Below are 57,123 nucleotides of genomic sequence, written 5' to 3' on the forward strand. Positions count from 1 at the left end.
GCGCTGGCATTCGGTGTGAGCGTGGGTGGTTTCGGCATCGCGATCGGTTCACTCGCCAATCTGATTGCCGTTCGGCTTTCGGGCGAGCGCGGCATGTGGGGTCCGTTTCACCTTATCTCCATTCCATTCTGGATCGTCGCAGCGGCTATTGGCGCGTGGCTTGTTTAATCCGATAAAAATGGTGCGGCGCACGCAATGCAATTTGCGTCCTGTTTAAAAACGACGTGAAACAAGTCCATATCCGGCGTTAATCAAACTCGTTGTCCGTACAAGCGAAATCTCCTTTTGGAGACGTGTTTTTCAGGCTCGTCCGCTTGTTTTTTGATGGCCCTAAGCTATTGAATCTGTGACAACAATCGCTTACAATCCCCCGGATTTATCAGCTTGGCGACTCCGAAAGCGCTACGTAAGTATGTGGTTGAATGCAGCCATGAACGGAAGGTAAACGCGCTGGCTGTAACTGACTTTTAGTGAGATGTGTGATGGCGGTGCGAGAGCAGGATCGAGCGCCGGAAGGCGGGCAAGATGGGCGCGATTCACGCCCTGCCGCGAATTTGACCGGACACAAAACGTCTGGTTCAACGCCTGATTCCATTTCTTCTGGTCAGTCGGGTCATGCGCCGAATCATCCGTTTGACGATTCGTGGGACGCCGAAGCGCAAGATAACAAAACTGTTCCGCTTACGCGGGCAGAGGCGGAGACGCTGTTTGGTCCCGGAGTGAGTCGTCCATCGCGTGTCACGCCGTTCAAGGTCGTGGCGGCGCAAATGGTTTTGTCCCTGTGTGCGACGTTGGCATGGTGGCTGTTCTACAGTCCACCGGGTGTCGCCGCGCTGTCGGCGTTCCTCGGGGGAGCGATTTGCTGGGTGCCGAGCGGATTGTTCGCGGCACGTCTGAAAGCGAAGAGCGGCGCGGAAACCGTCGCGAGCTGGGTGATCGGCGAAGCAATCAAGATGGGCGCGACTATCGCCATGTTCGCGGCGATCGCGTACGGTTTCAAAGGTGTGCTGTGGATACCGCTGCTGGTCACGTACCTCATCGCATTGAAGACGTACTGGATCGCAATGGCCTGGAAATAACGCAGTGCGTTTGCAGACTTGACGTGCCAGGTAAGTGACGTACCAACGGTATCAGAGCAAATTAATACGTGCGGAGTAACTCTCCTGCACGCGGGCCCGCGCCCGGCGAACCGTCAACCATGTGGCGGCTCGAGGATCACGCGGGCGGCGGAAGATTTTCGACAATTTGGGTGGCTTTAAAGTTATGGCAGCTAGCGAAGGAACGCACGCGATGGATCCGTCGGAGTACATCGCGCACCACTTGCAGAATCTTTCCACTTCGCAACAGACGTCGATTTTCGACATCCATGTCTGGAATCTCGACACGTTGTTCTGGTCGATTCTTTGCGGCGTCGTCACGATCATCATTCTCGGTCTGGCTGCGCGTAAGGCGACATCCGGCGTGCCAGGCCGCTTCCAGTGCGCGATCGAAATGCTGGTCGAGATGGTGGAAGACCAGTCGAAGTCGATGGTCCACGGCAGCCGCCGTTTCATCGCCCCGCTCGCCCTTACGGTGTTCGTATGGGTCGCGCTCATGAATTCGCTCGACTTCATCCCGGTAGACTTGCCCACGCGCGTAATCGGCTGGCTGGGTTTGTCGGAGACGTTCCCGCATATGCGCATTGTCCCGACCGCTGACCTGAACGGCACGCTGGGCATTGCTATCGGCGTGTTCGTGCTGATGATTTACTACAACTTCAAGATCAAGGGCGCCGGCGGCTTCGTGCACGAACTGCTGTCCGCTCCGTTCGGCGCGCATCCGCTGCTGTGGATCCCGAACCTTGCACTCAACATCATCGAGTTCGTCGCCAAGACGGTTTCCCTCGGCATGCGGCTGTTCGGCAACATGTATGCAGGCGAACTGTTGTTCCTGCTGATCGCACTGCTCGGCAGCATGTGGCACTTCGGCGCGGACGCCTCCGTGCTCGGCTTCTTGGGCCACGTGGTTGCAGGAACGGTTTGGGCGATCTTCCACATTCTGATCGTGCTGCTGCAGGCGTTTATTTTCATGATGCTGACACTGGTGTATCTCGGCCAGGCACATGATTCGCACTAAGCACGCGATAACGTACTCAGTATCGCAATCAGGCAGCAGGGAAGGGTCACAGTAGTTCGGTAAAACGCTGCAGAACACCGCAGCGAAAGAACGTAACAGCGACCAAAAGTCAGCAAAATCGTATCGAGTTTCAATTTTTTATAAATCTAAGTTCCAAAGTCTTTTCACATAGGAGTAGTCATGAACGCTTTCATCGCCAACATCCAGGGTCTGACCGCCATCGGTATCGGCATCATCATCGGCCTGGGTGCAATCGGCGCCTGTATCGGTATCGGCCTGATGGGCGGCAAGTACATTGAAGCGTGCGCTCGCCAGCCGGAACTGATGAACCCGCTGCAAACCAAGATGTTCCTCTTGGCTGGTCTGATCGACGCGGCGTTCCTGATTGGCGTTGGTGTGGCAATGCTGTTTGCGTTCGCGAACCCGCTGCTGTCGAAGCTCGTCGCAGGCTGAGGTTCCTCGGAAGTGTGCGCTCGGGCTTTCAAGCTACGGGCGCAGGACGGAACGTGCAACGGCGCTTAATCGATGCAACCCTCGATCAGGCGCCTTGCCGTTTCACTCTCCGGATTAGCAACGTTTAAGGAAACACCGTGAATCTCAACGCAACCCTGTTTGCGCAAATGGTCGTGTTTCTGATCCTCGCGTGGTTCACGATGAAGTTCGTGTGGCCGCCGTTGATCAACGCCCTGGATGAGCGCTCGAAGAAGATCGCCGACGGCTTGTCAGCCGCCGAAAAGGGCAAGGCCGAACTCGAAGCCGCACATAAGCGCGTCGACCAGGAACTCGCGCAAGCCCGTAACGACGGCCAGCAGCGTATTGCAGATGCTGAAAAGCGCGCAGTCGCAGTCGCCGACGAAATCAAGGCTAACGCCCAGGCCGAAGCCGCGCGCATCATTGCGCAAGCGAAGGCTGATGCAGAACAGCAAGTCGTCAAAGCGCGCGAAGCATTGCGCGGCGAAGTCGCGGCATTGGCCGTGAAGGGCGCCGAGCAGATCCTGAAGCGCGAAGTCGATCAATCGGCTCACGCCGAGATGCTGAATCAACTCAAAGCCGAGCTCTGATCATGGCCGAACTTGCAACCATCGCACGACCCTACGCGGAAGCCGTATTCCGCGTGGCCGAAGCGGGTGAGCTCGCCGCCTGGTCCGACTTCGTCGAGGAGCTGGCTCAGGTTGCGCGTTTGCCTGAAGTGCTGTCCATCGCGACGAGCCCGAAAGTGAGCCGCGATCAGGTCAGCGAGCTGTTGTTGTCGGCGGTGAAATCGCCGCTCGCGCAGCAACCCGAGGCCAAGAACCTGGTGCGGATGCTGGTGGACAACCATCGGTTGACGCTGATGCCGGAAATTGCCGTGCAGTTCGACGAGCTGAAGAATTCCCGCGAAGGTGCGGCCGATGCGCTGATTGTCAGCGCATTTCCGCTGGAAGGCGCACAGTTGACCGACCTTGTCGCGAATCTCGAACGCAAGTTTCATTGCAAGCTGAAACCTACTGTTGAAGTCGATAAGTCGCTGATTGGCGGTGTTCGCGTGACGGTAGGCGACGAAGTACTCGATACCTCGGTCCGCGCGCGCCTTGCCAGCATGCAGACGGCGCTGTCCGCCTGACGCGCTTTGCGCCGGCGCGGTTAAGAATTGACTATCAGGAGTGACTAATGCAACTCAATCCCTCTGAGATCAGCGAGCTGATCAAGAGCCGGATCCAGGGTCTGGAAGCGAGCGCAGATGTTCGCAACCAAGGCACTGTGATTTCCGTGACCGACGGTATCGTGCGTATTCACGGTTTGTCGGACGTGATGCAGGGCGAAATGCTCGAATTCCCGGGTAACACCTTCGGCCTCGCGCTGAACCTCGAGCGCGATTCGGTCGGCGCCGTGATTTTGGGCGAATACGAACACATTTCGGAAGGCGACATCGTCAAGACGACGGGCCGTATTCTCGAAGTGCCGGTAGGTCCGGAACTGCTCGGCCGTGTGGTCGATGCACTGGGCGTGCCTATCGACGGCAAGGGTCCGGTCAACGCAAAGATGACCGACGCTGTCGAAAAGATTGCACCGGGCGTGATTTGGCGTAAGTCGGTTTCCGAGCCGGTTCAAACGGGTCTGAAGTCCATCGACGCCATGGTGCCGGTTGGCCGTGGCCAGCGCGAGCTGATCATTGGCGACCGCCAGTGCGGCAAGACCGCTGTCGCCATTGACGCGATCATCAACCAGAAGGGCAAGAACCTCTTCTGTATCTACGTTGCGATCGGCCAGAAAGCTTCGTCGATCATGAACGTGGTGCGCAAGCTGGAAGAAAGCGGCGCGATGGAATACACGGTCGTGGTCGCGGCTTCGGCTTCGGAATCGGCTGCGATGCAATACCTCGCACCGTACGCGGGCTGCACGATGGGCGAATACTTCCGCGATCGCGGTCAAGACGCGCTGATCGTGTATGACGATTTGACCAAGCAAGCATGGGCGTATCGTCAGATTTCGCTGTTGCTGCGCCGTCCGCCGGGTCGTGAAGCGTATCCGGGCGACGTGTTCTATCTGCACTCGCGTTTGCTGGAACGTGCTGCTCGCGTGTCGGAAGACTACGTTGAGAAGTTCACGAACGGCGAAGTGAAGGGCAAGAGCGGTTCGCTGACGGCACTCCCGGTCATTGAAACGCAAGCTGGCGACGTGACCGCATTCGTTCCGACGAACGTGATCTCGATTACCGACGGCCAGATCTTCCTGGAAACCGACTTGTTCAACGCCGGTATTCGTCCTGCTATTAATGCAGGCGTGTCCGTGTCGCGAGTGGGTGGTGCAGCGCAGACCAAGGTCATCAAGAAGCTGTCCGGCGGTATTCGTACCGACTTGGCGCAGTATCGTGAATTGGCCGCGTTCTCGCAGTTTGCATCGGACCTGGACGAAGCGACGCGTAAGCAACTGGAGCGCGGCCGCCGCGTGACAGAACTGCTGAAGCAGCCGCAGTATCAGCCGCTGCAGGTTTGGGAACTGGCGATCGCGCTGTTTGCCGCGAACAACGGTTACCTCGACGATCTCGAAGTGGCTCAGGTGCTGCCGTTTGAAAAGGGTCTCCGCGACTTCTTGAAGACGAAGCACACGGACATGATCAATCGCATCGAACAGAACAAAGACTTGTCGAAGGACGACGAAGGCGCATTGCATGCCGCGCTGAAGGACTTCAAGAAGTCGGGCGCTTACTGATCCTCGTATTGATCGAACTTCGAAGCGGTGCGGGCCGCTTTTAGAACCAACGAAGCATCCCGCACCACTTCGATAGCTTTGCATGGGCCCCGAGTAACGCTCACGCGCTAACTCGGGCCGACCGCGAAGCATGGGAACCGAGTAAGCGCTGAAGCGCTAACTCGGATCGACAAAGGAGTAAGCAATGGCTGGAATGAAGGAAATCCGCGGCAAGATCAAGAGCGTGCAAAACACGCGCAAGATCACCAAGGCGATGGAAATGGTGGCTGCGTCGAAAATGCGCCGCGCGCAGGAGCGCATGCGCGCTGCTCGCCCGTATGCCGACAAGATCCGCGACGTCGCAGCTCACATGAGCGCTGCCACGCCTGAGTATCGCCATCCGTTCATGGTTGAGAACAAGGGCGCGAAAGCGGCCGGCATCATCCTCGTCACGACCGATAAAGGTCTGTGCGGCGGCATGAACACGAACATCCTTCGCGCGGCGCTCCTGAAGTTCAAGGAGCTCGAGCAGAAAGGTCAGACGGTCGAAGCGTCGGCGATCGGCAGCAAGGGTCTGGGCTTCCTGAACCGGTTGAAGGCCAAGACCGTGTCGCAAGTCACGCATCTGGGCGACACGCCGCATCTGGAAAAGCTGATCGGCGCGATCAAGGTGCAGCTCGACCTGTATTCGGAAGGCAAGATCAGCGCGGTTTATCTGGCGTTCACGCGCTTCATCAACACGATGAAGCAGGAAGCGGTGATCGAACAATTGCTGCCTTTGTCGGCAAGCGATTTCGCGCGCAAGGACGGCCTCGATAAAGACAGCGAACCGGTCACGCCGAAGACATCGTGGGATTACATCTACGAGCCGGATGCGCAGACCGTTGTCGACGAATTGCTCGTGCGGTATGTCGAAGCGCTTGTGTATCAGGCAGTGGCGGAAAACATGGCATCGGAGCAATCGGCTCGCATGGTCGCCATGAAGGCCGCGTCGGATAACGCGAAGACCGTGATCGGTGAATTGCAGCTCGTGTACAACAAGAGCCGGCAAGCAGCGATTACGAAGGAATTGTCAGAAATCGTCGGTGGCGCTGCAGCGGTCGGTTGATCGCGGGTGTCGAATCGAACTGCGCCTGTCGCGCGAGTGAAGAATTCAAGTATCTAAAGGAAATGCGATGAGTACTACTGCTTTGGTAGAAGGCAAGATCGTACAGTGCATCGGCGCGGTTATCGACGTGGAATTCCCGCGTTCCGACATGCCGAAAATCTACGACGCGCTCGTTTTGGAAGGGTCGGAACTGACGCTCGAAGTTCAGCAACAGCTGGGCGACGGCGTGGTCCGTACCATTTGCCTGGGTGCATCGGATGGATTGCGGCGCGGTACGGTCGTGAAGAACACGGGTAAGCCGATCAGCGTGCCCGTCGGCAAGCCGACGCTTGGCCGGATCATGGACGTGCTGGGTCGTCCTATCGACGAAGCCGGCCCGATCAACTCGGACGTGACGCGCGGGATTCACCAGAAGGCGCCGAAGTTCGAAGATCTGTCGCCGTCGACCGAACTGCTCGAAACCGGCATCAAGGTGATTGACTTGATCTGCCCGTTCGCCAAGGGCGGTAAGGTTGGTCTGTTCGGTGGCGCCGGTGTGGGCAAGACCGTGAACATGATGGAACTGATCAACAACATCGCTAAAGAGCACGGTGGTTATTCCGTGTTCGCCGGTGTTGGCGAGCGTACCCGCGAAGGGAACGACTTCTATCATGAAATGAAGGATTCGAACGTTCTGGACAAGGTCGCGCTGGTGTACGGCCAGATGAACGAGCCGCCGGGCAACCGTCTGCGCGTAGCGCTGACCGGCCTGACGATGGCCGAGCATTTCCGCGACGAAGGTCTGGACGTGCTGTTCTTCGTGGACAACATCTACCGTTTCACGCTGGCTGGTACGGAAGTGTCGGCTCTGCTGGGACGTATGCCGTCGGCAGTGGGCTATCAGCCCACGCTGGCTGAAGAAATGGGCCGTCTGCAAGAACGGATCACGTCGACGAAAACCGGTTCGATCACGTCAGTGCAAGCCGTGTACGTTCCTGCCGATGACTTGACCGACCCGTCGCCGGCGACCACGTTTGGTCACCTGGACGCAACCGTCGTGTTGTCGCGTGACATTGCTTCGTTGGGTATTTATCCGGCTGTGGACCCGCTCGATTCGACCTCGCGTCAGATCGACCCGAACGTGATTGGCGAAGAGCACTACGCCATCACGCGCGGCGTGCAGCAAACGCTGCAGCGCTACAAGGAATTGCGCGACATTATCGCGATTCTGGGCATGGACGAACTCGCGCCGGAAGACAAGCTCGCCGTTGCGCGCGCTCGTAAGATCCAGCGTTTCCTGTCGCAGCCGTTCCACGTCGCGGAAGTCTTCACGGGCTCGCCGGGCAAGTACGTGCCGCTAAAGGAAACCATCCGCGGCTTCAAGATGATCGTGGAAGGCGAATGCGATCATCTGCCGGAGCAGGCGTTCTACATGGTCGGCACGATCGACGAAGCCTTCGAAAAGGCCAAGAAGATTCAATAAGGATGGCCGGGCGCGGAAGTTGTAGAAACCGCGCCCTATTGGAGTCGATATGGCAACTATTCAAGTAGACGTCGTCAGCGCGGAAGAGCAGATCTTCTCGGGCCGGGCGAAGTTCGTCGCATTGCCGGGCGAAGCGGGTGAACTCGGCATTTTGCCGGGTCACACGCCGCTCATCACGCGGATTCGTCCGGGTGCTGTGCGTATCGAAGCGGAGAACGGCGACGAAGAGTTCGTGTTCGTTGCAGGCGGGATTCTCGAGATTCAACCGGGCGTGGTGACGGTTCTTGCCGATACCGCGATCCGTGGTCAGGATCTCGACGAAGCGAAGGCGCTCGAAGCGAAGAAGCGCGCTGAAGAGGCGTTGCAGAACACGGGTTCGAACCTCGAGTACGCGACCGCGCAAGCGGAGTTGGCGTACGCGACGGCTCAGATCGCGGCGATTCAGCGGCTGCGGAAGCTGCGCGGTAATCACTAAGCGTTTCGCGAGTCTGGCGAGATGAAAAAGCAGCCTTCGGGCTGCTTTTTTTATGGGTGTTCAGGACCGCGATGCAAGCGCCCATGACCTGGGCGCTTGCGCGCAAAACTGCACAACGAACATGCGTTGATCCTCGCGGTTTTGCGGGTAACACTCAATGCCCTAGCGCTCCCTGGCGATGCACAATCAGGCTTCCGAATCGCTTTCATGGCGCTTCATCGTTGTCTCATTGCGCCGTCCCACGGAGGAGCTCTTCGATATGCCTACCCAACCGATCCATACCGGGCCGCAGATCGAACCACGCGACGGTGTGTCGTACGTTCGCGGCTCGACGGATATGCCGCTGAGCGATGCCAGCGTGTCTCGCTTTCTCCGCGATACGACCGCGAAATTTCCCGACCGTCCCGCGGTGATCTTCCGCGAGCAAAGCATCCGTTGGACCTGGCGGCAGTTCGCCGATGAAGTCGATGTCCTCGCGTCCGGTTTGCTCATGCTTGGCGTTGCCGCCGGCGACCGCGTGGGCATTTGGTCGCCGAATCGCGCCGAGTGGTTGCTGACGCAATTTGCCACCGCGCGGATTGGCGCGATCCTGGTGAACATCAACCCGGCGTATCGGCTGGCGGAGCTCGAGTACGCGTTGAACAAGGTCGGCTGCAAAGCGCTGATCGCAGCGGAACAGTTCAAGACATCGAAGTATCTGGAGATGCTGCAAGCGTTAGCGCCGGAGCTTGCCACCGCCGAACCGGGCGCGCTCAACGCGGCGCGCTTTCCCGATTTAAAAGCCGTGATCCGGATGGGCGAGGGCGCGACGCCCGGCATGCTGCGTTTCCCCGACGTCATGTCGCGCGGCCGCGATGCGCTCAACACAGCACAACTCGATGCGCTGGAGTCGACGCTCACACACCACGATCCGATCAATATCCAGTTCACGAGCGGCACCACCGGCAACCCCAAGGGCGCCACGCTTACTCATCACAACGTGGTGAACAACGGCCGTTACATCGCGCACTCGATGTTGCTCACCGAGCAGGACTCGCTGTGCATTCCCGTGCCGCTATATCACTGCTTCGGCATGGTGCTGGCGGTTCTCGCTTGCATATCGGTGGGCGCGGCCATGGTATTCCCCGGCGAAGCGTTCGATCCCGCCGCGACGCTCGCTGCAGTCGATGAAGAACGCTGCACCGCGTTGCACGGCGTGCCGACAATGTTCATCGCGGAACTCGATCTCCCGAACTTCGATAAATACGACCTGAGCCGGCTGCGCACCGGCATCATGGCGGGTTCGCCGTGCCCTATCGAAACGATGAAGAAGGTGGTTTCGCAGATGCACTTGCGCGAAATCACGATCGCGTACGGAATGACGGAAACGAGTCCCGTGTCGTTCCAAAGCTCGACCACCGATCCCCTCGATAAACGCACCACGACGGTCGGTCAAATCCAGCCGCATCTCGAGGTAAAGCTGGTCGATCCACTCGGCGAAATTGTCCCGGTTGGCGAAACGGGCGAGCTTTGCACGCGCGGATATTCGGTAATGAAAGGATATTGGGGCGACGAAGAAAAAACACGCGAAGCGATTATCGACGGCTGGATGCATACCGGCGATCTGGCCACCCTCGATGCCGACGGTTATTGCAATATCGTCGGACGATTAAAAGACATGCTGATTCGCGGCGGCGAAAACATTTATCCGCGCGAGATCGAGGAGTTCCTGTTCCGGCATCCAAAGATTCAATCGGCCCAGGTATTCGGTGTACCCGATATTAAATACGGCGAAGAAGTATGCGCATGGATTGTTCTGCGTCCAGGTGAGCATGCGAGCGCGGATGACATTCGCGGATTCTGTCAGGGACAGATAGCGCGCTACAAGATTCCACGGCATATCCGCTTTGTGGATGAATTGCCGATGACAGTTACCGGCAAGGTCCAGAAGTTCATCATGCGGGCGAAGATGATTGAGGAGTTGCAGCTATCGGAGGCTAAAACGGCGTAAGTATCCGGCAAGCACTTGGATCTACAAATGAAAACGGCTGCCTGAGATAATCGCGGTAGCCATTTAAGTTTTTACGCAAACGTTTGTCCAGGCGAAAAAAAAGCGGGCCTGGAGCCCGCTAAAAACCACACGCTACGGGGTTAGCGCGAGGAGACCAAGGGTGGGACCAGCCAGTAAAATTTCACCGGCTAACGACCCCAACAAACATGTCCCTGAAGCGGGGATTCGGCGCACATGCCGACCGTCGAATGCAACTTGACGTTGTAGTTGACCAACGCTGCACCCGATCACATCCGTGTTGAGACCGTTGAAGTGATTGTGGGCGAATAATCGGGGCATCACCGTAACAAAGTGTTTCAGGTTGTAACCCTTGATGCGCAAGGCTCAGCGTTTATTCTGTCCAAATTTTGTCGATTATGGTGATTTACAAGTCGATATTCGGCCCATTTTAGAAATGCTTGCGCTGCCAAGCGCGAGTCGTACATTTTAAGGACAATCAAAATTCGTCGACCCAACTGGTCGACAAATTGCACTGGAGACATTCGCATGACCATCGACGCAGACCTTCTCGCCTATTACGCCAAGGTTGCCGCAGCCTTCCCCCTTCTGCCGCCCGATGCCGATCCATTGACCGTGCGGCGCCGGTTTCAGGATGTCGCGCGTGAGTTTGCGGGGCCGCGGCCAACGAGCGTCGACGTTGAGAACACGCTCTTGCCGCTTCAAGGACGCGCGCTGCGGGCGCGGGTTTATCGGCCGGCAGGGGCCAGGAAGCCGCTGCCTCTCGTGGTCTATTTTCACGGAGGCGGCTGGGTGGTCGGGGACCTGGACACCCACGACCTGATGGTCGCGCAATTCGCCCAGGACTCGCAAAGCGCGGTCGTGAGCGTGGATTACCGCATGGCGCCGGAGCATCCCTTCCCCGCGCCAGTCGACGATGCACTCGATGCACTCCTGTGGCTCGCCGAACATCGTTCGCGCCTTGGCTTCGCGACCGATCGGCTAGGCGTGGCGGGCGACAGCGCGGGCGGCCACCTTGCCGCCGTGGCTGCGCGGGCTGCGAATGATCGCGTGGCGGGTCTGGTGACAGCGCAATTGTTGATTTATCCCGTGGCGCGCTGCCGCTTCGAGGGCGGCAGTTTTACGGCCAACGCGGAAGGGCCGGGCCTGACCACCGAAGAAATGCGTTTTTACTGGGCTCAATTCCTGACGGCCGAACCGCCTGCCGACGACGACGTGCGCGCTTTCCCGCTCGCGCAATCCTACGATCGGACGCCGGCGCGGGCATTGATCGTTGCTGCTGCCTACGATCCGCTTTACGACGACGCTCACGAAATGGCGCGTTTTCTGGAAGCGAATGGCGGCCGCACCGAGGTCATTAACGCGCACGACATGACGCACGGGTTCGGGCGGATTCAGGCGCATTCGAAAGCGGCGGCGGCATGGATGAAAAAAACGTCGGAACGCTTCGGTGAACTGTTACATGCACAGCGTTGACTTTTCGATGTCGAGCGCCATTGGCTTACGTAAGGTTTACGTAGGATTGTCAATTCGCCACATGTAACAGGCGCGTTAGCGTTGTGCGAAAAGTTGTGCAAAAAGGCGGCCTCACTTCGGCCGCCTTTTTATTTATTTCAGCCATTTATCGAGTACGGCCTGAAATTCGCCCGTCGAGCGCGACAGGTGCAGCCATTGATCGACGTATTGCTGGAAGACCACATCGCCGCGCGGCAGCAGATACGCCTTTTCCCCGAACTGGAACGGTTTGTCCAGATGAACCGAGCACAAGCCTGGATTCAGCTTTTGCTGAAGCAGGGTTTCGGAGGCATCGGTGACCATCACGTCGGCTTGGCCATCGAGGATTTGCTTGAAGATGGTCACGTTGTCGGGGTACTCGATCAATTGCGAATGCGTGAAGAACTGCTTCGCGAATTTCTCGTTCGTGCCACCCGGATTCACGATGGTGCGTACGCCCGGTTGATCGATTTGCGCGACGGTCTGATATTTATCGACATCTGCGCAACGGACGATGGGCGTCTTGCCGTCGACCATATAGGGCTGGGTGAAGAACGCGCGTTTCTGGCGTTCGAGCGAGGTCGACACCCCGCCGACCGCGATGTCGCATTTCGCGACGAAATCGGTCATCAGGTTTGACCACGACGTCTTGATGAACTCGGCCTTGACGTTCATCGACTGGGCGAGGTTTTGCGCGGCGTCAATGTCGATGCCTTCGAACTGGCCGTCCGGCTTCAGGAACGAGTACGGTTTGTAGTCGCCCGTCGTGCAGATACGCAGCGTGCCGCGTGCGAGGATTTCGTCGAGTCTCGATGAGGCGAGCGGGGCCGCTGGCGCGCTGGCGGGCAACTTCGCGCTGGGAGCCGCGGTGATGCTGCCGGCTTGCATGGTCTGCGCCTGCGCGCTGATGACAAAGCCAAAGCCAAAGCCAAAGCCGAGGCCGAGGCCGAGTAGCAGGGCACAAACGCCCGTGCGAAAGACACCGCAACCAGAGGCAAGAATTTTCATCGACACTCCCGGAAAGATTATTTCAGCCGCCGATGATATCGAAGGGAATCATCGTTGGCACCTGCCGCAAATCCCGAATCGCCGAGTACGAACGCAAACCCCTGTCCGGTAGAATGCCCTTTTGCCTACGCTCCAAGACACGTGCCTTCCACACTCCTGAACGACACCTTCCTGCGCGCGCTGCAGCGCCAGCCGACCGACTACACGCCGATCTGGCTGATGCGTCAGGCGGGGCGTTACCTGCCCGAATACAACGCCACGCGTTCGCGCGCCGGCAGTTTCATGGGCTTGGCGACCAATCCGGATTACGCAACGGAAGTCACGCTCCAGCCGTTGGAACGTTTCCCGCTCGATGCCGCCATCCTGTTCTCGGACATCCTGACCATCCCCGATGCAATGGGCCTCGGCCTGACTTTCGTCCAGGGCGAAGGTCCGCGATTCGAACGCACGGTGCGCACGGAAGAGGACGTCGCGAAGCTGCGTGTGCCGGATATCGACGCCACGCTGGGTTACGTGACCGAGGCGGTATCGCAAATCCGCCGCGCGCTGACTGACGCCCAAGGCCGCCAGAAAGTGCCGCTGATCGGCTTCTCAGGCAGCCCGTGGACGCTCGCGTGCTACATGGTCGAAGGCGCTGGATCGCCCGATCACCATATGGTCAAGGCCATGGCCTACACGCGGCCGGACCTGATGCATCGGATCCTCGATATCAACGCGCAAGCGGTTGTCGCTTATCTGAATGCGCAGATCGAAGCGGGCGCGCAAGCCGTGATGATCTTCGATACCTGGGGCGGCGCTCTGGCTGACGGCGCGTATCAGCGCTTCTCGCTCGACTACATCGCGAAGGTCGTCGCGGGATTGAAGCGCGAGCACGACGGCGTCAAAGTGCCGGTCATCACGTTCACGAAGGGCGGCGGTTTGTGGCTGGAACAGATTGCGGCCATTGGCGTGGACGCGGTCGGACTCGACTGGACCGTGAACCTGCGCCAGGCGCGCGAAAAAGTGGGCGATCGGGTGGCGCTCCAGGGCAACATCGATCCATCGGTGCTGTTTGCGTCGCCGGCCGTGATCCGCACCGAGGCACGCGCGGTGCTCGATAGCTTCGGTAACTTTCCCGGCCATGTCTTCAACCTCGGTCACGGGATTTCGCAATTCACGCGTCCCGAGAACGTGGCGGAGCTCGTTGATGAAGTGCATCGGCATAGTCGCGCCATTCGTTCAAAGAACTGAAGTTTGTCAAAAAAGATTGCTGCGATGCGTCATGAAAAGCTTACGTCAAACGTTTGACTGATTAGACAAAAGTGCCGCGAAATGCCCGTAGATTGGCCGTTCCGCCAATGTCAAGAGTTGACTTATGCACATTTTGTACGTTGCGGCGCGCCATCTTCAAATCAGACCTAAGTGCCCTTAAGAAGGCATGTTTGGTGTCTTCAAATACATGATTAATAAGAGAAATTTGAGACCAACCCGAAATGTGGGCTACCGCACACAACGAGCGAGATCGCCACTTTTTGTCCCTGTCAATCAAAGTTCTCAACAAAGTTATCCACAGGCCTGTGGAAAGCTTCGAAATCTCAAAAATAATCCGCAGCTTAGCGTCGATTGTGATGTTTCACTTTAACTTTGCCCCACACAGTCCCATGGTCAGGTGGAGCGACCGCGCTGGCGTGGCCTGCGGCGGGTGCGTCAATTGAGCATCTTCGTCCGGGTCGCGCTGGACCATCCACTCCAGACGCTTTTCGACTATCGATACGATCTGGCGCCCACGCCGTTGCCCGGCATGCTGGTACGAATTCCCTTCGGACGTCGCGACGCCGTCGGCCTGATTTGCGAGGTCACGGATCATTCCGATGTCCCTGTGGACAAGTTGCGCGACGTAGCGGCCATTTGCAGCACGCTCGCGCCGCTCGCCGATGAATGGCGCGCGCTGACGTTGTTCGCCGCCGAGTATTACCAGCGCGGTTTGGGCGAAGTGGCGCTGCCCGCGTTACCGCAGGTTCTGCGCGACGCCTCGCGCTGGGCGAAGTTGCTCGCGCCCGAGGAGCGGTATCGGCTGATGCCGGAAGGGCGCGCAAGTTTGCCCGACGCGTTGCCGCCGCGCGCCACCGCCTTGCGCCGTCTCGCCGATGCCCTCGCCGCCAATCCCACGTTGCCTGCTGCCGAGGCGCGCGCGCTGCATCCTAAAGCGCGTGCGACGCTCGATGAATGGCAAACGCGCGGATGGGTATCGTTGGAAACCGGCGATGTGCCGGAGCCGGAGATCGGGCTCGCGCCTGCGGTCGAAAAGGGCGCGCTGCACGCAACCGACGTGCTTTTGCCGCGATTGACCGCCGAGCAAGCCGATGCCGTCAATGCCATCACCGGCGCGGAAGGTTTCGCCGCGTTCCTGCTGCATGGCGTGACCGGCAGCGGGAAAACGGAGGTTTATCTCCACGCGCTGGCGCATTTGCTCGGTTCGCGTCCCGACGCCCAAGCGCTCGTGCTCGTGCCGGAAATCAACCTCACGCCCCAATTCGAAGCCGCGTTTCGCACGCGGTTCGCTGCGTTGCCGGAAGGCGCCATCGTGACGATGCATAGCGGGCTGGCCGAAGGCGAGCGCGCCCGGAACTGGCTCGCGGCGCATACGGGCCGAGCGCGGCTCGTGCTGGGAACGCGGCTCGCGATTTTGGCGTCGTTGCCGAAGCTGTCGCTGATCGTGGTCGATGAAGAACACGATCCCGCCTACAAGCAGCAGGAAGGCTTGCGCTATTCGGCGCGTGATCTGGCGGTTTATCGGGCGAACAAGCTGGGGATTCCGGTGGTGCTGGGGTCGGCGACGCCATCGCTGGAAAGCTGGTGGCAAGCCGAGCAGGGCCGATACACCAAGCTGACGCTCACGCGGCGCGCCGTGGCAACGGCGGTTCTGCCGAGCGTCCGGCTGATTGACCTGGAAGAGGAGCGGCAGCGCGGACGGGCGTCGGTGGAAGGCTTGTCGGGGCCGCTCATTGCCGCGATGAAAACGCGCCTCGAACGCGGCGAGCAAAGCCTCGTGTTCCTCAACCGGCGCGGCTACGCCCCTATCCTTTCGTGCGACGCCTGCGGCTGGGTCGCTGGTTGCCCGCGATGCAGCGCGTACGTCGTGCTGCACAAGCCCGAACGCGCGCTGCGTTGCCACCATTGCGGCTGGGAATCGCGGATTCCCAAGTCCTGTCCGGACTGCGGCAACGTGGATATCGCGCCGATGGGCCGCGGCACGCAGCGCGTGGAAGAAACGCTCGCGACGGCGGTGCCGGGCGCGCGGGTGTTACGTATCGATGCCGACAGCACGCGGCGCAAGGGCAGCGCACAAGCGCTTTTCTCCGATGTCCACGCGGGCGAGGTCGATATCCTCGTCGGCACGCAGATGATCGCGAAGGGCCACGACTTCCAGCGCGTGACGCTGGTCGGCGTGCTTAACGCCGATACCGCGCTTTTTTCCCACGATTTCCGGGCGAGCGAGCGCCTTTTTGCCCAGTTGATGCAGGTGAGCGGTCGAGCTGGGCGCGCCGGCTTGCCGGGCGAAGTGATGATCCAGACGCGTTACGCGCGGCACGCGCTTTATCACGCGCTGGCCCGGCACGATTACGTCGGGTTTGCCAATTCCACGCTGGCCGAGCGCCGCGATGCGCATTTGCCGCCGTTCGTTTATCAAGCGATGCTTCGCGCCGAAGGGCGCACGCTCGAAGCCGCGCTGGACTTTCTGGGCGCTGCGGCAGCCGGGTTCGCCGCGCTGGCCGGGGCCGAACGCGTGACCGTGTACGACGCGGTGCCGCTGACTATCGTGAAGGTGTTTAACGTGCACCGCGCGCAGTTGTTGCTCGAATGTGCGTCGCGGGCCGTGTTGCAGAATGCGTTGCGGGCGTGGCAGCCGGCATTACGCAGTCTCAAGGTGAAGGGTGTGATCCGATGGAACGTCGAAGTCGATCCACTCGATATTTAAGGCCGGTGGTTCAATCCAGGCCTTAGCCTTCTCAGCCGTTCAGCTATTGCCGCGGTCCGCGCCTTGCACGCGTGCAACCGTCAGGCCGCCAACCGTCATGTCATTGACGCTATCGCGGTCACGCACTGGCCGCTCGACATGCGGATGCGCGCCACGGATGAAAAACACCACGCACATTGCGCTCATCGCCCAGATGCTGCAAAAAATCGTCCAGCTGCTCATGTCCTTCTCCCCGAAACCGCTTGGCTAATTAGTAGGACGGCTGGCGAATTTTTTGTCGCTCTATGGCCGTACCCGTTCTTATCGGCACCCGGCAGCGATTAATTAGGGGTGACCGAAGAAAAATTATCGAACGCGGAATGCTAGAACGCGTCCAGCCCAAACGGCCATATTCAATTACCCCTAATCCCTTGTTCCAAAAGGATTTTTTGAAAGGTGCAACCCGTCTCGAAATGTTGGTTGCACCTTTTTTATGAGCGGGTTACGATTCGGCCACTTTTCAAGCTATCGCCGGCTCCGATTCCGGCAAGGAAGGATATATGGCGAGCACCACCCTGGGCGTCAAAGTCGACGATCTGCTGCGCACCCGCCTGAGAGACGCCGCTACGCGGCTCGAGCGGACCCCGCACTGGCTTATCAAGCAAGCCATCTTCGCGTATCTCGAACGCATCGAACATGGACAGTTGCCACCTGAACTGTCCGGTGCAATCGGTTCGGCCGACGCGCTCGAATCCTCCGTGCACGCCGATTCCGAAGAGGACGGTGCGCCGCATCCCTTCCTCGATTTTGCCCAGAACGTGCAACCGCAATCCGTACTGCGCGCCGCGATCACGGCGGCGTACCGACGCCCTGAGCCGGAATGCGTGCCGTTCCTGATCGGTCAAGCCCGGTTGCCGGCGAGCGTCGCTGCCGAAACGAATGCCATGGCGACGAAGCTGGTTGAAGCACTGCGCAAGAAACAAACGGGCGGCGGCGTCGAAGGCCTGATCCACGAGTTTTCGCTGTCCAGCCAGGAAGGCGTCGCGCTGATGTGTCTCGCTGAAGCCTTGCTGCGCATTCCCGATCGCGCCACGCGCGACGCGCTGATCCGCGACAAAGTCAGCAAGGGCGACTGGCGCTCGCACATGGGCCAAGCGCCGTCGCTGTTCGTGAACGCGGCGACGTGGGGCCTGATGATCACCGGCAAACTGGTGACGACGAATAGCGAGGCCGGGTTGTCATCGGCGTTGACGCGTTTGATCGGGCGCGGCGGTGAACCGCTGATCCGCAAGGGCGTCGATATGGCCATGCGCTTGATGGGTGAGCAATTCGTCACGGGCGAGACGATTTCGGAAGCGCTGGCGAACAGCCGCAAGTTCGAAGCGCGCGGTTTCCGCTATTCCTACGACATGCTAGGTGAAGCCGCGACGACCGAAGAAGATGCGGTTCGCTATTACGCGTCGTACGAGCAGGCGATTCACGCGATCGGTAAAGCTGCCGGATCTCGCGGCATTTATGAAGGCCCGGGGATTTCGATCAAGCTGTCCGCGTTGCATCCGCGATATTCGCGCTCGCAGCAAGAACGCACGATGACCGAGTTGCTGCCGCGCGTGAAAGCGCTGGCCTTGCTCGCGCGCCGTTACGACATCGGCTTGAACATCGATGCGGAAGAAGCCGATCGGCTGGAAATTTCGCTCGATCTGCTCGAAGCGCTGTGCTTCGATCCCGAACTGGCGGGCTGGAACGGTATTGGTTTCGTGGTGCAGGCGTATCAAAAGCGCTGCCCGTTTGTTATCGATTATTTGATCGATCTGGCGCGTCGCAGCCGGCATCGGATCATGGTTCGCTTGGTGAAGGGCGCTTACTGGGACTCGGAAATCAAGCGCGCGCAAGTCGATGGCCTCGAAGGTTATCCGGTCTATACGCGCAAGATTTATACGGACATCTCGTACGTGGCCTGCGCGAAGAAATTGCTTGGCGCGCCCGATGCCGTCTACCCGCAATTCGCCACGCATAATGCGTTCACGTTGTCGGCTATCTATCATCTCGCCGGTGGGAACTATTATCCCGGCCAGTACGAGTTCCAGTGCCTGCACGGCATGGGCGAACCGCTGTACGAAGAAGTCACCGGCCGCGACAAACTCAACCGGCCGTGTCGCGTGTATGCGCCTGTCGGCACGCACGAAACGCTGCTCGCGTATCTCGTGCGGCGCTTGCTTGAGAACGGCGCGAACACGTCGTTTGTGAATCGGATCGCGGATAAAACCATTCCGGTCAGCGACCTCGTGCAGGACCCTATCGACGAAGCGTCCAAGCTCACGCCGCTCGGTTTGCCTCATGCCAAGATCGCGCTGCCGCGTCAGTTGTTCGGCAGCGAGCGCCTCAATTCGATGGGCTTCGATTTGTCGAATGAGCATCGGCTGGCGTCGTTGTCGTCGGCGTTGCTCGCGAGCGCGAATCATCCATGGCGCGCGGCGCCGATGCTGGAGTCCGCCGATGTAGTGGACGGCGTCGCCCGCGACGTTCGCAATCCCGCCGACTTGCGCGATCTGGTTGGAACCGTGGTTGAGGCAACGTCTGAGCAAGTTTCCCTCGCGCTGAGTAACGCCGTCGCCGCCGCGCCGATCTGGCAATCGACACCTGTCGATGAACGCGCCGATTGCCTCGCCCGCGCAGCCGATCTGCTCGAAGCTCAGATGCATACGCTGATGGGTCTCGTCGTGCGCGAAGCAGGGAAATCGCTGGCGAATGCGGTCTCGGAGATTCGCGAGGCTATCGACTTTTTGCGTTATTACTCGGCGCAAATCCGCAGCGAGTTTTCCAACGATACCCATCGTCCGCTCGGCCCCGTGGTCTGCATCAGCCCGTGGAACTTCCCGCTCGCGATCTTCATGGGACAAGTGGCGGCCGCGCTCGCTGCTGGTAATACGGTGCTCGCGAAGCCGGCTGAACAAACGCCGTTGATCGCGGCGCAAGCGGTGCGCATCCTGCGCGAGGCCGGCGTGCCGCCGGGCGCGGTCCAACTGCTGCCGGGCAATGGTGAAACCGTGGGCGCGGCGCTGGTCGCCGATCCGCGCACGCGTGCCGTGATGTTCACCGGTTCCACGGAAGTCGCACGTTTGATCAACAAGACGTTGTCGGAACGGCTCGATCCGGATGGCCGGCCGATTCCGCTGATCGCGGAGACAGGCGGACAGAATTCGATGATCGTCGATTCATCGGCGCTGGCTGAGCAAGTGGTCGCGGACGTGTTGCAATCGTCGTTCGATTCCGCCGGTCAACGTTGCTCCGCGCTGCGCGTGTTGTGCCTGCAGGACGACGTCGCGGATCGCACGCTTGAAATGCTGACCGGCGCCATGCGGCAACTCGCGATGGGCAATCCCGATCGTCTTTCCACCGATGTCGGCCCGGTGATCGATGCCGAAGCGAAGCAGAGCATCGACGCGCATATTGCATCGATGCGCGAGAAGGGTCGCAACGTCGTGCAATTGCCCATGCCCGAAGGCTGCGCGCAAGGCACGTTCGTGCCGCCGACACTGATCGAAGTTGATTCCATCGATGAGCTGAAGCGCGAGGTCTTCGGTCCCGTACTTCACGTAGTGCGGTATCGCCGGGCACATCTTGATAAACTGCTCGACCAAATTAAAGCGACGGGCTACGGGCTGACGCTGGGCATCCATACGCGTATCGATGAAACCATCGCGCACGTCGTCAGCCGCGCTCACGTGGGCAACATCTACGTGAACCGCAACGTGATCGGCGCGGTGGTCGGCGTGCAGCCGTTCGGCGGCGAAGGGTTGTCGGGCACGGGACCGAAAGCGGGTGGCGCGCTGTACTTGCAGCGGCTGCTTGCCAAGCGTCCCACGGGCTTGCCGAAATCGCTGGAAAGCGCGTTGATCGTGGATCAGACGGCCGCGAACGAAACGCCGGCTGCGTTGACCGCGTTTCGCGATTGGGCGATCGCCGAACGCGATCCGCAAACGGCGGCACGTTGCGAAGGCCATCTGCAACACGTGATGGCCGGTGCGACCGCCGTGCTGGCCGGCCCGACCGGCGAGCGCAACACCTACACGCTCGGCGCACGCGGAACGGTTCTTTGCGTGGCATCGACGGCAAGCGGCGCTCGCGCGCAACTCGCCGCTGTGCTCGCCACGGGCAATAAAGCGCTGTTTTCCGGCGCGGCGGGCGAACAACTCGTGGCGGCGTTGCCGGCATCGATCAAGCCGTATGCATCGACGCGCAAGAGCCAGGACGCGGCCTTCGATGCAGTCTTGTTCGAAGGCGACAGCGACGAATTGATGGCGTTGGTGAAGGACGTCGCGAAACGCCCGGGACCGATTGTTTCGGTGCAGGGCGTGCCGGCGGGAGCCTTCGCTGACGACGCCCACGATGGCGAGCAGGAATACGCGCTCGAACGGTTGCTGACGGAACGCTCGGTGAGCGTGAACACGGCGGCCGCGGGCGGCAATGCGAATTTGATGACGATCGGCTGAGCTGTTATCAGCGTGGCGGTTGGCTCAAACAAACGGCAGCAGGCACGGCGATCCCGGCACACGCTGCCACTTACATGGGAATCAGGAGAGTTTATGGATTACACGATGAAGAAGCTGGCAGCAGCAATGTTGGTCGCAGGTCTGTCGGTTGCTGCAACAGCTCAGGCGCAAACTGCTGAAGACGTGAAGGTAGGATTCGCCGGCCCGATGACCGGCGCGCAAGCGCACTACGGCAAGGATTTCCAGAACGGCGTGGTGCTCGCAGTCGAAGATTTCAACGCAACGAAGCCCGTGATTGGCGGCAAGCCGGTTCGCATCGTGCTCGATTCCGCCGATGACCAGGCCGACCCGCGCACCGGCACGACCGTCGCGCAGAAGCTCGTTGACGACAACGTCAAGGGCATGCTCGGCCACTTCAACTCGGGCACGACGATCCCCGCTTCGCGCATCTACGCGAACGCCGGCATTCCCGAAATCGCGATGGCAACCGCGCCGGAATATACGACGCAAGGTTACAAGACCGCATTCCGCATGATGACCTCCGACACGCAGCAAGGCTCGGTGGCTGGCGAGTTCGCGGTGAAGACGCTGAAGATGAAGAAGATTGCGATTGTCGATGACCGCACGGCTTATGGCCAAGGTCTCGCCGACCAGTTCGAGAAGGCTGCGAAGGCATCGGGCGCGACCATCGTGGATCGTGAATACGCTAACGACAAGGCCGTCGACTTCAAGGCAATTCTGACGAAGATCAAGTCGTTGAATCCGGATCTGGTCTACTACGGCGGCGCCGATTCGCAAGCCGGCCCGATGGTCAAGCAGATGAAGACGCTGGGCATGCGCGCGCCGTTGATGGCGGGCGAAATGGTCAAGACCGATACGTTCCTGAAGATCGCAGGCAATGCAGCCGACGGCACGGTGGCGTCGCTGGCTGGTTTGCCGCTCGATGAAATGCCGGGTGGCGCGGCTTATGTTGCGAAGTACAAGGCGCGTTTCAATGAGGACGTGCAAACGTACTCGCCGTACGCGTACGACGGCGCAATGGCCATGTTCACGGCAATGAAGACGGCGAGCTCGACGGACCCGGCGAAGTATCTGCCGCTGCTTGCTAAAACCGACATGGCTGGTGTGACGTCGAAGCAGCTCGCGTATGACTCGAAGGGCGATTTGAAGAACGGCGGCATCACGCTGTACAAGGTCGTCGATGGCAAGTGGACGACGCTGCAAAGCGTGGGTGGGAAGTAATAGTTTTCCCGCTTTAGTTCAAGGAAACCCCGCATGCGCTCCGCGCTGCGGGGTTTTTGCCTTGTGCGCTCTGCTTTGCGCAGACTAGAGAATACTCATCGCTTTCATGAGCCAGGCAGGGGACTCTATGCTGTCCAGCATGTTCTTCAACGCCAGCCCTAATTCCGTATTGCCTTCGATCCGCAACTTGCGCTGAAAGAACAGGGTGTCGGGGTCTTCTTCGCGACGCAGCAGTTTCAGATAGTCCGCTGCGCACGCTCGAAAACTGACGTCGGCGGCTTCATGCGCGCGAGCCGGACAAAAGCGTCCGTTACGAAGGCAAACTGCCGCCTGCTTGCCGAGATCGTCGATGCGAACGCATACGGTCTTGCCATCCAATAGGGATAGATCCTTGGGAAGCGCGTTGGCGCGACGGGCCATTTCCAGCGTGATTGCCATTGCGTCCGACCAGCATCGTTTTGGAAGATACGGCGCGATACGCGCGAGAAGTGGTAATGGCGAGGGGAATTTAGACGCAAACATTTGCAGCGTTCTCCATTTGAATACCGGGCTGACCTTGCCAATAACCGTTGCACAGCGAGATAGGGGCATACGCAGCCAGTTCCGCGTAGTCGATTGCCTTGCCCGCGATGCACTCGCGATGGAGCTCGACAATGCGCCCGGTATGCTCCCGTTGCGGGCTGAGCCGAATCCCGGTGACGCCCATCGCGGCCATGGCGGCCCAATGCGGAAGTAGCGATTGCGTAGCGGCCGACGGAGTCTGGATACCGTTGATGGTCAAAAATGCCTGACCTTCACGTGTTTTAAGATCGAGACCATCCGGAAACTCAAGGCAGCGGTACTCGCAATCGTCTTTTTTCAGATTGAAATGGCGAGCGGTAAAGCATCGTGCCGATAACGCCAAGGGTAGGCGGCCCCATGAGAACACTTCGGTCTCCATGCCGGGCGGGGCATCCTGGAGGACGGCCGCCAGCCTGTCTTGTGCCATTTCCACCGGCGGAACCCAGCGCATGGCGCCTTGCCGTGCAAACAAGGCGAGTGTGGTGGCGTTATAGATATTCAGCGTCGTGCCAGCAACCCAGCGCCTGTCGTTCAGCAGACGTACCGCGCCCAGGTCGTTAGCCTCCACAATGAATTCGCCGTTTTCTGTGAAGCGGCGCAGCGCCCTGAGTTCGTTCTCCGACTCGAGCAACGCCTGACAGGACAACACCACCTCCTTGCCGGCATCGCGCAGATCACGGGCAACGGCGAGCCAGTCGTCTGTGCGCAGTTCCCGCCGGCGACTGCACACCACTTCACCGAGATACACTGTATCGACCGGCCATGACGTGACTTCGGCATAGAACTTCATGACTTCATCGCGCGTCCAGAAGTACAGCAATGGACCCAGTGTCAGTTTCATCGTTCGTGCTCCTGTCATTTCCACGGTCTCGAGTAAGCGCCCAATGTTGCCTGCTGGCCTTCAGACACCTTCCCCAACGATTGCCGCCATGCCGGTTTCACATGGAAGCGCGGCCCTCCGGCCGTTGCTCCATCGATGGCGGCACGCAGCGTGCGCGTCACTTCGCCGACATAAGCCGGGCTCCGTTGCCGCCCTTCCACCTTAATGGCGGAAACACCGATCCGGAGCAGTTCGGGCAGCAGTTCCAGCACATTGAGGCTGGTGGGTTCTTCAAGCGCGTAGTAGATGTCGTTGTTGACCTGGAAGCGGCCTTTGCACAGCGTTGGATGGCCGGCCGGCTCGTCCTGCCCATATTCGTCGATCAAGATGCCCGACAAGCGCGCCTGCGTGCCGTTAGCCGTTTCCTGCCAGCGCACGGCTTTAGCCGGCGAGCATACGCCGGCCGTGTTGGGTGACTCCCCCGTGGCATAGCTCGACAGCAGGCAGCGGCCTTCCACCATGACGCACAGACTCCCAAAACCGAAGACTTCGACTTGCACGGGAGTGTTGGCAATAACGTGTTTGACTTGCGCCAGCGTCAAAACGCGCGGCAGCACAACCCGTTCGATGCCGAACAGGTCGCGGCACAAGTTGATGGCTTCGTAATTGGTCGCCGAGCCCTGGACAGACAGGTGCCGGCGCAGGTGCGGATGCGTGCGCGCAGCGTAATCAAGCAGGCCCATGTCGGCCATGATCACGGCATCAATGCCAAGATCCGCTGCCATGTCCACGGCTTGGTGCCAGCGTTTTTCCTCTCCGGCTTGCGGGAAGGTATTGATCGCCATCAGAACCCGGCGATGACGCGCGTGAGCGTAGCGGATACCTTCGCGCGCGGTATCGATATCAAAATTCAGGCCGGCGAAATTGCGCGCATTGGTGGCGTCTTTCAGACCCATATAGACGGCGTCGGCACCATGATCGACCGCGGTTTTCAGCGCCGGCAGATTGCCGGCAGGGCACACCAGTTCGGGCTTTTGCATGTACAGAATCCATTGTTTCGCGGAAGCCTACGAGCATGTGGCTGTTGAGCGCTACACGGCTTGTCGTCGATCAATGGATATTTCACTTGAGAACCGGGGGTGCCAATTTTGATCGCAGATTCGATGTGAATTCAGCTTTTCCGAATGGAGTCGTGTCTTCCTACGGATGTTCTGTCACGAATGCTTTATGACCGACACACTTTGTCGTGGGTATCGAGTCGACTCCCGGATTGACTCGATACCCCGGTTCCGGCGACAGTACAGCGCGTTCAAGTTTCTACGCGCTGAAATCCTCTTCCCAGTATTCATTCTCCCGGCGTGCGTCGCTGCCTCGCGCTTCTTCGGTTTTCCTTAGTTCTACGCGACGAATTTTCCCAGAGATCGTCTTCGGCAATTCATAGAACTCGATGCGTCGAATGCGCTTGTAAGCGGCGAGTTTCTGCGCGGCGAACTTCAGGATTTCACCGGCGGTTTCCCTGGTTGGTTCATAACCGTTGCGCAACGCGACGAATGCTTTCGGCACCGATAGCCGCAGCGGATCCGGACTCGGCACAACCGCCGCTTCACCGACCGCCGGATGTTCGATCAACACGCTCTCCAGTTCGAACGGACTGATGCGGTAATCCGCTGCCTTGAAGACATCGTCGGAGCGGCCTACGTAGGTGAAGTAACCATCGTCATCGATAGACGCTACATCGCCCGTCCGATAATGCCCGCCGCGCATTGCGTCCTGCGTCTTCGACGGATCGTCCACGTAGCCGTCCATCAAACCAAGCGGCTTGGGGTCGAGGATCAGCGCGAGTTCGCCTTCCTGGGCGGGATTGTCGTCGTGATCGAGCAGCGTGATCCGGTAGCCGGGTAATGGCCTGCCCATCGAACCTGGTTTCATCGGTTGACCCGGCGAATTCGCGATTTGCGCGGTAGTTTCGGTCTGGCCGAAACCATCGCGTAACGTGAGGTTCCAGGCCTTTTTTACGCGCTCGATAATCTCCGGATTCAACGGCTCGCCGGCGCCAACGACTTCGCGCAAGTGCACCTTATACGCCGATAAATCTTCCTGGATCATCATGCGCCAGACGGTCGGCGGCGCGCACAGCGTAGTGATCTGGTGCTCGACGAGCGCCTCCAGCGTGGCCTTTGCGCTGAAGCGTGACGTGTTGTGGATGAACACGGTCGCGCCCGCATTCCACGGGGCGAAGACGCAACTCCACGCGTGTTTCGCCCAGCCCGGCGAGCTGATGTTGAGATGGACATCGCCAGGTTTCAAGCCGATCCAGTACATGGTCGACAGATGCCCCACCGGGTAGCTCTGGTGACTATGCAGCACCAGCTTCGGACGGCTAGTGGTGCCGCTCGTGAAATACAGCAGCAGCGGATCGGTCGCGAGCGTCCTGCCTTCGGGCTCGAACGAAGGACTTTCGTTGAAGGCATCGGCGAAATTCAACCAGCCTTCGGGCAACGTCGCTTTCTGCGGGATAGTGACGGCGATGCGAGTTTTGTTTGCATCGATGGAATCGAACTTCGCGGTTTCACTCGATGCCACGATCACATGCTTCACTTCGCCTCGCGTCATGCGGTCGGCTATGTCGGCCGGCGTCAGCAACATGGTCGCCGGAATGGTGACGGCGCCGAGTTTCATGGCGGCGAGCATGGTCTCCCACAGCGCCGGCTGGTTCGGCAGCATCAGCAAGATCCGGTCGCCTCGCTCGACACCTTGCTGCCTCAGCCAGTTGGCCAACTGATTCGATCTCGCCGACAACTCCGCGAACGAGAGCTTCGTCTCGTCTCCGTTCTCCTCGACCACCCACAGCGCCGGCGCAAGGTTGCTGCGTGCGTATTCATCGAACCAGTCGAGCGCCCAGTTGAACTCCATGAGTTCGGGCCACGCGAAGTCTTTGTACGCGGTGGCGTAGTCGTCGCGATGACGTAACAGGAAGTCTCGTGCCTGCAGGAATGCTTGCGATGCCATGGTCTTGCGTCTCCTGGATTGTGTTCGCTTTTGCGCGGGTCTTTGTGAAACCCCCTTGTTCGCGAATATGCATCGCCGCCACGGTGAGCGGCTGGCGTTTATTTTTGCCGCAATTTCTCTCCCTGCTCTCTCACTTGATCCAACGTTGCCGCCGGGGTGCTCGCATCTTGCGGAATCCTTATTTCTATCACTGACGGCAATCCCGTTTTCACCGCGCGCTCGAATGCCGGCATGAATTGCGCCGTCGATTCCACGAGTTCTCCGTGCGCGCCAAATGCACGCGCGTAGGCGGTGAAGTCGGGGTTCGTCAGCGCCGTGCCGTGCACGCGGTTCGGATAGTGGCGTTCCTGATGCATCCGGATCGTGCCGTATTGCTGGTTGTTCACGACCACGAAAATCACCGCGAGCTTGTACTGCATTGCCGTCGCCAATTCCTGGCTCGACATCATGAAACATCCATCGCCCGCAAACGCCACCACGACGCGCTCCGGATACAACGACTTCGCCGCGATGGCCGCAGGCACGCCGTAACCCATCGCGCCGCTAGTCGGCGCGACCTGCGACCGGAAGTGCCGATACGCATAGTGCCGATGCAACCACGTCGCGTAATTCCCCGCACCGTTCGTCACGATGGCATCGGCGGGAAGATGTTCGCTGAGTTGCTCCATGATCTCGCCGAGCTGGACATCGCCGAGCATGGGCCGAGGTTTGCGCCACGCGAGATACGCGTCATGCGCCGCTTCAATCGCGCCGCTCCACGGAATGGCTGCGGGGGGCTTGAGCGCTACGAGCGCCGAGACCATTTCCGGCATGCCTGAAACGATCGGCAGATCCGCTGAATACACGCGCCCCAGTTCTTCGGCGCCTTGGTGAATGTGGATCAGCGTTTGTTTCGTCTTGGGGATGTCGAGCAGCGTGTAACCGCCGGTTGTCGATTCGCCCATTCGGGGGCCGAGGACCAAGAGCAGGTCGGCATCGCGGATGCGTGCGGCCAGCGCTGGATTGATCCCGAGGCCGACATCGCCGGCGTAGTTCGGGTGATTATTGTTCAGCGTGTCCTGGAAGCGGAAGGCGCAGCCGACTGGCAACTGCCACGCTTTGACGAAGCGCGCGAAATCCGCCGTGGCTTCGGGCGTCCATCCGCTGCCGCCGGCAATGACAAATGGTTTCTTCGATGCCGCGAGCATCTCGTGCAAACGCGCGATCTGCGCAGGCGCGGGTGACGCTGCCACACGCTGATAACGCGGCGCTCCGGGCACGGCTTCGCATGCGTCGCTCAGCACGTCTTCCGGCAAGGCGAGCACGACCGGGCCCGGCCGTCCGGAGGTTGCGATGTGGAACGCATGGCTCAGATATTCGGGAATGCGGCGCGGATCGTCGATTTGCGCGACCCACTTCGCCATTTGTCCGAACATGCGCCGATAGTCGATTTCCTGAAACGCCTCGCGGTCCATGTGTTCGCGTGCGCATTGGCCGATGAGCAGGATCATCGGCGTGGAATCCTGGAATGCGGTGTGGACGCCGATTGATGCATGCGTGGCGCCCGGGCCGCGCGTGACGAGCGCCACCCCGGGGCGGCCGGTCAGCTTGCCTACCGCTTCAGCCATGTTGGCCGCGGCGGCTTCGTGGCGGCACACGATGGTCTGGATGCGGCTGGTTTCATCGTGGAGGGAATCCAGGATGGCGAGGAAACTTTCGCCAGGCACGCAGAAGACGCGTTCGACGCCGTGCGTGAGGAGCGCATCGACGACCAGGCGTGCGCCCGTGGTCGGAAGGGTGTTTGCGGACGGGACAGCAGATGTCATGCGATGAAATCTCCCAGAAGGTTTCGCGCTAGTGGCAATGGGCAGGGGATTTCATAGCTTACGCTCGGGCGGGGCGCGGGCGCTAGGGAGGGGTTTTGCTGGGGGGCCCTGGGTGCTGGTTTTGGGGTTAGCCGTCGACCCAGACCGCTAACCCTGGCAAACGGATTCGCTCAACACTCAACAATATTCACCGCCAATCCACCCCGCGACGTCTCTTTGTACTTGGTCTTCATATCGGCGCCGGTCTGCATCATGGTTTTAATAACCGAATCAAGCGACACGTAATGGCTGCCATCCCCGCGCATTGCCATGCGTGCAGCGTTCACGGCTTTCATCGATCCCATCGCATTGCGTTCGATGCATGGAATCTGCACCATCCCGCCAACTGGATCGCAAGTCAGCCCGAGGTTGTGTTCCATCCCGATCTCGGCGGCGTTTTCAACTTGCGTCGGTGTCCCGCCCATGACCGCTGCCAACCCTGCTGCTGCCATCGAACATGCAACGCCCACTTCGCCTTGGCATCCGACTTCGGCGCCGGATATCGACGCGTTCATCTTGTACAGAATCCCAATGGCCGCTGCCGTCAGCAAGAAGTCGATCACGCCCTGCGCATTCGATCCCGGCATGAACCGGTCGTAGTAGTGCAGCACGGCCGGAATAATCCCCGCTGCCCCATTCGTCGGCGCTGTGACAACGCGCCCGCCCACCGCGTTCTCCTCGTTCACCGCGATGGCGTACAGGTTGATCCAGTCGATCATGGAAAGCGGATCGCGCAGCGCCTGCTCGGGTTTATCGACCAGCGCCCGATACAAAACCGGCGCTCGCCGCTTAACCTGAAACGGACCAGGCAGGCAACCATCGGCGTCGGGATTATCGATTCCGCAACCGCGCTTCACACACGATTGCATCACTTCCCAAATGCGTAGCAAGCCCGAACGAATCTCTTCTTCGCTACGCCAAACGCGCTCGTTTTCCCACATTAATTGCGCTACAGATTTGCCTGTTTCACGGCACAACGCGAGCAATTCATCGCCGGATTGGAACGCGTAGGGCAACTGTTCAATCGCGGTCAGCACCTTCACATTCGATGCCCCCGCCGTCACCACAAAACCACCGCCCACCGATAAATATGTCGAGTCGCGCAGTGAAACGCCGTTGGCATCGAAGGCGTGGAGTTTCATGCCGTTCGGATGCTCAGCCAGCGCTTGCCGCAGAAACGCAATGTGTTCCTTCAGCACGAACGGAATCTCGTGACGCCCCAGCAGCATGAGCTTTTTCGTCGCGCGCACGGTCTCCAGACGCGTGCTGATGGTCCCGGCATCGACCGTATCCGGCGCGTCGCCCATCAAGCCGAGCATCACGCCTCGATCCGTACCGTGACCCTTTCCGGTTGCACCAAGCGAGCCATACAACTCGCATTTCACGCTAGCCGTGGCGTCCAGCAGACCATCGCGTTCGAGCCCTTGCACGAACATCAGGGCGGCGCGCATCGGCCCGACCGTATGCGAACTCGACGGACCGATGCCGATTTTGAAAAGATCGAAAACGCTGACTGCCATGACTGCTCCTGCAAAGGTGCTGCTAAAAAATCAGCGCGCCGGCAACGGCAAACAAACTGCGAGCCAGGCCGGCGGCGTGGGCGCCAGACGCAGCGCAATGGGCGCGTAACGCCCGTCAAGCCGCGCCGATAGATGAAACAATTCGGCCGCGTTTTTCGGATCCCACGTGCCCGAATAACCGGGCAAACCGGCCTCGCGGCGGGTGGCATCGAAGGGCACGTTCGAATGAACAAATTCTTCGTGCGTGCGCGTACCAAGCGCATAGGGCGTGAGCCAGTTCAGCGCGGCGGCGAGCGTCGCGCCCGACTGTGATCGCTCAGTCAGCCAGTTGCGGTTATGACGCCGCGCCGCGAGCGCGGCCGTGACCAGCGGCTGTAGATCGTAGGTCACGTAGTGCAGCGCGTCGCGTTCGGCGAAATCGACGGTCGAACCGTCCGGCGCAATGTTGTCCCCAATATGCTCCACATACAGCCGCTGCGCCGCGTTGATCAGCTTGCGGTCATCGGTCGTGAACGCGCCCATCGAAATCAATTTGATCCGATGGCTCTGCCAGTTGTTCCGATACGTGCCGGTCAGCGGCCGTTTCTGCTTGTCGATATCCGCGACATACCCCGTCACCATCTTCGAGATAAACGCACTCGACGCGTTGCGTGTCTTCACCGGCAATGCGCTCGCCGTCAGGTCGTAGGCAAGGATCAACGACTCGAAATTCGTTTCATCGATAGGATTAAAACTCGGCCGATAGGTCGTGACCCACGCGAATAAAAACCGGTCGACGAGACGCAAATACGCTTCGTTGCCCGTTGCGCGCCACGCCAGCGCCGCGTCGCGCATTAATCCCAGATCCTTTTCCGCTTCTTCGCTTTCGTCACGGATGCCCTGATGGGGCAAGGTGCCTTCCGTATGAAGCGTTGCCCGCGCCTTCGGCTGGTCGTTCAGCCGCGACTGCACCATTTGCACCAGTGCTTTTACGCCCGGATCGGCGTTCGTGCGCTCACTGGTTTGCATCGCGGGCGCGGCGCAAAAATTCATTGCGGCAAACGCGCTTGGCGCACTGATTGCCGATGTTGCAAGGGCCGCGATGATCGCCGGAACACGCCACGTTTTACTCACCACTCGCACCTGTCGCGCCATGCAAAACTCCCTGATTGGCTTGGTTCGGGAGAGATGGTATCTGGTGTTGTGTGAATCCGGCAAAACTGTCCGGCTTTTAGCAAAGGCGGACAGTTCGAAACGCATGCTTATTCGCCGTACTCGGACAATGGAATGCACGAGCAGAACAGGTTGCGATCGCCATAAGCGTTGTCGGCGCGGCCGACCGGCGGCCAGTACTTGCGCGCAATCAGCGATGTCAGCGGATACGCCGCCGTTTCGCGCGAATAGGCGTGGCTCCAGCCATCCGAAACAACCACCGCTGCCGTATGCGGCGCGTTCTTCAGCGGATTGTCTTCGCGATCCGATTTGCCTTCTTCCACCGCGCGAATTTCGTCGCGAATGGCGATCATTGCATCGATAAACCGATCCAGCTCCTCCTTCGATTCCGATTCCGTCGGCTCGACCATCAGCGTGCCCGGCACCGGGAAGCTCATGGTCGGCGCGTGGAAACCGTAATCGATCAGGCGCTTGGCGACGTCATCGACGGAAATGCCGCTGGTTTCCTTCAGCGGACGCAGATCGAGAATGCACTCGTGGGCGACCAAACTGCCCGCGCCGCTGTACAGCACGGGGTAATGCGGCGCGAGCCGGTTCGCCACATAGTTCGCCGCGAGAATCGCGCTTTCGGTAGCGTTCGTGAGCCCTTGCGCGCCCATCATCGCGATGTACATCCACGAGATCGGCAGGATAGCAGCCGAGCCGTAAGGCGCCGACGATACCGCGCCAATGCCAGCCGCATCGCGTTGATAACCGGTCGAATGCTGGTTCGGCAAGAACTTGGCCAAATGTGCGCCGACAGCGACTGGACCCACGCCCGGTCCGCCGCCGCCATGCGGAATGCAGAAGGTCTTGTGAAGATTCAGGTGCGATACATCGCCGCCGAACTGGCCTGGCGCGGTGAGACCGACCATCGCGTTCATGTTCGCGCCATCGACGTACACCTGCCCGCCGTGCGCGTGCACGATCTCGCAGATCTCGCGCACGTTCACTTCGAACACGCCGTGCGTGGACGGATACGTGATCATGATTGCCGCCAAGTTCGCGGCGTGCTTGTCGGCCTTCGCCTTCAAGTCGGCGATATCGACGTTGCCTTGTTCATCGCACGCAACGACCACGACCTGCATGCCGGCCATTTGCGCCGATGCCGGGTTCGTGCCGTGCGCCGACGACGGAATCAAACAAATGTTCCGATGCCCTTCGCCACGCGACTCGTGATACGCGTGGATGATGAGCAAGCCGGCGTACTCGCCTTGCGAGCCGGCGTTCGGCTGCAGCGATACCGCCGCGTAACCGGTACACGCAACCAGCATTTGCTCGAGTTGATCGATCATCGTCCGATAACCGACGGTTTGCTCAGCAGGCGCGAACGGATGAATCTGCGCGAATTCAGGCCACGTAACGGGCAGCATTTCGGACGTTGCGTTCAGCTTCATCGTGCAGGAACCGAGCGGGATCATCGTGCGGTCGAGCGCGAGATCCCTGTCCGCCAGACTGCGCAAGTAGCGCAGCATTTCGTGTTCGGAATGATGACGGTTGAATACCGGATGCGTGAGGTAATCGCTCGTGCGTTCGAGTGCTTTCGGCAAGGAGACTTTCGCGTCGGCATCGAGTGCGTCGATATCGAATGTCTCCGTCTTGCCGACCACTTCCGCGAACACTGCAAAGAGCTTGAGCAGGTCGTCGCGCGTGGTGGTTTCATCGACGGAAACGCCTACGTGCGTTGCATCGATATGCCGCAGGTTCACATGTACCGCCGATGCTGCCTGATGCAGCGCCGTGGTATTCGCGCCGCTGACGATGGTGACGGTATCGAAGAACGTCTCGTTCGCGAGCGTATAGCCGAGCTTCTGCACGCCGGCGGCGAAGATCGACGCGACGCGATTCACGCGCAACGCGATGGTCTTCAGACCGTGCGGCCCGTGGTACACGGCGTACATGCTGGCCATGATCGCGAGCAACGCCTGCGCCGTACATACATTCGATGTCGCCTTTTCGCGGCGGATATGTTGTTCACGCGTTTGCAGCGCGAGACGCAGCGCGTGCTTGCCTTGGGCATCGACGGTTACGCCGACAAGACGGCCCGGCATCTGACGCTTGAAGTCATCGCGTACGGCCATGTACGCCGCGTGTGGACCACCGAATCCGACCGGCACGCCAAAGCGCTGCGTATTACCGATAGCCACGTCCGCGCCCCATTCGCCCGGCGGCGTGAGCAGCGTGAGAGCGAGCAGATCGGCGGCGGCGATCACAAAACCACCGGCCGCATGAACCGCCTCAGTCAGAGCGCGATAGTCGCGCACGTCGCCATTCGCGCCCGGGTATTGCAGTAGCACGCCGAATGCGTTGGCCGTGGCGGCCTCGGCGGCGGGACCAACTTTGACTTCAATACCCGCAGGTTTCGCGCGCGTTCGCACGACTTCGATAGTCTGCGGCAGTACATCGTCAGCGATATAAAACAGGTTCGATTTCGGCTTGCCCGCGCGCTGCAGCAGCGTCATGGCTTCGGCGGCGGCGGTAGCTTCATCGAGCAAGGAAGCGTTCGAAATCGCGAGACCTGTCAGGTCGATAATCATCTGCTGGAAGTTCAGCAACGCTTCCAGGCGGCCTTGCGAAATCTCCGGCTGATACGGCGTGTAAGCCGTGTACCACGCCGGATTTTCAAGCACGTTACGCAGGATCACAGCGGGCGTGTGCGTGCCGTAATAACCTTGCCCAATGTAGTTCCTGAACACCAGGTTCTGATCCGCGAGTTTCCTCAGCGACGCCAGCGCTTCCGCTTCGCTTTTCGGCTGCGTGAACGCGCCGAGCGGCAGCGTTTCGTGGCGCCGGATGGCCTCGGGAATCACCGCGTCGATGAACGCTGCGCGCGACGCGAAACCGAGCGCTTCAAGCATGGCGTGCTGGTCGGCCGCATCCGGGCCAATGTGCCGCTGGGCAAATGCATCGTGGCATTCGAGCGCGGCGAGAGACAAGGATGAGCGGTTCATCAGACGGTCCGGGTGTTCGAGCTTCATGAGAATTCCTGCAGGTGCGGCGTGGTTTTGCTTTCGAGCCCAAGCACGCCGCACGGTCGTTAAAAGATTTACTCGCCGATCGACGTGCCGTACGCACCGGCATCGATCAGCCGATCCGTGTTTGCATCGGCGGCGGGCTTGATCTTGAAGAGCCAGCTTTCGTACGGCGTGCCGTTGATCTGATCCGGCGTGCCGGTCAGTGTTTCGTTCGCGCCGACAATTTCGCCGGACACGGGCGCGTAGATATCGGATGCTGCTTTCACCGATTCAATCACCGCGATGGCGTCGCCGGCGGCCACCGTCTTACCGACCGGCGGCAATTCGATGAACACGACATCGCCCAGTGCTTCCTGTGCGTGATCCGTAATGCCGATGGTCAGCGTGCCGTCGGATTCGGTGCGCACCCATTCGTGCGATTCGGTGTATTTGAGGTCGGCCGGGATGCTCATGCGAATGCTCCAGTTGTCTTTAAGGGTGGGACGTGCGTGGCTGTTTCAGCAGGTGATTGCAGGCGGTTTAAAGCGCCGCCAACACCTTGCCGTTGCGCACGAAAGGCAGTTTTACCACGCTTGCCGGCAGTTGTTTGTCGCGGATCACGACGTGCACTTTGTCGCCCGGTTTCACGCTCGCTGGCAACCGGGCGAACGCGATGGATTCCTGCATCGTTGGCGAGAATGTGCCGCTCGTGATCTCGCCTTCGCCGTCAACGGTGACGACTTTTTGGTGAGCACGAAGCACGCCACCGGCACGGCCGTTTTCCTTCTGCAGAATCAAGCCGACAAAGCGCGCTTTCGAGCCGTTCTTTTCCAGCGCGGCACGGCCAACGAACGCGCGATTTGCATCGTTCAAATCGACGGTCCACGCGAGACCTGCGTCGAGCGGGGAAACCGTGTCGTCCATGTCCTGGCCGTACAGGTTCATGCCCGCTTCGAGACGCAGCGTGTCGCGTGCGCCGAGGCCGGCGGGTTTCACGCCTTGCGCGATCAATGCGTTCCAGAACGCTTCAACGTGCGTGGAAGGCACGACGATTTCGAAACCGTCTTCGCCCGTGTAGCCGGTGCGCGCGAGCATCACGTCGCCGAACGAGCTGGCGGGAAATTGCACGGCGTTGAAAGGTTTGAGTTCGGCGGTGGCGTCGCGCGTTTCCGGCAGTACTTGCCAGACTTTTTCGCGGGCGTTCGGACCTTGCACGGCCACGATCGAAAAATCGCGGCGCGGCGTGATGGTCAGTCCAAAACCGCCTTCCGCGTTGAGATGGCCGAACCACGCAATGTCTTTTTCGGCCGTGCCGGCGTTCACTACAACGCGATAGTTGTCATCGGCGAAGTAATAGACGATCAGGTCATCGATCACGCCGCCTTCCGGGTTCAGCAGGCACGAATACAGCGCCTTGCCGGGAACGGTGAGTTTGTCGACGTTGTTGGCGATCGCGTGCTTGAAGAACTCGCGCGCCTTGTCGCCGGTGAAATCGACGACGCGCATGTGCGACACGTCGAACATGCCGGCGTCGGTGCGCACCGCGTGGTGTTCGTCGATCTGCGAACCGTAATTGACGGGCATGTCCCAGCCGCCGAAATCGACCATGCGTGCGTTGAGCGCAAGGTGAGTGGCGTGCAAGGGCGTGTGTTGAAGATCAGACATGGAGCGGGCCTCGGGCGTGCGCGAAAACAAAAAAAGGCCATGCGACGAACCCGCTCGGGGTTCGAGCTTTGAAAGCAAAGCCCAAACCGCTTAGCGATCCGGTACATGACCCCTCTGTCCTCGGTACCTGAGAGATTGCACGCCGTTCGCCGATCAACCGGCGTCCAACGCGCGCCCCTTCGGTGGGCATCTGACTGGTGATTCTGATCAGCCGATGCCGCTCTCCAGAGTTCGACCTTCCGTTTCTGGCGCCTGGTTAAAGGCGCGATTCATAGACGGAAATTCGACGCGGCCGGTCCTTTTGCCTGAGAGTTTGTGGGTGTGCCCCTTCGGCGGCGCTTGCTTCGTTTCAAGTCGTTCTCGATGCGAACAACCGAAGCCAGCGCGCTCTCCCGACGCGTGCGGCGAATTTACGCGACCGAATTCAGCTTGTCAAACAGCGGTGGCGGTTAATCCTTGCTGAGGCCTGGATCCACGCGCTTGCCGATATCGCGCAGGCGCGCGAGTTGATCGACTATGTACGGCGCTTCGTCGAGGCTGCTGACAAAGGTCCAGAGATACGTCATCACGGCATAGACATGCCCCGCCTTGACCGCGGGCGCCATCGCCAACTGACTGATGGCGATGACAAACAACACCGCCGCTACGCAGCCGACGAACAAAAACGCCGCGGCTTCACGGTTCGAGAGGTGAATCCGCAACCTGGACAGCACGCGATAGTGCCGTTTCAGCGTGAGCGTTCCCACTTTCGCGACCAGGCCGATCTCCTTCTCCAACCGGTCATTCAGCCGCTGATGCAAGCTCTGGTTGCGTCGTGCAAAGCGTGGCAGCAAGGCCAGGCACAGCAGCAATCCGCCCAGGCTGGCTACGCCGATCCAGGGCTCGATCGCCAGCAGCATGACCACGGCGCCGATGATCGATACGAACGCGGTGACCATCGTCGGCACGTGTTTTTCGAAGAAATCGACAAACTCCCGGGCCAAGACCACGCGCGCCGCAGCCGTCGACGTACTTTGGTTCTGCAGGCGCTGGTTCAGGATCACCGGCACGGCCAGATCGGCGTAAATCCGCGTGAAGGTGCGCGTATCCACGGCCCGTCGAGCGGCGCCGACTACCCAGAACGCCAATACGATGACCGCGTAGAACAACGCGCTGCGGGCATCGCCGCGAATGATCGAGTCGACGGCAAATCCGGCAAACAACGGATACGCGAGCAACAGCGCGTTCTCCAGCGCGACGAGCGACAACGTGCAAACCAGCTTGCCCGGATAAGCGCGGGCAATGGCTTTGAGCGTGGATGTGGCGGACTGCTGACCGAGCTTTTCGCTCTCAACTATCCGGACTTCTGATGTGACGAATGACATGACCGTACCTTGGGTAAAATCGCCGTTATAATTTGAGCGACTGCTCAAATTATAATTGAGCGGTCGCTCAAAGCGCAAGCTCAACCAGAATCTGTACACGCTAGAAAAGGAATCGAATATGTCGCGGTCGTCGCCCGAACGCAAAGATCAGATCATTGCGGCCGCCCTGGAATTGTTTCGTCAGAAAGGTTTTGCCGACGTCTCCACGCGCGATCTCGCCGATCACGCGGGGTTGTCGCGCAGTCACATTTATCACTACTTCGGCGACTGGAACGAGTTGCGTCGTGAGGCGTTCGTGCACTTTGCTAAAGAGCAACTCGAAGAAGCCGGCGCGCGTTTGTCCGATAAACCGCCGGTCGACGCGTTGCTCGGTTTTATCCGCGACTGCCTGCCCGCCAGCAAGGATGACGGTTGGGGGCTGTGGCTCGATGCGTGGGACGAAGCCATGCACGACGCAGAACTGGCGCGAGCGTATCTAAGCGAGATCAGCCGCTGGCAAGCGATGCTGTGCGGGATTATCGAAAAGGGTGTGGAGGCGAAGGTGTTCCGATGCGCATCGCCGGAACGCGCTGCCCGGCAAATCTTCGCGCTGGCAATGGGTTACGCCGATGACCTGTTGCTGGCGCCATCGGCTGAAGCCGTTGAAGCCGCGATGCAGGAGGTCGTGGAAATAGCGGAGATGGTGTTGGGTTTTGAGCTTGGCGCGCCTCAGGCCGAACGGCAGCCATAGAGCAAGCCATCCGTTCGGCGCATTAAGAACTTACTGGATCGCGTGCTGCAAACCGTCCAGCTCGCCGTTCAGCGTGTGCTGTTCTTCACCCGACAAACCGCCGCCATGCTGCGAAGCCATGTCACGCGCTTCCTGACGCACTACATCCAGTCGATGATGGAAAGCCTCGCCCTGTGGCGGCGGATAAAAGCCCTGGCCCACGCGCTGATCGACGTGATGCCACAACGCGTTGATCCGCCCGTTCACCTGATCCATCCGATGCACTGCTTCCATGTGCGGATCGGGGCGCGCCGGCGTTTCCTGGACGACATCGACCTGGCGCGTCGGTTGGACGACACACGCCGCCAGCGATCCCGCGAGCGCCACGCCAATCAGCGCGCGGGTAAAACCTGCTTTAAGCGTCAGCATTGAAGTTCTCCTCGTTTGGTTTTTAAGATAAGACGATAACGACTGGAGAAGAACGGTCCGCGCACCGCTCCGGCTGACGTCGGAGCGGCGCGCAAATGTAACGCTGTGTGTTTGAAAGTCGCGCGTGGGCCGTTTGTTATTAGAGCGGCGTGAAATCGAGTCGGCGGCCTTCGGCGTTGCTGCGGATGGCGATATCGATGATGGTCATGACATCGACGGCATCTTGCGACGCGACCGGGAACGGCTTTCCGTCAAGCACCGATGCCGCCAGCGCTCGATAAAACTCTGCGTAAGCGCCGTCGCGGGTGGCGAATTCCTGACGCAAGTCGTGGTCGCCATCGACTTCGCGAAGCAGGCCGGGCGGATTGCGGCCGAATTCGGGATTGCCGGGACGCAAACCAGCTTTGAGCTGGTCTTCCTGTACATCCAGACCCGTTTTCACATAGCTGCCGCGCGTGCCGTGAATGGCGAAACGCGGCGGTTCCAGCGCGGCCAGCGCGGTGGCGTGCAGGATGATTTCCTTGTCTTCGTAGCCCAGCAGCAGATGAACGTAGTCCGGTGCGGTTGCGTGATCGCGGTGGGCGTTGACGCTGGCATACACGGTCTGCGGACGGCCGAACAGCGTCAAAGCCTGGTCGATGAGATGCGGTCCGAGATCGAACAACAAGCCGCCGCCCCGCGATGCTTCCTCGCGCCATCGTTGCGGCACTTTGGGCCGGAAGCGGTCGAAATGCGATTCATAGTGCGTCACGCGCCCGAGCCGGCCGCTTTCGATCAACGCGCGCACCGTCATGAAATCGCCATCCCAGCGACGATTGTGGAACGGTGCGAACAGCAGTCCGCGCTTTTCGGCTATATCGATGAGGGTTTTTGCGTCGGCGCCGGAAAGCGTGACGGGCTTGTCGACCACGACGTTCTTGCCCGCGTCGAGGGCTTTTTTAGCGAGATCGAAATGGGTGTCGTTGGGCGTGGCGATGACGATGCAATCGAGTTCATCGAGGGCGAGCAGGGCACCGAAATCTTCGACGATCGTCGCGTTCGGGTAATCGGCTTGCGCTCGCTCGGGCTTGCCGGTGGCAATGGCCGACACGGTCGCGCGGCCGCAATGTTCGATTACCGGTGCGTGAAACGTTTCGCCAGCGAAGCCATATCCCATCAGGCCTACTTTTAGAAGTGCTGTCATGCGGGCATCCTGTTGTTTGGCGATGCCGGTATTGTGGCACGGGCCGAAAGGGCCAGAACCATCGCTTTCAAAGGATGGTTTCGTCCGTGTTAACATCGCGCTCTCGAATTTGCGCTCGCTGCATGAGGGCGCAATTTTGCTCACCATCTTGCTCACCACCGCGTACTTCCGGCAGCCGAAACGTCCGCCTGATTTACGCATCTCAAAGTGTCCGAACGATGTCCGCAGCAGGTATGAACGCCGCGCAATCCGAAGCGGTGCGCTATCTCGATGGCCCATGTCTTGTGCTCGCCGGCGCCGGCAGCGGCAAGACGCGCGTGATCACCCAGAAGATCGCCCATCTGATTGAAGGCAAGGGCTTCGAGCCGAAGCACATTGCCGCGCTGACCTTCACGAACAAGGCCGCGCTCGAAATGCGCGAGCGCACAGCCAAGCTGCTCGAAGGGAAGACGCTCACCACGCCCGGCAAGGAAGGCCGCCGGGTGCCGGTGAACCAGTTGACCATATCGACATTTCACTCGCTTGGCGTCCAGATCATGCGGCAGGAGGCGGAGCACGTCGGCCTGAAACCGCAGTTCTCGATCATGGATTCCAGCGATTGTTTCGGCTTGGTTCAGGAACAGCTCGGAACCACCGATAAAGGCTTGATCCGCAAGGTCCAGTCGATTATTTCGCTCTGGAAAAACGGCATGATGTCGCCGGATCAGGCGTCGGCGAGCGCGTCGAACGAAGACGAGATGCAGGCCGCCATTGTGTTTCGGAGCTATGTGGCGACGCTGCACGCGTATCAGGCGCTTGATTTCGACGACCTGATCCTGAAGCCCGCGCAGCTTTTCGCTGAGAACGAGCAGGTTCGCGAGAAGTGGCAGAACCGGCTGCGATATCTGCTGATCGACGAGTATCAGGATACGAATACTTGCCAGTACGAGCTGCTGAAGCTGCTGGCCGGACCGCGTGCGGCTTTCACGGCCGTGGGCGACGACGATCAGGCCATTTACGGTTGGCGCGGCGCGACGCTGGAAAATCTCGCGCAATTGGGCAAGGATTTCCCGAAGCTGCATGTGGTGAAGCTGGAGCAGAACTACCGGTCGACCGTGCGCATCCTGACGGCCGCCAACAACGTGATCGCAAACAATCCCAAGCTGTTTGAGAAGAAGCTTTGGTCCGAACACGGCATGGGCGACTCCATTACCGTGACCGCTTGCAACGATGAAGAGCACGAAGCGGAATCGGTTGTGTTCCGGCTGTCGGCGCATAAATTCGAGCGGCGCGCGGCGTTTCGCGACTACGCGATTTTGTATCGTGGCAATTTTCAGGCGCGGATCTTCGAACAGGTATTGCGGCGGGAACGGATTCCGTACGTGTTGTCGGGCGGCCAGTCATTCTTCGATAAAGCCGAGATCAAGGACATCGTCGCGTATTTGCGGCTGATCGCGAATCCAGACGACGATCCTGCCTTCATCCGCGCGATCACCACACCGCGGCGGGGCGTCGGCAATACCACGCTCGAGGCGCTGGGTTCGTTTGCGGGTCAGGCGAAGGTGTCGCTGTTTGAAGCCGTGTTCATGGGCGGAATCGAGGCGCGGTTGTCGGCGCGGCAGGTTGAGCCGTTGCGCGCGTTCTGCGAGTGGATGCAGCGCTTGTCCGACCGGGCGGGACGCGATCCGGCGACCCAGGTGCTCGACGACATGATGGAGGCGATCCATTACGAGGCCTATCTCTACGATGCTCACGACGAACGTCAGGCGCAATCGAAGTGGCAGAACGTGCTGGAATTCTGCGAGTGGCTGAAGAAAAAGGGCACGAAACCGGAGGCGGAGCCGTCCGAGGATTCGGAAGCCACGGGTTACGACAACGCCGATGGTTTCGGCGATGAAGGCAAGAACCTGCTCGGCTTGATCCAGACCGTCGCGCTGATGTCGATGCTGGAAGGCAAGGACGAAAACCCCGATGCCGTGCGGCTGACGACGGTGCATGCGTCGAAGGGCCTTGAGTATCCGCACGTCTTTTTGGTCGGCGTGGAAGAGGGAATCATGCCGCACCGTGGCAATCCCGATGCGGACGCCGACGCTCCGGTCGACACCGGCCGGATCGAGGAAGAGCGGCGGCTGATGTATGTGGCGATCACGCGGGCGCAGCGCAGTCTTCATGTGAACTGGTGCAAGAAGCGCAAGCGGGCGCGCGAGACGGTGGTGTGCGAGGCGTCGCGGTTTATCCCGGAAATGCTTCTCGACGATGCCCCGCCGCCGACCGAGGAAGAAGCACCGATGTCGCCAAAGGACCGGATGGCGCGGTTGAAGGAGTTGCTGCAGAAGCCGGCTTGAGGTTTTAGCCGATCACGTACGCATTAAAAACCCCTGCGTTTTGTTTAGCGCAGGGTTTTTTAATTGGCCGCAGGTAAAGCTGAAAACGGCTATTTGACAGCAGCGACCATGTAATCGACGGCAGCTTTCACGTCGGCATCGGATGCATTCGATCCACCTTTCGGCGGCATCGCGCCCTTGCCGTGCAGTGCGTAGTTATAGACGGTGTCCATCGGTTCCTTCAGGCGTGGGGCCCATGCGTCCTTGTCGCCGTATTTTGGCGCGTTGAGCACGCCGGCCGCGTGACAGGCCTGGCAGACCTGCGTGTAGAGCGTCTTGCCAGCTTGCGATGCGTCCGCGCTTTGCGTGCCTGCCGCTGCGCCGGAACTGGCTTGCGGGACGTTCGCCAGCGCAGCGACTGCGGCGGCGGCCTGGGCGTTGTCGGTTGAAGCCGCGCCTGCTGCTGCTCCGCTCGCCGGTGCTGCCGCCGGTGCCGATGCGCCCGCTGCCGCGCCTGGCGCCGGTTGGGCGGGTTCGGCGAATTTTGCGCCGGCGTCGTTAGCCATATAGACGACTGCTCGGGAGATTTCGAAGTCGCTATAGTCGTCGGGGCTGGTGCCGCCGCGTGCGGGCATGCCGCCTTTGCCGTTGAGCGCGTTGTGGAGCAGGGTGTCGTAGCCTTCCGCAATGCGGGGAGCCCAGTCGCCGGCGTTGCCGAACTTGGGTGCGCCCGCTACGCCGGCCGTGTGGCAGGTCGTGCAGACGGCCTTGAAGACTTCTTCGCCTGTTTTGTACACGCGGGGGGCGTTGGCGTCGCGTATGTCGACTTGGGCGACGGGGGCAACGCGCGCGGCGACTTCCGCTTCCGAGAGGGAGTCGGTGCCGGCGCCGGTGCGTGTCGTGTTGTTGACGTAGACGGCCAGCAGTACGATCACGACGATCGGAATGGCGAACCCGGCGACTATTGCCGCAATGAGTTGGCCGGGCGTTTTGATCGGGACTCCGTGGGGTGCTTCACTCATGCTCGTCTCGTCTCCCTTTTATTTGTGAGTCGGTTCAGCGTCGGTTCAGCAACGGCGTGACAGCAACAACGACTTTCTGGGGCGTTCGTGATGATTTCCACCAGCACGGTCGATTATAGACGGAACGTTTACGTGGCGGCGTGCCCGCAAAGGCCTGTCGCAGCGCGTGTTAACCCGGATTTTTGTGTTTTAAAGGAGCGTGGTCGAGGATCTGGATATCGGTTGGCCTGGTCCTTGCGGTGGACGGATCGGCGGAAAACAGGTATTGTTTCGGACTCGCAGCGGTCCTGCCTCCATTGTTTTGTATATGGAACGCGGTGCCCTCGGTCATACGCGCCCGTAGCTCAATGGATAGAGTACTGCCCTCCGAAGGCAGGGGTTGCTGGTTCGATCCCAGCCGGGCGCACCAATACTGGTAAGGGTTCCAGCGATTTCACCCGCTCCCGCCACCTCCGAACTACACCTAAATTACACCTAAACCGCCGCTAACTTCACCTGCGCGGGCGCCTCGGTCATCGACTGCACCCATTGCCCCAGGTGATCCGCCGACAGGTGCGCGTACCGCTGCACCATCTCCAAGGTTTCCCATCCACCGAGTTCCTTGATTACCTGCATCGGCGTGCCGCGTTGCACATGCCAGCTCGCCCAGGTGTGGCGTAAATCGTGCCACCTGAAATCACGGATGCCGGCTTTGGCACAGGCGTCGCGCCAAGCCTGGGTCACGGTTTGATACACCGGCCGACCGCGATAGACGAACACGCTCGCCGTGAATTCTGGCTTGCGCTTTTTCGCCACTTGCCGGCGCAATACCGTGACCGCCGAATCCGACAACGGCACCGCGATCGCTCGGCGAGCCTTCGCCTGGTCGGGATGAATCCAGGCCAGGCGTCGAACGAGATCCACCTGCGACCACTGCAAGCCCGTCACGTTCGAGCGGCGCAGCCCGGTTTCCAGGCTGAACTGAGCCATGTCGGCCAAATGCACTGGCAACACCGCCAACAACGCGGTCGCTTCCTCGGGCGTGAGCCATCGCACCCGTTTCGCCGCGACCTTGGCGCGTTTGACCACCGGCGCCCGGTCAATCCACTCCCATTCGACCGCAGCATTCAACACCGCGTTGAGCACGCCAATGACGCGGTTAACCGTCCCGGCGCTGACAGTCTTGCCGCGCGGCTTTTCGCCTTTGAGCGTGCGCAACACTTGCTGCTCGGATCGTTTGGCATGCGCGATTGTGTGAATCATGGCTCGATCAATCGCGCGCAGCTCGACGCCTGACAAATGACGATCGAGCCAGCGCAGATGCGTTTTCGTCGTCTCCAGACTCGAAATCCCGTCACGGTCGGCGACGTACCGTATGACCGCCTCATTCCAGGTGTAGCGCGGCTTGTGGCCGAGCTTGGCCTGGTCCCACAAGTCCGCTTTCAGGCGGTCGTGGAATTCCTGCGCTTTGGCTTTGTCGTCGGTGCCAGTGCTGCCAAATAGAACCGGTCCGCCTCCCGGCGGGTAGAGCTTGTAATACCAGTTACGACTGGAACTGCGTTTAAAGAGCGACATGGTTGAGTTTCCTTAGCCTGATCGCCCTGCACAACTCGCGGAATCCATTCTCCCGCCAGATAACGTTGAAGGGCAACCAGCGAGAAGATCCAGCGTTTTCCAACCTTGCGGCCTGGCAACTCGCCGGCCTTGGCCTTGAGGCGCACGGTTTCGGGATGAGCGTGTAGCAGCGAGGCCGCGTCCAGCAGCGTGAGGGTCTTCGAGTCAGCATCCATCCGGCTCACCTCACGCACCACGCAGCCGGACCACACGCAGTGCAACTCGTGGACACGTGGCGGGCAGGTGAATCACCGGTAAGTCGTTGATTTCAAATAAAACTGACGCCATCAAATGCCACGAGTCAGGCATGGACAACACGTGGAACTCGTGGCCCAAAAAATAGGCAGCCCTTCTAACTGATGGCAAATCGAGATCAACTCGTGGCGCGCCGGTGTCTCGGAATTCCTTTGCTTCATAGTCTTCTTTCTTCTTTTCTTTCAATAATTTAGAGAGAGAAAAAGAGGACGGCTTGCGGCGACGGTGCAAAAACTGACTCGTGGCAAAAACACGGTAACTCGTGGCAAACGCCGTATAAGTCGTGGCGGCACTCTTTACAAGAATCAATGACTTAGGCGCGGTGGGTATTGAAAACCACGTGTCACGTGCGCTGTCCGTGCCTAGCCGCCGGTCGATTCCGCCCGCCAGCCCTCTTTCGTTCATCGTTCGTGCTTTCGGACGGCCTGAATGACCAAGCGAAGCTATGCGGCCGCTCGGACGCCGACTCGGGTTCGTGAGGTGGGCGGCGTTCAGCACAGATCCTCCCGCACCGACACATGCAGGCCGAAGGCTTCGAGGCGGCGCAGCGAGATCGGGGTCAGGTAAGGCACGCGGCGCATGAAAATACGTCGCTCGACTTCCTTTGTGCCTACCACGACGCCGGCCTGTTGGAGCTGCTTCTTGAACACGCGATCGGACTTGACCGGCAGCCCGTTCCACTTGTCGCGCAAGCTTCCGGTGTGAGCGATGTGATCCATCACGTGCCCGGTGCGTAGCAAAATGCAGAACTCGCCGTCGACCATATCGAAGGTGTACGGGTGTTTGTAGTTGCCGCCATCGATCTCGGAGAGCACGGTTTCGAGAATCCACACCCACGGCTCGCGGTCGGCGCTTGTTTCCGCAATGTGGCCGTTCATCTCGGCGAGCAAGTCGTGAAAGAACGCGCTTTCGCCGTCATCCATGCCGGCGAACTCACACAGGTAGTGCCAGGCCAGCGCCACGGCCGAGTAATTGCCGGCCATGCGCAACGCGCCGTCGTCGGCGCCGCTGGCGCGGCTGTTGGTGAGACACCGCTCGCGCAGCGCGCGGTGTGATCGAGCACTTCGCGCTTGTTCAAACCAGCGAGGAATTCCAGCCATTCGCGTACCGGAAAGCGGGGCAGGTCGTCGGGCAGCAGTGGGCCGCGTTTGCCGGTCAAGGTGGTACGGACCAGCTTGCCGAGCAAACTGCGCACGGGAACGTCTTCGCCCGCCAGCATGACCGGTGCGCACAATAGGTATTCGGTCATATCGGCGCCGCGCCGCGTCACCGTGTACTGATAGTTTTCCTGAAGCAGGCCGACCGCCTTGTCGATCACCTCTTGCCGGCGCGCGGATAGCTCTTCCCAGCCTACCGGGTGGCTCGTATGGCTGATGCTCGTCAAAAGCCGGAATTCGGTCTGCAAGCTCTGCCCGGAAAACATGGTGAAGGCGATCGAGCGTTCGAGCCGTTTAATGAGCGTCGATTTGCCGGCGCCCTTGTCGGCCTGCACGGTGATATGCGGCCAAAACCCCAGCATCGCTTTCAGGTGGCCGCCGAGCGCCCACACCAGTGGGATGGCCGCCGCGTTTTCCTTGAAGGTCTGTTGGTATGCCGTGATGACGCGGCGAGCATCGGTCCGCGCGCCGCTCGGAAAGGTCAGGTTGTGATACGGGCACTGCTTTTCGGCGTCGGTGAAATAACAATCAGGGCCTTCATTGACCGTGAGCGCACCGTCGCGCCAGGCGAGGCCGACGAAGTTCGCCGCGTTGCGCGCGCCGAGGTCGGCCGTGCGTTCCAGAATCGAGACCATGCGCGAAAATTCGGCGGGCTTCCAGATCGGGCCGAATTTCAGCCAATGCGTGTTGTTGTGGAGCTGGTCATCGAGCATCACCTTGCGGGTGAGCTTTGCGCCATGCCGCGGTGTCTGCATGGTTGCCGCGAAATAGACGTTCGGCGCCTGGTCGACATCGCCGGTCATCGTCGACGACGCGCTTGCGACCGCGACGCGTGAGAGCGAGGCCACCCGAAAGCCGCACAGGTCGCCGTAGGTCGGTGTTTCAACGTCCGAATCCTCTTTGCGTTCCATTCGGGTGATATAGCGCGTGAAATCGAGGTGGGTGCGAAAGCGCCAGTAGAGCGCGTAGTCGTGTTCGGGCAGATAGACGCGGCGCTTTCCTTTATGCGTGGTGTTGCCGGCCATGCCGGGGATCAACCATTGCTCGAACGTGTTCAGCGCTTTGGCGAGTGATGCGGCGTCGCGCATCAACAGAAAATCATTGACGTCATTGATTGGCGTGGTCTTGTTCGCGCCGTCTGCCAGGTCTTGAACCCAGTCGGATTGATCGACCATACTCGCCGATATATTTAAGGCGGTCAGGCGCTCGTAAATGGTCCAGGCGGCTTCCGGGCCTGGGCGGTGCCCTGCACGGTGATGCCCGTCGGGAAAGGGGGCGTCGTTGTCCATGCAGATCACAACTTGCTTGCCGATCAGAAACGAAAAGTCGATGTTCTCGGCGTTGCCGATGCCACGGATCGAGACGGCGGCCGTACCGTGCATGTCGCACGTATCGATCGAGAGGGCATTGATCGAGCTTTCGACCAAGATGACGCGGTGCGCGCGGGCAAGCTTGCGGGGGTCGGCCGTCCAGCCGTAGCCGTCTTTCTCGCCTTGCGTTTGCGTTTTCACGTCCCCATTGAGAGCAGGGTCGATGAACCGCATGTCAACGGCGACTACGTCGGCGCGGTTCATGGGCCTGACAATAAAAGCTGCCGAGGGTCCGCAAAAGCCGACTTCGCCGGGCTTCTTCGTGGAGCTGGTGTAGTCGTTATAGCCTAGGGTTTTGGCCTTGATCGCCGCGTCGATCGCAGCGTCGCTAATGCCTCGGCCGGTGAGGTAGGCGCGCACCTTCTCGGCCTGGCCGAGCGAACGCTCGGCGATGTAGTCGCAACGAGATTTTTCTCGAGCCGGCGCCGAGTTGATCGGGGTGTCGTAGGGGATGCCGAACGCGTCGTGCAGGTATTTCATCGCGTCCGACACGGTGCAGCCTTGAACGTACATCACCAGGTCAATGCAGGAGCCACCAGCGTCGCCGCTGTGATCTTTCCAACCCGTGCCGTACTTGGGGTGTCCCTGATAGATCGAGAGCGAAGGGTGCTTGTCGGGATGGTGCGGCGAGTGATAGAGGGCTTTATCGCCACCCTTGCCTTGCTTCAGGCCGAGACGGTCGGCGAGTTGATGCAAGTCGATGCGGCGTTTGAGTTCGTCGATAGAGGCCATTGCTTTTCAGTTTCGCGGGCGTGAGTTGTCCCGGCCGCAGCTCGTGAAAGTGCGGCAGGGAATGCGCTTTTAAATTGGGTGGGTCTTACGCAGTGAGCGGCAGCTCGGTGATTCCATTGGCAAGCATGTGTCGACTACTTGGCACAGGCAGGCTCGAAAGCGCTGGCGTTTTCACCAGGTCAATCAGCTCGGCAACGGTAAAGACACGGAGGCGGCCGGTTGCCGGGTCGCGTATAAAAATCGAGTGGCTTGTCGTCAGTGACATGTCAACGTAGGCCTTGCATCGACGCGACTCGCGTTCGCCATAAGCTTGCAGCGTGGCGACTTCCGCCTCACGCTGAGAAACGCATTGCGTTTCGGTCAGGTGAGATACGCAACGGTCGATCAGCAGAATGCGATCGTGATTGAAGTGTTCGCCCTCGTGCTGCACGAGGTAGGAAAGGGCAGCGTAATGCAAGGTCGTATCGAGTTTAATCATTTCTTTTCTCCCGGTGACTGTGGCTCTCAGTCAATTAATTGCAATTGGCTCATTACCCGCTCTCGCACATGCGGCGACATAGGTAGGCCGACCAACGGATTCGGCTTGGCGCTTGGTGAGAGGGTTCGTACTGCCTCAAGCTGCGCGACAAACGTGTGGCCGCATTCGTGATCGAAACAAACGAAAGTGATTTCGCGCATCGTTGGCGAAAGTTCGCGCGACGTTCGAGCAATCACGCGGCTTCGGCAATGTGGACAGCTCAGTGTGATTCGCATGGCTTTTGTCTACCCGTTCAGATAAGGAGTCCGCCCCCGGCCTTGATCCTTCACGGTCACACGGTTAGCGACGGCCGCGTGCTTTGTTTCGTGCCGCGTATTGTTCGAGGCCAGCGAGGTAGATAATTCGGGCCATTGATGCGGCGCTGCGTTGATCGCGCTCGGCAAGTTGTTGGAGGGTGTCGATTTCGTCGGCACTCATAGGGATCGGCACGCGTTTAGCGGTCGATCGAGTTGCGTTAGGAAGTGGCATAGTCAATTTCAGTTTGTAACAGCTTGGTTTTGAATGTTACTAAGTGTAATTATATGCCTTACTATTAGCTAACGCACATACATTTCTGTAATTTCTAGACCGCGAAATGAACGAAAAAAAGGCACTTATTCAAGCCATCGTCGACAGAATGAAAGATGTAGTGGGGGTAAGTAAGGACGTCGAACTTGCCGAGGCGATAGGCGCGTCACGCAGCACGCCGGCGGTATGGAAAATCCGCGATCGCGTGCCCTATGCCGAGTGCGCGGCGATCGCAGAAAAGCACGGGGTAAGTCTTGATTGGTTGATCCTTGGCCGAGGCTTGCCGGGTATCGAGGAACCGGAAAGCTTTTTGCATCCGCCGGTGGCCGCCACGCCTGATTCGGGCTATGTCGAATTCCCAGCATTCGATATGCCAAGTTTCATAGACGGGGAAACGGCGCAATGGTCGATGCGCTTGCCGAGGGAGTGGGTCGAGCGCGAAGGGTTGAGCACGGCCGATACGATTGCGATGCGCATACCAGGAAACTGCATGGCGCCGACGATCAGCGATGGCGATGTCGTGCTGGTCGATCGCCGGCCGCGTGACATTGACGGCGTGTATATCGTGCGAGTCGGTGAAAGCCTTCGAGTGAGGCGGGTGCAACGCATGTATGGGGGCGCGCTGCACTTGCTGTGCGATAACCCGGACTATGAAACCGATGTAATCGACGTCGACCAGGCCGACGCCGTCGACTTCATTGGGTATTGCTTCGCGCATCTGACGCACGCTTGCTAGAGGGCTAACGAGTTTGGGGGTTTCTTTACCGAGTGGGCGAAAAAAGGGGCGCTAGGCGCCCCACCTAAACAGTAAAGAAAACGATCGGCTTATATACACCTGCGCTATTGGCGCTCGCGTTCGATAAGCGCCCGCAAGCGGGCTTCGTCAGCGGGGGCGATAGCAACGTTTCGGGAAACGCCTTCGAGCACCGTATAACAACTGCCAAGGCACGCATTGAATTGGTCGGAGCCGGGTTCGAAGGATTCGTGCGCGGTCTTGATGCGGTGGCGTAGGGCGCGCTCAGTGTCCGCGATGCTTTCCTCGTAAGTCGGCTCTCGATCGCGGTGCCGATCAGAAATCAAGTTGCGCAGCCGTAATACCAAGCGCGCCGGCGATCTTCTCGCGAGACGAAGCGCGTAAGCGCGCACTACTTTCTTGCTGTGCATAAGCCGACTGAGAGACGCCAAGCCGTTCGGCAACTTCTGCTTGCGTTAGCCCCAGGTGTTCACGCCATGCGCGCGCCGGCGGTATGTCATTGGCGAGCGTGCGGCGCACTACTTCATGCGGGATCAAGTCATTGTCGCGCGCATGCTGCGCGACGTACTCGGAATAGGGGATCACGACAAAGGCCGGCTTTCCGTCCGGGCCGTTGATCGTTTGAATGTTAGTAGGTGCGTTCATCGCGTTTCCTCACTTCCTGTATTTCGACGATTTTGATCGAGCCATCCCAATCAAAAAGTACCCTGTAGTTACCAACTCGCAGACGGTAGCCGTAGAGATGGTTTGTCAGCGCCTTCACGTTTTGGCAGTCCGGCATCTCTGCCAGTTGTTCAACCGCGTCCACGATTGCAACACGAACGGGCCTATCGAGCTTGCGCGCCTGCTTGATTGCTTTCGACGTCCAGTTGATTTTGTTCATGTTGGAAATTATAAGTCGTATATAAGTTTATGGAAAGATAAATATAAGTTTTTGGTGCGTGCTGCACTGAGTCAGTGACCGCGCGAGTCATTCGTTATTAAAATACTGTAGGCAAATTGAAAACTACCTAACGAAAAGACTTATGGACGAACACAAACGAGCCCCCCTTTCTCCAAGCGAAGAGGACGCTTACATCACGGGTTGGGGATTTGCTGGACTGATTACGACAATCGGACTCTGCAGGCTAATCGGCGTAGTTGCGCTAGTTCTTGCTGGCGGCGTCGCTGTAATCGCAGCTTGGAAGCTAACGCGTTCAAAGCGACGCCTTTCTAAGCGGGTGTGGTGGTATTGCTGGTTTGCTTTGCTCTTGAGCGGACTAGGACTGGCGATCTATGAGGCTCAAACCATGAGCGTCCCTTTGCCGGTGCTCGGTAAAGATGGCATTCTGCGATAAGTGGATTGGACGTTGTGGGCGGCGCTTCGCGTTGTATAAGGCCGCCATCGTTTTATCAATGCGACGATAAATCTTCTCTCGAACGCGCGTCGAAAGCGACGTGATGCCAGGCCGGAAACCGACTGTTGAGACCATATCGACTGTCTCAACATATTCCGGCTCGGTAACAAACAGCCGTAGCTTGTGCTCCCAATGTCGGTCTACCGCAGTATCGATTGCATGCACGATTTTATGCGTGTGTGCCAGCAAAGCAGCGGCGCCCGCGCGCGTCAACATGTAGCACTGCAGTCCAACTGGTTGCCGATCCATCCACATGAGCTGAGTTCCGCTAGGCAGCTTGGCATAGGGGATTCGCTCGTTTCTGTTCAGTCCCATCAGGCGCACAACATCCCAATGATCCCGGTTTGAAGCCAACTCCCAAACCGTGGCGACGAACCCGGAGCGAAGCGCGATATCGTCCTCCATGATGCACCAAGCATCGTCGCCCGAATCGACAAGCTGTTTCCACACTTCGCGATGGCTGAGATAGCAGCCAATTTCGCCTTCTGACATAGGGCGGCCATATCGCCGCATGCGCGCCGAAAAATCGCTTTCGTTAATGGCGTCAGCGGGGGAGCGCGGTTCAATGCCAGAAAAGAATTGAACATCAATCCCGTGTGCCTGGAATTGCCGTGCCATAAGTGCGCGGCGTTCTCTAGCGCGTTCAAGAGAGATACATACAAAATGAGTTCCAATCGTCATAGCGCTGCCGTTGACCAACGGCCGTTGTTATTTAGTGCGCAATGGTAAGGTATTAGAAAGTATGTGAAGTATTTTGTAACATTTTTGCAACGAATTCGACAGATTTGCGTACATACAAAAAGCCAAGCTGCATAGGCTTGGCGGCGTTTATTTGCTTACCTTTCGAAAGTGCGAGCGGTGGCGATCGCTTGTCGGGTCGTCGCGCATTTTGAGTTCTAGGCCGGTCGTGAATCCGCCGTCGCCCACTGAATGTTTAACGCGCTTGACGAGCCATGACTCGTCATCGATTTGAGGTTTGAAGCCCGACAGATAGACCGGCAGCTCGGGGTAAAGGTCAGGGCGGCCGAGCGCGAGCGTGTAATCGAGCGTCGCTTGACTGCGTTTCGTGCGGTTCAGCTCGGCCGTTGCCGCCGCACGTGCCTCGGCTTCGGTGGCATACGTTTCGGGCAAAACCTTGATGCTGTGATTATTTTCCCCGCCGACAACGACAGACTTGCGTTTCGCTCGGCCGGTTGCATGGTAGTGCGCTCGAACGCCCGCATAGTTCTCGCGCTCGGCAACGTGGTAACGATGCGAGTCGCCGCTCGCACGCGTCAGCTCGATCGATTCAAGTGTCTTGCCGCTCGCGGTCGTGCCGTGTCCGATCGGCATGAAAAGCAAGTTCGCGTCTTTCACGTTCATCACCGCGTCGTAACGCTTCGCCAGGCGCGTGAGAAACGACATATCCGACTCGTGCGTTTGATCGATATGCGCGATCAATACTTTTGAAAGTGCGTCGGCGATCGCGGGTTTGAGGCTGTGTTTTCCGGCGATCTTTCGAACGATCGCGCCGAGCGTTTCGCCGTGCCAACTCCTTTCGATGCGCTCGCCCATTTCCTTAGTCATCGAGGCCGATCGCGCGCGGATAGTAAGCACGTCAGGGGCGCCCGCGTGCTCCACTTCGTCGACAGTGAAACTACCCTTATCGATCACGCCTGTATCGGACCAGCCTAGCGATACGCGCAGCAAGGCGCCGCGCGGGGGAATTTCGAGCTTGCCGTCGCTATCGTCGAGCGTCAGGTCGAGCGTGTCGGCTTCGTCCGAGCGCGACTCAGACAAGCCCATGCTCACGAGACGCGGGGCGATCTTTGTCGTGAGGTCGCGGCCGTCGAGCGTGATGTGAAATTCGGGCGTCGGTTGTTTCATGCCGTTGTCTCGTTCGTTTTGGTTTTGGTTTGCACGAGTCCATCGTCGACACGCACGAGCGTGATCGTGAATTCGACTCGCCTCGGTGTGCCGTCCTTTTGGTGCAGCGTTTGCCCTTCGTCGAGGCCTTCGATAATGAAGGCGCCATAAACCGAGCCGGTGCCGTCGACCAGGGCGTAAGCATCGCCGGCGTCGCCCATCGTGCGCAGCTCGGCGATAGACGCGAGCTTGCCGACTTGATCGGGGGCGATCCAGCCGGTGAGCGTGATCGTGTCATCGCCTGGGCCGTTGAACTGGCGCGCGTTGCGAGCGCCGACGCGAGACGTGCTCGCATGCTTCCAGCTCGTGCGCCGTTGCAGCTCCTGGTAAGCGAGCGTCGACAGGCCGAATACGAATTGTCCGAGTGATGCCAGCATCTATTTTTCTCCGCTTAGTCAGACAGACGCGAGGTAACGCGCGATTGCTTGGTGCGCTCGATCTTTTGCAGCTCGGCGCGCACCTGGTCGCCGATCGATTTCGCATCGTTGCCGGTGATGTTGAAAATGTAGGTGTCGCCGCCGGCGGCCGATGCCCCGCCGGCCAAAATTCCGGGCGCCTGGCGGGCCGCGATCGGTCCTCGGGTGTCAATAGACACGCTCGGCACGCCGAGCGGCGTGTCGGCCGCCTGGGCGCCTGGCGTGGCGAATGAAGTCGCGGCGAGCGTCGCCAGGCCGACCGCGGCCTTTGTGATGCGGCCTTGCTCGCTTTGCATGCCGATAGCGGCGCCCTGGGTGATGAACCTGCCCAGCTCGCCGAAAACGCGCGAAGGGCTATGGATGCCGAGCTTTTCTTTGAACCATTCGACCGTGCTCCCGGCGACGTTTGTAATTGCATCTTTCACCGCGCCGAGGCCGCTCGTGATGCCGCTAACCAGGCCGGCGACGATGTTCGCGCCAAACTCGGAAAACTTGGCCGGCATATCGATCCCAAACCATTGCAGGACCGCCGCAAAGGCCTGGTAAAACAAGCCGAGCGGGGACCAGTTGACGATTAATGCGCCGATGCCCGATAGGCCGCCGGCGAACGCTTGTTTAACCTGGTCCCACAGGCCGCCGAAAAACGCCTTGATCGGTTCCCAATAGGTATAGATCAGCAGGGCAGCGGCCGCGATCGCGGTGATTGCAAGGCCGATCGGATTCATCAGCATGGCGCGGCCGGCAAACATAGCAGCCGAGCTAAACACTCGCCAGTCAGTCGCGCCCAGGGCGAGCACGCGCGACAGGATGCCGCCCTGCATGCCGAGCGTCGCCATGCTGAATTTCACCAGGGCGAGCGGGCCGAGAATGCCGGCGAGAGCGATCGTAAGCATGCCCCCACCGACCATGAGAGCGGCGAGCGCAGTAAGCGCCACGAGCACGACTTTCGCGGCCGTGCCGTGCTCTTGCATAAAACCGGTGAGTGTCGACAAAAGGCTCGCGGCGACGGCCAGGCCTTGGTTATAGAGCGGCGAAACCTTTTCGCCGATTTCACGCTTAATGTCTGCTAGTTTTTTAAGCGCCTCAATTTCGTGGCCGTGCGTCAATGCTTGGGCCTTGGCATGTCCCTCGTCGATGCCATCGGCGCCGGCGTTGAGCTTTTCGTTTTTGTGAATCTGGTCCTTCTGCATGTACATGGTCGTAAAGAGATTCGACGCGGTGCGATTCGTGAAAATCGTCGCGATCATGTCTTTAACCTTGTCCGGGTCCGTGATGCCCTTGGCGGCCAGCTTGGGCAATAGAACCTTTTCCAGCCATTCGAGCGGCGAAGCCTTCAACAGATCCCCGCCTGCCAGCGCGCCGGGTTTGATTTGCTTAACCATGCCGATCTTGTTGAATTCGACTTTGTTTTTATCTAGCAAGTCGAGGTCCATCATTTGCCGCGCTGCGCGCACGGTCGTCTTGCCCTGATAGACATTGCTGTATGCGGACATAAGCCCGGTGCCGACCGCATGCCCGCCCATTTCCTGAATGAGCGGTTCCATCTGGTTATAAAACGCGTCCTTGCGCATTTGCTTTGCCGCAACGCCGCCCGTTTGAATGAACTGCATCCACTGGTCGCCGCCAACACGGCCGCCGGTGGCCGTGATGACTTTTTGAACCATGTTCGCTTCGTCCTTAAACGTCGCTTCGTTTTTCGTGCCGCCGCGCAGCTCGATCACCTTCAGCATGTTCATAAACTTTTCTTCGTTGGCGTGGCCGTCCTCGGCGCCGTACAAAGCTTCGTTTGCAAACTTCATTTTCGCCAGCGTAGGCATAACCATTTGCGCGTGATGCTCGTCCGCAAAAATGGTCATTGCATCGCGCATCAGCGTGAGGTTATCGGTCGTGGACGTGCCGTAAGACTTCATCGCCTTAACGTATTTCAGCGCGTCGGCCGTCGCGTGATCGCCCAGGCCGAGCGCCTTTATCTTCATCGCTTCGACTTCGAATTTCTTCGACTCGTCGAGCGTTTCGCCGATTTCGCCGAGGATATGCGAGCCGGTTGCCTTCGCGGCATAGCCGGCGACCGCCATGTTTGCGGCCGTGCCTTGCAAGCGGTTCATTTTGGCGCGAGCGGCGCCGACGCGCTTCTCGCGCTCGGCGAGCTGGTCGAGCTTTTGCATTTGACCGGTCATCGTGCCAGTAGTCGCCGCGATGCTCGCGCGCAATTCGCGCTCGTGCTGCGCCAGGTTGCGGGTATTGATGCCGGCCGCGCCAAGCCGCTCACGCATCTCATGCAAGCCGGCGGATTGCTTTTTGTGCTCGGCCGATAGCGATGCCGCCTCACGCTTTGCGCGCTGCATGTCGGCGATCATTTGCTGAGACGGTGGGCCAAAGGCACGCAGCGAACCCGCCAGCTCTTTAACGCGGGTGCGTGCGGCGCCGAGCTGCGTCGTCGTCGAGTCGAGGCTGGTGCGCAGCTCGCGGAATGTGGCGACATCCTTTTGCGCTTTCTTGAGCTGGCCGAGTTCGCCGCGTGTTTCCTTCAACGATTTGGCAAGCCCCTTGTTACCGTTCATCAGCTCTTTGAGGGGCTTGGTTGCGTTGTCGACCATATCGAACAGCACGCGCAATTTCAGGTCATTCGCCATATCTATTCCGTTCCGTTGCGCACGCGGGCGCGTTCTCTCCACTCACTCAATTCGCCGAGCGTCAGCTCGTCCATACCGAACGGCGAACAGTGAAAGACGATCGCTATATCGGCCATCGCCTCTTCGACGCGATCGGGTAAGCCGTGCTCTAGCTCGCCCGCTTCGGCAGCAAAAAACCGGCAAACACCACGCCCAATTGCACCAGGTCGGCCGGGTCCAGCAAGTTCACATCAAAAGCCGTCAGCGTCGGCGTTGCGATGCGCGGCAAGACTTTGCCGAGGGCGTCAACGTCCAGATTGACCAGGGCATTAAGCGACGTGCCGCGCAGCTCGCCAGAGGTGGGCTTGCGCAACGTGATCGAGTTGATGACTTGATCGCCGCGCGTGATCGGCGTATCGAGGTCGACGGTGTTCGGGTTGGCTTCTTCGTTGGCTTGGTCGATCGCTTGTTCGTTCATTTGCTTTCTCTGCTATGGGTTCGGGTGTTGAATGCTCGCCTGGCGTTCACCAGGCGAGTGAGGCGGGTTTAAACGTGAATGCCTGGCTTAGAGGCCGATAGCGTTGCGCACGGATGCGAGCAAGTCCTCGCCGTTCACCTTTTCGACCATGTTGATAAAGTCGATTTCGATAATCGTCGTGCCGTTGATCGTCAGCTTGTAATAGCTGCACTGCGTCGAGACTTTGAACGTCGTATCGTCGGCGGCCTTGCCGTTGCCAAAGTCGATTTCGGTGTGTCGGCCACGCACGACGATTTCGACGGCATCGGGGCGGGCCGAGTCC

General features: G+C 59.6%; 48 protein-coding genes, 1 tRNA gene, 2 pseudogenes and 2 riboswitches (2 of these 53 cut by a window edge). Of the genes and pseudogenes, 20 read left to right on the plus strand and 31 right to left on the minus strand.

The window, feature by feature from the left end; translation table 11 throughout:
• The 12 genes from ACMX25_RS01340 to ACMX25_RS01395 form a co-directional block, all read left to right on the plus strand.
• Positions 1-168: the 3' end of an SLC13 family permease gene (locus ACMX25_RS01340; RefSeq protein WP_414947759.1), read on the plus strand. 930 nt of this gene lie to the left of the window's left edge; the window shows 168 of its 1,098 coding nt (coding positions 931-1,098); the start codon falls outside the window, past its left edge; its stop codon occupies positions 166-168.
• Between the two features lie 314 nt (positions 169-482).
• Positions 483-1,079, plus strand: coding sequence for an ATP synthase subunit I (locus ACMX25_RS01345; protein ID WP_414947760.1), 597 nt, complete (start codon positions 483-485; stop codon positions 1,077-1,079).
• A gap of 184 nt (positions 1,080-1,263) precedes the next feature.
• Complete coding sequence (gene atpB, locus ACMX25_RS01350; protein ID WP_414947761.1) at positions 1,264-2,115, plus strand: F0F1 ATP synthase subunit A; 852 nt, start codon at positions 1,264-1,266, stop codon at positions 2,113-2,115.
• A gap of 180 nt (positions 2,116-2,295) precedes the next feature.
• A complete protein-coding gene (atpE, locus tag ACMX25_RS01355) occupies positions 2,296-2,568 on the plus strand; it encodes a F0F1 ATP synthase subunit C (protein ID WP_031364235.1) in 273 nt (90 codons plus the stop codon).
• Positions 2,569-2,705: 137 nt separating this feature from the next.
• On the plus strand, positions 2,706-3,176 hold the full coding sequence (locus ACMX25_RS01360) for a F0F1 ATP synthase subunit B (RefSeq protein WP_414947762.1): 471 nt from the start codon (positions 2,706-2,708) through the stop codon (positions 3,174-3,176).
• 2 nt (positions 3,177-3,178) lie between these two features.
• Complete coding sequence (locus ACMX25_RS01365; protein ID WP_089159755.1) at positions 3,179-3,718, plus strand: F0F1 ATP synthase subunit delta; 540 nt, start codon at positions 3,179-3,181, stop codon at positions 3,716-3,718.
• 47 nt (positions 3,719-3,765) lie between these two features.
• Entirely contained in the window at positions 3,766-5,307 is a 1,542-nt protein-coding gene (gene atpA, locus ACMX25_RS01370) for a F0F1 ATP synthase subunit alpha (RefSeq protein ID WP_414947763.1), read from the plus strand.
• A gap of 184 nt (positions 5,308-5,491) precedes the next feature.
• Positions 5,492-6,394, plus strand: a complete 903-nt coding sequence (gene atpG, locus ACMX25_RS01375) for a F0F1 ATP synthase subunit gamma (protein ID WP_414947764.1) — start codon at positions 5,492-5,494, stop codon at positions 6,392-6,394.
• A gap of 67 nt (positions 6,395-6,461) precedes the next feature.
• On the plus strand, positions 6,462-7,856 hold the full coding sequence (gene atpD / locus ACMX25_RS01380) for a F0F1 ATP synthase subunit beta (RefSeq protein WP_031364240.1): 1,395 nt from the start codon (positions 6,462-6,464) through the stop codon (positions 7,854-7,856).
• Between the two features lie 49 nt (positions 7,857-7,905).
• On the plus strand, positions 7,906-8,331 hold the full coding sequence (locus ACMX25_RS01385) for a F0F1 ATP synthase subunit epsilon (RefSeq protein WP_031364241.1): 426 nt from the start codon (positions 7,906-7,908) through the stop codon (positions 8,329-8,331).
• A 259-nt stretch (positions 8,332-8,590) separates the two neighbouring features.
• Positions 8,591-10,321 (plus strand): AMP-binding protein, encoded by a 1,731-nt coding sequence (locus ACMX25_RS01390; RefSeq protein ID WP_414947765.1) that lies wholly within the window; start codon positions 8,591-8,593, stop codon positions 10,319-10,321.
• Positions 10,322-10,867: 546 nt separating this feature from the next.
• The gene (locus tag ACMX25_RS01395; protein WP_414947766.1) at positions 10,868-11,815 is read left to right on the plus strand and encodes an alpha/beta hydrolase; all 948 of its coding nucleotides are present in this window, start codon (positions 10,868-10,870) and stop codon (positions 11,813-11,815) included.
• Positions 11,816-11,947: 132 nt separating this feature from the next.
• Here the strand turns inward: ACMX25_RS01395 and ACMX25_RS01400 are convergent, their stop codons facing one another.
• The gene (locus ACMX25_RS01400) at positions 11,948-12,721 is read right to left on the minus strand and encodes a transporter substrate-binding domain-containing protein (RefSeq protein WP_414947940.1); all 774 of its coding nucleotides are present in this window, start codon (positions 12,719-12,721) and stop codon (positions 11,948-11,950) included.
• Between the two features lie 261 nt (positions 12,722-12,982).
• Between ACMX25_RS01400 and hemE the strand changes: the two genes are divergently transcribed.
• Together hemE and ACMX25_RS01410 are read left to right on the plus strand one after the other, a co-directional pair.
• Complete coding sequence (gene hemE, locus ACMX25_RS01405) at positions 12,983-14,071, plus strand: uroporphyrinogen decarboxylase (protein ID WP_414947767.1); 1,089 nt, start codon at positions 12,983-12,985, stop codon at positions 14,069-14,071.
• Positions 14,072-14,537: 466 nt separating this feature from the next.
• Positions 14,538-16,799 (plus strand): primosomal protein N', encoded by a 2,262-nt coding sequence (locus tag ACMX25_RS01410; protein ID WP_414947941.1) that lies wholly within the window; start codon positions 14,538-14,540, stop codon positions 16,797-16,799.
• 39 nt (positions 16,800-16,838) lie between these two features.
• On the opposite strand, the gene ACMX25_RS01415 is transcribed toward ACMX25_RS01410, so the two are convergent.
• Positions 16,839-17,021, minus strand: a complete 183-nt coding sequence (locus ACMX25_RS01415; protein WP_414947768.1) for a hypothetical protein — start codon at positions 17,019-17,021, stop codon at positions 16,839-16,841.
• 317 nt (positions 17,022-17,338) lie between these two features.
• On the opposite strand from ACMX25_RS01415, the gene putA reads away from it, so the two are divergent.
• Together putA and ACMX25_RS01425 are read left to right on the plus strand one after the other, a co-directional pair.
• The gene (gene putA / locus ACMX25_RS01420) at positions 17,339-21,271 is read left to right on the plus strand and encodes a trifunctional transcriptional regulator/proline dehydrogenase/L-glutamate gamma-semialdehyde dehydrogenase (protein WP_414947769.1); all 3,933 of its coding nucleotides are present in this window, start codon (positions 17,339-17,341) and stop codon (positions 21,269-21,271) included.
• 93 nt (positions 21,272-21,364) lie between these two features.
• The gene (locus ACMX25_RS01425) at positions 21,365-22,513 is read left to right on the plus strand and encodes a branched-chain amino acid ABC transporter substrate-binding protein (protein WP_414947770.1); all 1,149 of its coding nucleotides are present in this window, start codon (positions 21,365-21,367) and stop codon (positions 22,511-22,513) included.
• 84 nt (positions 22,514-22,597) lie between these two features.
• On the opposite strand, the gene ubiT is transcribed toward ACMX25_RS01425, so the two are convergent.
• The 11 genes from ubiT to ACMX25_RS01480 all read right to left on the minus strand — a co-directional run bounded on the left by ubiT (position 22,598) and on the right by ACMX25_RS01480 (position 37,441).
• Positions 22,598-23,104: a ubiquinone anaerobic biosynthesis accessory factor UbiT gene (gene ubiT / locus ACMX25_RS01430; protein ID WP_414947771.1), complete on the minus strand. Its 507-nt coding sequence runs from the start codon at positions 23,102-23,104 to the stop codon at positions 22,598-22,600.
• The gene (locus ACMX25_RS01435) at positions 23,022-23,915 is read right to left on the minus strand and encodes a U32 family peptidase (RefSeq protein WP_414947772.1); all 894 of its coding nucleotides are present in this window, start codon (positions 23,913-23,915) and stop codon (positions 23,022-23,024) included. Before ACMX25_RS01435 ends, ubiT begins: the two co-directional genes overlap by 83 nt.
• A 14-nt stretch (positions 23,916-23,929) precedes the next feature.
• Positions 23,930-24,934 (minus strand): ubiquinone anaerobic biosynthesis protein UbiU, encoded by a 1,005-nt coding sequence (gene ubiU, locus ACMX25_RS01440; RefSeq protein ID WP_414947773.1) that lies wholly within the window; start codon positions 24,932-24,934, stop codon positions 23,930-23,932.
• A 277-nt stretch (positions 24,935-25,211) separates the two neighbouring features.
• Entirely contained in the window at positions 25,212-26,903 is a 1,692-nt protein-coding gene (locus tag ACMX25_RS01445) for an AMP-binding protein (RefSeq protein WP_414947774.1), read from the minus strand.
• 98 nt (positions 26,904-27,001) lie between these two features.
• Positions 27,002-28,708, minus strand: coding sequence for a thiamine pyrophosphate-binding protein (locus ACMX25_RS01450; RefSeq protein WP_414947775.1), 1,707 nt, complete (start codon positions 28,706-28,708; stop codon positions 27,002-27,004).
• 170 nt (positions 28,709-28,878) lie between these two features.
• Complete coding sequence (locus tag ACMX25_RS01455) at positions 28,879-30,267, minus strand: L-serine ammonia-lyase (protein ID WP_414947776.1); 1,389 nt, start codon at positions 30,265-30,267, stop codon at positions 28,879-28,881.
• 30 nt (positions 30,268-30,297) lie between these two features.
• Positions 30,298-31,401, minus strand: a complete 1,104-nt coding sequence (locus tag ACMX25_RS01460; RefSeq protein ID WP_414947777.1) for an alginate lyase family protein — start codon at positions 31,399-31,401, stop codon at positions 30,298-30,300.
• Positions 31,402-31,508: 107 nt separating this feature from the next.
• Positions 31,509-34,436, minus strand: a complete 2,928-nt coding sequence (gene gcvP, locus ACMX25_RS01465) for an aminomethyl-transferring glycine dehydrogenase (RefSeq protein WP_414947778.1) — start codon at positions 34,434-34,436, stop codon at positions 31,509-31,511.
• Positions 34,437-34,504: 68 nt separating this feature from the next.
• Entirely contained in the window at positions 34,505-34,885 is a 381-nt protein-coding gene (gcvH, locus tag ACMX25_RS01470; protein ID WP_414947779.1) for a glycine cleavage system protein GcvH, read from the minus strand.
• A gap of 67 nt (positions 34,886-34,952) precedes the next feature.
• Positions 34,953-36,077, minus strand: a complete 1,125-nt coding sequence (gene gcvT, locus ACMX25_RS01475; RefSeq protein ID WP_414947780.1) for a glycine cleavage system aminomethyltransferase GcvT — start codon at positions 36,075-36,077, stop codon at positions 34,953-34,955.
• A gap of 104 nt (positions 36,078-36,181) precedes the next feature.
• A riboswitch (glycine riboswitch) is annotated at positions 36,182-36,315 on the minus strand.
• Positions 36,316-36,360: 45 nt separating this feature from the next.
• Positions 36,361-36,482, minus strand: a riboswitch (glycine riboswitch).
• Positions 36,483-36,526: 44 nt separating this feature from the next.
• On the minus strand, positions 36,527-37,441 hold the full coding sequence (locus ACMX25_RS01480) for an ABC transporter six-transmembrane domain-containing protein (protein ID WP_414947781.1): 915 nt from the start codon (positions 37,439-37,441) through the stop codon (positions 36,527-36,529).
• A gap of 118 nt (positions 37,442-37,559) precedes the next feature.
• On the opposite strand from ACMX25_RS01480, the gene ACMX25_RS01485 reads away from it, so the two are divergent.
• On the plus strand, positions 37,560-38,171 hold the full coding sequence (locus ACMX25_RS01485) for a TetR/AcrR family transcriptional regulator (RefSeq protein WP_414947782.1): 612 nt from the start codon (positions 37,560-37,562) through the stop codon (positions 38,169-38,171).
• 30 nt (positions 38,172-38,201) lie between these two features.
• On the opposite strand, the gene ACMX25_RS01490 is transcribed toward ACMX25_RS01485, so the two are convergent.
• On the minus strand, positions 38,202-38,579 hold the full coding sequence (locus ACMX25_RS01490) for a hypothetical protein (RefSeq protein ID WP_414947783.1): 378 nt from the start codon (positions 38,577-38,579) through the stop codon (positions 38,202-38,204).
• 139 nt (positions 38,580-38,718) lie between these two features.
• Positions 38,719-39,762 carry an oxidoreductase gene (locus tag ACMX25_RS01495; RefSeq protein ID WP_414947784.1) on the minus strand — a complete coding sequence of 348 codons (1,044 nt, stop codon included), beginning with the start codon at positions 39,760-39,762 and terminating at the stop codon, positions 38,719-38,721.
• A gap of 218 nt (positions 39,763-39,980) precedes the next feature.
• Here ACMX25_RS01495 and ACMX25_RS01500 point away from each other — a divergent pair, with 218 nt between their 5' ends.
• A complete protein-coding gene (locus ACMX25_RS01500) occupies positions 39,981-42,086 on the plus strand; it encodes a UvrD-helicase domain-containing protein (RefSeq protein ID WP_414947785.1) in 2,106 nt (701 codons plus the stop codon).
• An 89-nt stretch (positions 42,087-42,175) separates the two neighbouring features.
• Here ACMX25_RS01500 and ACMX25_RS01505 read toward each other — a convergent pair whose 3' ends face one another.
• Positions 42,176-43,087 (minus strand): c-type cytochrome, encoded by a 912-nt coding sequence (locus ACMX25_RS01505; protein ID WP_414947786.1) that lies wholly within the window; start codon positions 43,085-43,087, stop codon positions 42,176-42,178.
• Between the two features lie 333 nt (positions 43,088-43,420).
• Here ACMX25_RS01505 and ACMX25_RS01510 point away from each other — a divergent pair.
• Positions 43,421-43,496, plus strand: a tRNA-Arg gene (locus ACMX25_RS01510).
• Between the two features lie 65 nt (positions 43,497-43,561).
• Here ACMX25_RS01510 and ACMX25_RS01515 read toward each other — a convergent pair.
• From ACMX25_RS01515 to ACMX25_RS01540, 6 genes and pseudogenes are all read right to left on the minus strand, one after another.
• Positions 43,562-44,641 carry a tyrosine-type recombinase/integrase gene (locus ACMX25_RS01515; protein WP_414947787.1) on the minus strand — a complete coding sequence of 360 codons (1,080 nt, stop codon included), beginning with the start codon at positions 44,639-44,641 and terminating at the stop codon, positions 43,562-43,564.
• 65 nt (positions 44,642-44,706) lie between these two features.
• Positions 44,707-44,856 (minus strand): annotated as a pseudogene (locus ACMX25_RS01520) (helix-turn-helix domain-containing protein); the annotation flags it as partial.
• Between the two features lie 10 nt (positions 44,857-44,866).
• Positions 44,867-45,340: a hypothetical protein gene (locus ACMX25_RS01525; protein ID WP_414947788.1), complete on the minus strand. Its 474-nt coding sequence runs from the start codon at positions 45,338-45,340 to the stop codon at positions 44,867-44,869.
• Between the two features lie 86 nt (positions 45,341-45,426).
• Positions 45,427-48,194: pseudogene (locus ACMX25_RS01530) on the minus strand (toprim domain-containing protein).
• An 85-nt stretch (positions 48,195-48,279) separates the two neighbouring features.
• Positions 48,280-48,672 carry a hypothetical protein gene (locus ACMX25_RS01535; RefSeq protein WP_062084943.1) on the minus strand — a complete coding sequence of 131 codons (393 nt, stop codon included), beginning with the start codon at positions 48,670-48,672 and terminating at the stop codon, positions 48,280-48,282.
• A 26-nt stretch (positions 48,673-48,698) separates the two neighbouring features.
• Complete coding sequence (locus ACMX25_RS01540; RefSeq protein WP_414947789.1) at positions 48,699-48,947, minus strand: Ogr/Delta-like zinc finger protein; 249 nt, start codon at positions 48,945-48,947, stop codon at positions 48,699-48,701.
• 359 nt (positions 48,948-49,306) lie between these two features.
• Between ACMX25_RS01540 and ACMX25_RS01545 the strand changes: the two genes are divergently transcribed.
• Positions 49,307-49,975, plus strand: a complete 669-nt coding sequence (locus ACMX25_RS01545) for a LexA family transcriptional regulator (protein WP_414947790.1) — start codon at positions 49,307-49,309, stop codon at positions 49,973-49,975.
• A 333-nt stretch (positions 49,976-50,308) separates the two neighbouring features.
• On the opposite strand, the gene ACMX25_RS01550 is transcribed toward ACMX25_RS01545, so the two are convergent.
• The 9 genes from ACMX25_RS01550 to ACMX25_RS01590 form a co-directional block, all read right to left on the minus strand.
• On the minus strand, positions 50,309-50,638 hold the full coding sequence (locus ACMX25_RS01550) for a helix-turn-helix domain-containing protein (protein WP_062084940.1): 330 nt from the start codon (positions 50,636-50,638) through the stop codon (positions 50,309-50,311).
• Positions 50,622-50,876 carry a type II toxin-antitoxin system RelE family toxin gene (locus ACMX25_RS01555; RefSeq protein ID WP_414947791.1) on the minus strand — a complete coding sequence of 85 codons (255 nt, stop codon included), beginning with the start codon at positions 50,874-50,876 and terminating at the stop codon, positions 50,622-50,624. Before ACMX25_RS01555 ends, ACMX25_RS01550 begins: the two co-directional genes overlap by 17 nt.
• A 376-nt stretch (positions 50,877-51,252) precedes the next feature.
• A complete protein-coding gene (locus tag ACMX25_RS01560; RefSeq protein WP_414947792.1) occupies positions 51,253-52,071 on the minus strand; it encodes a glycosyltransferase family 25 protein in 819 nt (272 codons plus the stop codon).
• A 147-nt stretch (positions 52,072-52,218) separates the two neighbouring features.
• Entirely contained in the window at positions 52,219-53,256 is a 1,038-nt protein-coding gene (locus ACMX25_RS01565; RefSeq protein WP_414947793.1) for a phage late control D family protein, read from the minus strand.
• Positions 53,253-53,672 (minus strand): phage tail protein, encoded by a 420-nt coding sequence (locus ACMX25_RS01570; RefSeq protein WP_414947794.1) that lies wholly within the window; start codon positions 53,670-53,672, stop codon positions 53,253-53,255. The genes ACMX25_RS01565 and ACMX25_RS01570 overlap by 4 nt, the downstream gene beginning before the upstream one ends.
• 14 nt (positions 53,673-53,686) lie before the next feature.
• Positions 53,687-56,344 carry a phage tail tape measure protein gene (locus ACMX25_RS01575; RefSeq protein ID WP_414947795.1) on the minus strand — a complete coding sequence of 886 codons (2,658 nt, stop codon included), beginning with the start codon at positions 56,342-56,344 and terminating at the stop codon, positions 53,687-53,689.
• Between the two features lie 2 nt (positions 56,345-56,346).
• On the minus strand, positions 56,347-56,460 hold the full coding sequence (locus ACMX25_RS01580) for a GpE family phage tail protein (protein ID WP_075643893.1): 114 nt from the start codon (positions 56,458-56,460) through the stop codon (positions 56,347-56,349).
• A 32-nt stretch (positions 56,461-56,492) separates the two neighbouring features.
• Positions 56,493-56,801 carry a phage tail assembly protein gene (locus ACMX25_RS01585; RefSeq protein WP_414947796.1) on the minus strand — a complete coding sequence of 103 codons (309 nt, stop codon included), beginning with the start codon at positions 56,799-56,801 and terminating at the stop codon, positions 56,493-56,495.
• An 87-nt stretch (positions 56,802-56,888) separates the two neighbouring features.
• Positions 56,889-57,123, minus strand: the final stretch of a protein-coding gene (locus ACMX25_RS01590; RefSeq protein WP_414947797.1) for a phage major tail tube protein. It continues 275 nt past the right edge of the window; the window shows 235 of its 510 coding nt (coding positions 276-510); its start codon lies off the right edge, out of view; it ends in the stop codon at positions 56,889-56,891.

The organism is Caballeronia eucalypticola (assembly GCF_047608185.1).
In the GTDB taxonomy this organism is placed as follows: Bacteria; Pseudomonadota; Gammaproteobacteria; order Burkholderiales; family Burkholderiaceae; genus Caballeronia.

What these genes read in the sequence shown, in the direction of transcription:
- ACMX25_RS01345 (WP_414947760.1), top strand. Translation starts at nt 483, where the DNA reads ATGGCGGTGCGAGAGCAGGATCGAGCGCCGGAAGGCGGGCAAGATGGG.
- atpB (WP_414947761.1), top strand. Translation starts at nt 1,264, where the DNA reads ATGGCAGCTAGCGAAGGAACGCACGCGATGGATCCGTCGGAGTACATC.
- atpE (WP_031364235.1), top strand. Translation starts at nt 2,296, where the DNA reads ATGAACGCTTTCATCGCCAACATCCAGGGTCTGACCGCCATCGGTATC.
- ACMX25_RS01365 (WP_089159755.1), top strand. Translation starts at nt 3,179, where the DNA reads ATGGCCGAACTTGCAACCATCGCACGACCCTACGCGGAAGCCGTATTC.
- atpA (WP_414947763.1), top strand. Translation starts at nt 3,766, where the DNA reads ATGCAACTCAATCCCTCTGAGATCAGCGAGCTGATCAAGAGCCGGATC.
- atpG (WP_414947764.1), top strand. Translation starts at nt 5,492, where the DNA reads ATGGCTGGAATGAAGGAAATCCGCGGCAAGATCAAGAGCGTGCAAAAC.
- atpD (WP_031364240.1), top strand. Translation starts at nt 6,462, where the DNA reads ATGAGTACTACTGCTTTGGTAGAAGGCAAGATCGTACAGTGCATCGGC.
- ACMX25_RS01385 (WP_031364241.1), top strand. Translation starts at nt 7,906, where the DNA reads ATGGCAACTATTCAAGTAGACGTCGTCAGCGCGGAAGAGCAGATCTTC.
- ACMX25_RS01390 (WP_414947765.1), top strand. Translation starts at nt 8,591, where the DNA reads ATGCCTACCCAACCGATCCATACCGGGCCGCAGATCGAACCACGCGAC.
- ACMX25_RS01395 (WP_414947766.1), top strand. Translation starts at nt 10,868, where the DNA reads ATGACCATCGACGCAGACCTTCTCGCCTATTACGCCAAGGTTGCCGCA.
- ACMX25_RS01400 (WP_414947940.1), bottom strand. Translation starts at nt 12,721, where the DNA reads ATGCAAGCCGGCAGCATCACCGCGGCTCCCAGCGCGAAGTTGCCCGCC.
- ACMX25_RS01415 (WP_414947768.1), bottom strand. Translation starts at nt 17,021, where the DNA reads ATGAGCAGCTGGACGATTTTTTGCAGCATCTGGGCGATGAGCGCAATG.
- putA (WP_414947769.1), top strand. Translation starts at nt 17,339, where the DNA reads ATGGCGAGCACCACCCTGGGCGTCAAAGTCGACGATCTGCTGCGCACC.
- ACMX25_RS01425 (WP_414947770.1), top strand. Translation starts at nt 21,365, where the DNA reads ATGGATTACACGATGAAGAAGCTGGCAGCAGCAATGTTGGTCGCAGGT.
- ubiT (WP_414947771.1), bottom strand. Translation starts at nt 23,104, where the DNA reads ATGCCCCTATCTCGCTGTGCAACGGTTATTGGCAAGGTCAGCCCGGTA.
- ACMX25_RS01435 (WP_414947772.1), bottom strand. Translation starts at nt 23,915, where the DNA reads ATGAAACTGACACTGGGTCCATTGCTGTACTTCTGGACGCGCGATGAA.
- ubiU (WP_414947773.1), bottom strand. Translation starts at nt 24,934, where the DNA reads ATGCAAAAGCCCGAACTGGTGTGCCCTGCCGGCAATCTGCCGGCGCTG.
- ACMX25_RS01445 (WP_414947774.1), bottom strand. Translation starts at nt 26,903, where the DNA reads ATGGCATCGCAAGCATTCCTGCAGGCACGAGACTTCCTGTTACGTCAT.
- ACMX25_RS01450 (WP_414947775.1), bottom strand. Translation starts at nt 28,708, where the DNA reads ATGACATCTGCTGTCCCGTCCGCAAACACCCTTCCGACCACGGGCGCA.
- ACMX25_RS01455 (WP_414947776.1), bottom strand. Translation starts at nt 30,267, where the DNA reads ATGGCAGTCAGCGTTTTCGATCTTTTCAAAATCGGCATCGGTCCGTCG.
- ACMX25_RS01460 (WP_414947777.1), bottom strand. Translation starts at nt 31,401, where the DNA reads ATGGCGCGACAGGTGCGAGTGGTGAGTAAAACGTGGCGTGTTCCGGCG.
- gcvP (WP_414947778.1), bottom strand. Translation starts at nt 34,436, where the DNA reads ATGAAGCTCGAACACCCGGACCGTCTGATGAACCGCTCATCCTTGTCT.
- gcvH (WP_414947779.1), bottom strand. Translation starts at nt 34,885, where the DNA reads ATGAGCATCCCGGCCGACCTCAAATACACCGAATCGCACGAATGGGTG.
- gcvT (WP_414947780.1), bottom strand. Translation starts at nt 36,077, where the DNA reads ATGTCTGATCTTCAACACACGCCCTTGCACGCCACTCACCTTGCGCTC.
- ACMX25_RS01480 (WP_414947781.1), bottom strand. Translation starts at nt 37,441, where the DNA reads ATGTCATTCGTCACATCAGAAGTCCGGATAGTTGAGAGCGAAAAGCTC.
- ACMX25_RS01485 (WP_414947782.1), top strand. Translation starts at nt 37,560, where the DNA reads ATGTCGCGGTCGTCGCCCGAACGCAAAGATCAGATCATTGCGGCCGCC.
- ACMX25_RS01490 (WP_414947783.1), bottom strand. Translation starts at nt 38,579, where the DNA reads ATGCTGACGCTTAAAGCAGGTTTTACCCGCGCGCTGATTGGCGTGGCG.
- ACMX25_RS01495 (WP_414947784.1), bottom strand. Translation starts at nt 39,762, where the DNA reads ATGACAGCACTTCTAAAAGTAGGCCTGATGGGATATGGCTTCGCTGGC.
- ACMX25_RS01500 (WP_414947785.1), top strand. Translation starts at nt 39,981, where the DNA reads ATGTCCGCAGCAGGTATGAACGCCGCGCAATCCGAAGCGGTGCGCTAT.
- ACMX25_RS01505 (WP_414947786.1), bottom strand. Translation starts at nt 43,087, where the DNA reads ATGAGTGAAGCACCCCACGGAGTCCCGATCAAAACGCCCGGCCAACTC.
- ACMX25_RS01515 (WP_414947787.1), bottom strand. Translation starts at nt 44,641, where the DNA reads ATGTCGCTCTTTAAACGCAGTTCCAGTCGTAACTGGTATTACAAGCTC.
- ACMX25_RS01525 (WP_414947788.1), bottom strand. Translation starts at nt 45,340, where the DNA reads ATGAACGAAAGAGGGCTGGCGGGCGGAATCGACCGGCGGCTAGGCACG.
- ACMX25_RS01535 (WP_062084943.1), bottom strand. Translation starts at nt 48,672, where the DNA reads ATGATTAAACTCGATACGACCTTGCATTACGCTGCCCTTTCCTACCTC.
- ACMX25_RS01540 (WP_414947789.1), bottom strand. Translation starts at nt 48,947, where the DNA reads ATGCGAATCACACTGAGCTGTCCACATTGCCGAAGCCGCGTGATTGCT.
- ACMX25_RS01545 (WP_414947790.1), top strand. Translation starts at nt 49,307, where the DNA reads ATGAACGAAAAAAAGGCACTTATTCAAGCCATCGTCGACAGAATGAAA.
- ACMX25_RS01550 (WP_062084940.1), bottom strand. Translation starts at nt 50,638, where the DNA reads ATGAACGCACCTACTAACATTCAAACGATCAACGGCCCGGACGGAAAG.
- ACMX25_RS01555 (WP_414947791.1), bottom strand. Translation starts at nt 50,876, where the DNA reads ATGAACAAAATCAACTGGACGTCGAAAGCAATCAAGCAGGCGCGCAAG.
- ACMX25_RS01560 (WP_414947792.1), bottom strand. Translation starts at nt 52,071, where the DNA reads ATGACGATTGGAACTCATTTTGTATGTATCTCTCTTGAACGCGCTAGA.
- ACMX25_RS01565 (WP_414947793.1), bottom strand. Translation starts at nt 53,256, where the DNA reads ATGAAACAACCGACGCCCGAATTTCACATCACGCTCGACGGCCGCGAC.
- ACMX25_RS01570 (WP_414947794.1), bottom strand. Translation starts at nt 53,672, where the DNA reads ATGCTGGCATCACTCGGACAATTCGTATTCGGCCTGTCGACGCTCGCT.
- ACMX25_RS01575 (WP_414947795.1), bottom strand. Translation starts at nt 56,344, where the DNA reads ATGGCGAATGACCTGAAATTGCGCGTGCTGTTCGATATGGTCGACAAC.
- ACMX25_RS01580 (WP_075643893.1), bottom strand. Translation starts at nt 56,460, where the DNA reads ATGGCCGATATAGCGATCGTCTTTCACTGTTCGCCGTTCGGTATGGAC.
- ACMX25_RS01585 (WP_414947796.1), bottom strand. Translation starts at nt 56,801, where the DNA reads ATGAACGAACAAGCGATCGACCAAGCCAACGAAGAAGCCAACCCGAAC.